This is a genomic window from Paenibacillus sp. MDMC362, assembly GCF_003269305.1.
Lineage (GTDB): Bacteria > Bacillota > Bacilli > Paenibacillales > Paenibacillaceae > Paenibacillus_AQ.
Window position 1 is genome coordinate 1 of the sequence record NZ_QLYT01000035.1, and the last position, 57671, is coordinate 57671.

Consider the following 57671-nt stretch of genomic DNA (forward strand, 5'->3'; position numbering starts at 1 on the left):
GCGCAGCGCCGTGCGCAGCCGCGCCAGCGGGGCTTCCGGGCGGCGGCGTATGAGCCGCCCGGGAGCTGTGGCCGGACTCGCCGAAGGCGTCCGGCGCTCTCCCCGGGCCGCGGTGCCCACGCGGCCCTTCCTGTATATCCTTTTTATCCGGGTTCGAAGCAAGGCTATGTTCTTCATTCGATCCGGCTTTCTTCTCACGTTTTCCGGGAAAGTCCCACTTCAATACGGGAGCAGCCGATCCCTCGGATGGCACCTGGTATGTTTGAGAATTCCCTTCTTTCCAATCGTCTTTTAAATCAATCGCTCGTTTTTTTCCTGCAGAGTTCACATTCACCCGAACCTTTGAATCTTTCATTGCACTTCCCTCCTGTGCCTTTTCCCCTGGTATATACTCTTGTACATGCTCCAACACGCTCTACTTATACTTATGAGACATAGGCATTTGATAGAACTATTCTAAGAGAAAGGACAAAGTCACAGGAATGAAAAACGCGGTCACCGACTGCAAGTTAGCTAGCAAAGAGTCTCCCATTCAACCGGAATCTCAACACAAGAGAACGAATGATAGCCGCTATGGTAATGCATTATAAAAAAGAAGGAGCTTCGCCATAATCGGCAAAGCTCCTTCTTCCATACTCTATTGTGGTCCATCCTGTATCGCCAGATCCACCGTGTGGTTACACCCAGGTAGGTTGAACTTTGAAAACTTTTGCGTCTTCTGTTTCGCCTGCCACTTTTTTCGAAACCTTCTCCGAACTCTGGTCCTCCGTCGAAATACGCCAGATATCCGCGCCAAGTCCAGACAGCTTTTCCGCTAAATGAACATAACCGCGATCGATATGCTGTACGCCGCCAACTTCGGTAGTCCCTTCCGAGACAAGCCCGGCTAAGATCAAGGCAGCCCCTGCACGCAGATCCGTTGCGGTTACTTTGGCTCCTTTAAGCTTAGCTCCGCCCGTAACGATCGCAGAACGTCCCTCAACCTTGATCTCCGCATTCATCAGCTGGAATTCATCCACATGCATAAACCGGTTCTCAAATACCGTTTCCGTAACCACACTTGTACCTTCGGAAACCAGCAAAAGCGCCATCATCTGGGACTGCATATCCGTTGGGAAGCCAGGATAAGGCAAGGTTTTCACATCAACCGACTTTAACGGTTTGTCAGCGATAACCCGAATCCCATTCTCGTCCGGTTCAATGGTAATCCCCATCTCTTCCATCTTGGAAATAACCGGTCCAAGGTGGTCCGCAATGGCTCCTTCCACATATACATCCCCGCCCGTGATCGCAGCTGCAGCCATGAAGGTGCCTGCTTCAATCCGGTCAGGAATCACGTTATGCTTGACGCCATGCATCTGTTCAACGCCTTCGATCCGAATCACACCCGTGCCCGCACCGCGAACTTTGGCACCCATCGCATTCAGGTAATTCGCTAAATCGACAATTTCCGGCTCTTTCGCCGCATTTTCGATCACCGTGATTCCTTCAGCCAATGTAGCAGCCATCATAATATTTTCAGTAGCACCTACGCTGGCTACGTCCAAATAGACCTTCGCCCCACGCAATCTGCCATTGCTTTTAGCTTCAATATATCCTTGTCCGAGGCTGATCTCTGCCCCGAGAGCTTCAAATCCCTTTAGGTGTTGATCAATGGGTCTTGTGCCGATAGCACATCCACCGGGAAGCGAAATCCGGGTTCGTCCACAACGAGCCAATAAAGGCCCCATGACCAGAAAAGACGCCCGCATCTTCCGAACCCATTCATAAGGCGCTTCACATGTCGTTATGTGCTCTGCATTCACACGTATCACTTCATCCTGATATGTAATGCCCGCACCAAGCGACTCCAATACTTTACTGATTGTAATTACATCGTCAAGAGGAGGCGCGTCAATAATAACACTTTCCCCAACTTCCCCTAGTAGAGAGGCAGCGATGATCGGAAGAACTGAATTTTTTGCTCCGCTGACTTTGACGCTTCCGGTCAGTCTTTTGCCACCGCGGACGATAAATTTGCTCATCATGGTTTCCCTCCGCGTCCATAATTTTCCTGATTGCGTGTGTTAGTGATTAGTTGTTGCTTATTCCCTAACTTTCATCTTAACATTAGAGATTTCCGCTAAACAAGCGATTTTCGAACTATTTATGACATCTGTTTCGGTGTCTACATCAGGTATCAGAAATCCATGATGCCACCTTATGAAGCATCTGTTATCCGCAGTATGGACCTACGAAAGGTACCATGACCGACCAGCACTTGTCAATGCATAACAATTACCGGGTGAACATTATAGTCCGGAAGTCATACCGTCCGCCCGATCAATTACTTATTTTAAGTGTTAACATAATAAAATGCGTTTATTCGACATCTTCTCTCCAAGCAACCTAACAGAGATATAACCATTCATGCCGCAATTAAAACAGACGAGTAAAATATCGTCAAACACATAACCATCATGCATCAAATGTTTGATTACTAGCTGTAGCACCTCGTGTTATGTATGACGCTCATTCACTAGCGTTTAAAACATATATCGGATCATTTGACTCCATGTAATATAGTCAATTAGGAATTCAGCCACGAATCGTCCAAGCACCACCGCCAGCAGCAAATGCAGCAGCTTTCCTTGCGGCCCTTTTGGATGACGGACAATCAAATCCAGCTTTAGTTGTTGTAATGCCCACCAAGTCAGTGCGATACAGATCAGCGAAACGACAATAGACAACAACCCGTTAACACCTACAGCACTGATTGAATTAGATAAGTCCTGGTTCATACTCCCTCCTCCTTCATAAATTATCCTGTCCTGTTCAGGACCGACTCTTCTATAATACTTGGCTGGAGGCTAAGAATCCAGCACTTTCTATACGACATTTCCTCGGAAATAATAAAGTTTATCGACAACTTCCCAAAACGATCATTTATGCGCTATTAGAGGAAGCCTTAATTTCCATTTATTACACTTGCAAAATACATCCAGTAGCCAGGATCATAGTATAGTTTTATATCTCGAACATCTATTTATACCGATGATATAACAAAAAAATACCCAGTCTTTGAAAAAATTAATGTCCTCAAACCTGGTATAGCAGAAATAGCTTCGCAAAAGATGAATATTTATGTATCAAAAATACCCATGACTGAGGTCCTTTCTATGAATAATCGATGGCTGTGGACCCAGTCACGCCACCAATCAAAGGTGTACACCATCGGCCCCATTGTCCCAATAGAATATCCATCAAGTATGTGATTTAGGGAGTGAGATAGCCATATAAGATTCCCCCTGCTCCTGTTATTTCTAGGTTATCCACCTAAAATCGAGCACTTTCATAACAAACATGGGTATTACACTCCTAGTAATAGAGCACAAAAAAAGACAGCTTGACTGTATTATTACAGCAAGCTGTCCTCGTTCACCTTATTAGTTCCGCGTCACTTTAATCCGGTTCATCGCTCTTTGCAGAGCCATTTCGGCGCGACGATGGTCAACTTCATCTTGTCTTCCCTTCGCATTCAGGCGGGTCTCCGCTCTTTCCTTTGCGGCTTCCGCACGCTCCAGATCGATTTCTTCCGCTTTCTCTGCGCTTTCCGCCAGGATGACAATCTTATCTTTGCGGACTTCGACGAAACCGCCTTGTACCGCAAACGGGGTTCTCTGGTTACCGATCTTCACATAAACTGGCGCTATCTGAAGCGGCGTAACAAAGGAAATATGACCAGGTAAAATGCCCAGCTCTCCCTCGACCCCACGCACCGTAACACTATTCACCTGCTCTGAGTAGACCAGGCGGTCCGGCGTTACGATTTCCAACAAAATGGTGCTCACTTCCATCCCTCCTCACCGTTTTCCGCAGAAAACTCGCGCAGCAGACCTGACAGACTCGCAAGAAGTACTGTTCTAGTCTGCCGATCACGGAGCGTCAGCTTACAATGTTTTTGCTTTTTCAACTGCCTCTTCAATCGTACCTACGAACAGGAAAGCCGCTTCCGGAAGGTGGTCATACTTGCCTTCCAGGATCTCTTTAAAGCTGCGTACGGTTTCTTTAACCGGTACATATTTACCCGGGATGCCGTTGAACTGCTCGGCAACGTGGAATGCTTGGGAAAGGAAACGCTGAACACGACGAGCACGTCCAACAATCGCTTTATCTTCCTCGCTCAGCTCATCCATACCGAGGATCGCAATAATATCTTGAAGCTCGTTATAACGAGCCAAAATCTTCTTAACGCCTTGAGCGACGTTATAGTGCTCTTCACCAACAATTTCCGGAGCCAAGATACGGGAACTGGATGCAAGCGGATCTACCGCAGGATAGATACCCATCTCGGAAATTTTACGCTCCAGGTTCGTCGTTGCATCCAAGTGAGCAAACGTTGTAGCCGGAGCCGGATCCGTATAGTCATCCGCCGGTACATAGATGGCCTGGATGGATGTAACGGATCCTTTTTTGGTAGAGGTAATCCGCTCTTGCAAGCGTCCCATTTCGGATGCCAGCGTTGGCTGGTAACCTACTGCGGAAGGCATACGGCCGAGAAGGGCGGATACTTCGGAACCCGCTTGAGTAAAGCGGAAGATGTTGTCGATAAAGAGAAGTACGTCTTTACCTTCTTGATCACGGAAATATTCCGCCATCGTCAAACCGGTCAACGCTACGCGAAGACGGGCACCCGGAGGCTCGTTCATTTGACCGAATACCATCGCGGTTTTGCTGATAACGCCGGAATCGCTCATCTCGTGGTAAAGGTCGTTCCCTTCACGAGTACGCTCCCCTACGCCGGCGAATACGGAAATACCGCCGTGTTCTTGGGCGATGTTGTTGATCAATTCCTGGATCGCAACGGTTTTACCTACGCCGGCACCACCAAAGAGACCGATCTTACCGCCTTTTTGGTATGGAGCAAGCAAGTCGATTACCTTAATACCCGTTTCAAGCATTTCCGCTTGCGTGGAGAGCTCATCATAAGCAGGAGCCTCACGGTGGATCGGGTTATTGATTTCGGATACTACGGCACCTGCATTATCGATCGGTTCACCCAATACGTTAAATACACGGCCAAGTGTAGCCGAACCTACAGGAACCGTAATCGGTCTGCCCAAATCCACGGCTTCGATTCCGCGAACGAGACCATCCGTGGATGACATCGCGATACAACGAACCAGATTATCACCCAAATGATTGGATACTTCCAAAGTCAAATCAACCGAGCGGCCGCCTTCCAGCGTTGCTTCAATCTTGACAGCATTAAAAATCTCGGGAAGATGACCGCGCTCAAATTCAATGTCAACTACAGCACCTGTAATGCTGACAACGCGTCCTTTTTTCATTGATTCGTTTTCCCTCCTACCCGCTCACCTCTAGCGGTGAACGATGATCGTAAAAGCGGCTTATTCATGACATGGCCGCATATCCGTAAAGTACTAAATTAAGAATTCAGAGCCTTGCACTATTGCTGAGCGTTTGCTCCGCCCACAATCTCGGAAATTTCCTGCGTAATGGCAGCCTGACGAGCACGGTTGTAAGTAAGGTTCAACTCGTTGATGATCTTGCTTGCATTCTTCGTTGCAGCTCCCATAGCAGTCATCTTCGCACCCAGCTCACTTGCCTTCGCATTCAGCATCGCACTGAAAATCAATGTTTCCGCATATTTCGGAAGCAATACCTCAAGCACGCCTTCAGGAGACGGTTCATACTCATAACCCGTCAGGTTCTCGGCGCTGCCAATGTTCTCCATCGGCAGAAGCTTGGAGATCTCCTGGAGCTGAGTCAAAGCATTCACGAATTGGTTATAGCACACATATAACTCATCGATCTGACCCAGCTCATATTGATGAACCGCCGCGTTAGCGATGGTCTTAATATCTGCGTAGGTCGGACTATCGGATAAATCGGTGAGTTCCTCAACAACCGGAAGTTCACGACGTCGGAAATAATCCCGTCCTTTACGTCCGATCACAAACAGGCAATACTCATCCTTGGACTTATGGCGTTCTGCGATGAAGTTCGATACTTTTCGCAAAATGTTCGAGTTTGATGCACCAGCAAGACCGCGGTCGGAAGTGATCACCAGATAACCGGTTTTCTTCACTTCACGCTTTTCCAGCATCGGATGGCTGATTCCCTTGGTTCCAGCAGCAATGCTGCCAACCACTTCTTTCAGCTTCTCGGAGTATGGAAGCGCGGAGGTTGCCTTCTCTTGAGCTCTTCTCAGCTTGGCGGCAGCAACCATTTCCATCGCCTTGGTGATCTGCCTTGTGTTCTGAACACTCTTGATCTGCCGCTTAATATCACGTAATCCTCTTGCCATGTTTTCACCACCTTAAAGCTTTGGCGAAGCCAAAGCTAACTTCGTACGCGTAGACTAAGCTTTGGCTAGGACCAAAGCCGTACCTTTTGTAAAAACCACTTTGATCACAGCCAAAGCTACATTCCATATGATGAAAGAGGATGCCGGGCTTACCCCGGCTCCCCTCCTATTACTTACCTGAGGAGCTTAAACCGAAGCGGCAAAGCCCTTCTTAAATTGATCGATTGCCGCTTTCAATGCGTTTTCGTTGTCGGACGTCAGATCCTTCGTATCCGTGATGGATTGAAGAATTTCCGGTTTATTGCTTTCAATAAACGAAAGGAACTCGCTCTCGAAACGACGCACGTCAGCAACCTCGATATCATCGATATATCCTTTAACGGCTGCGTACAAGCTAACCACCTGTTGTTCAACGGACAACGGCTGGTTTACACCCTGTTTCAGGATTTCCATCAATCTTGCACCACGGTTCAAACGAGCCAAGGTTGATTTGTCCAGATCCGATCCGAACTGGGAGAACGCCTGGAGCTCACGATATTGCGCGAGATCCAGCTTCATGCCGCCCGCAACCTTTTTCATCGCTTTGATCTGCGCGGAACCACCGACACGGGATACCGAAATACCGACGTTAATCGCTGGACGTTGACCGGAGTAGAACAACTCAGACTCCAGGAAGATCTGTCCATCCGTAATCGAAATTACGTTGGTTGGAATGTATGCAGATACGTCAGAAGCCTGTGTTTCAATAAATGGCAGTGCGGTTAATGAACCACCACCAAGCTCATCGTTCAGCTTCGCTGCACGTTCCAGCAAACGGGAGTGCAGGTAGAAAACGTCACCCGGATAAGCTTCCCGACCCGGAGGACGACGGAGGAGCAAGGACAACTCACGGTATGCAGCCGCTTGTTTCGACAAGTCATCATAGATGATGAGCGCATGCTCGCCCTTGTACATGAAGTACTCACCCATTGCGCAGCCTGCGTATGGAGCGATGTACTGGAGCGGAGCCGGCTCAGAAGCCGAAGCCGTAACAACAATCGTGTACTCCAGTGCGCCATGGCGACGAAGCGTTTCAACAACCTGTGCTACAGTGGATTGCTTTTGCCCGATAGCTACATAGATACATTTAACGCCGCTGCCTTTTTGGTTCAGGATCGTATCGATCGCAACGGTGGTTTTACCCGTTTGGCGGTCACCAATGATCAGTTCGCGCTGTCCGCGGCCGATAGGTACCATCGCATCGATCGCTTTAATACCTGTTTGCATTGGCTCATGAACGGATTTACGGTCAATAACGCCTGGTGCACTGCTCTCAACCGGACGGAACGCAGTCGCTTCGATTGGACCTTTGCCGTCCAGCGGCTGACCCAGCGGATTAACAACGCGTCCAAGCAGAGCTTCACCTACAGGAACCTCCATGATACGTCCCGTACGCTTTACCTGATCGCCTTCCTTGATTTCGGAGAATGGTCCCAGGATAACGACACCGACATTGCTCTCCTCAAGGTTCAGCGCCAGGCCGAACACGCCGTTCTGGAACTCCAAAAGTTCCCCGGACATCGCGTTCTCCAGGCCGTACACGCGAGCAATACCGTCACTTACTTGAATTACCGTACCTACTTCAGAGACAGTGATATCGGATTTATATTCTTCAATTTGACTTTTGATTAAAGTACTGATTTCTTCAGGTCTGATACTCAACGTTTTCACCCCTATCTACTATGCTCGTCTATTAAAAGACTTTTCAAGACGTTCCAGCTTCCCGGCAAGGCTTCCGTCATAAAGCTTGTCGCCAATAACGACTTTCAGGCCGCCGAGCAAACTCTCGTCCACAACATTGGTCACCCGGATATTCTGATGCGCTAGCTGTCCGAATTCCGATGCTACCTGTTCTTTTTCCTGATCGCTAAGCGGGTAGGTGGAGTATACAGTGGCGTCCGCCAATCCTAAGCTCGCACCTTGTATCTTCACATAACTGTTCAGCAGTTCAGCGAACATTTCTGTACGCCCTCTGTCGAGAAGCAATTCGATCGTGTTCAATACAGGCTGCGATACCTTCCCTGCCAACGCCTGGCTGATTACGTTCATCTTCACGGACTGGGGAATATTCGGCGTGGAGATGAATTTCTGGATGTCGGCATCGCCTTCAATGGCTTGCACAACCGCGCGCAATTCCTCTTCCACTTCCAGACCCTTCTGCTGCTGAGCCGCCACTTCGAACAGCGCCCGCGCATATCGCTTGGCTGCTACTGTATTTTGGCTCATGGTCTGCCTCCTACCTCTTTAAGGTATTGATCCACCAGTTCTTCTTGAGCTTTATCATTCTTTACTTCCCGTTCAATCAGCTTGGTAGCGATCTTCACGGAAACACTGCCGATTTCATTGCGAAGCTCTTCGACAGCTTTCTTCTTCTCATTCTCGATATCACGAACCGCCTCGGATTTCAGGCGAACCGCCTCTTCCTTAGCCTGTTCCATAATTTGCTCTGCTTGTTTGTTGCTAGTTTGTCTGGAACGCTCGATGATTTCGTGAGCATCTTGACGCGCTTGCTCCAGTGCCTTCTTCTGCTCTTCTACATAAGCAGTTGCCTGCTGACGAGTCTGTGCCGCTTCGTTCATCTGGCTCATTACCAGCTCACGACGCTGCTCCATGATGCCGAACAATTTGCTGAAAGCAAACTTCTGAAGCAAAAAGTAAAGAATAAGAAACGCAAGAATAGTGATTACCATATTTTCCCATAGAATTGTCATTGAGGTCACTCCTTTCCATCAACACGAAGTGCGGTGCTAACAAAACGAAGGCGCGGATGGCATCGGCCCTCCCCGCCAAACCGTTGTATTGTTATTAAGAGAACATGATCAAGAACGCGATAACAGTAGCCGCCAAAGGAATAACCTCTACGATACCAACACCGATAAACATCGTTGTTTGCAATTGACCACGTGCTTCTGGTTGACGAGCGATAGACTCAACTGTTCTGCTTACGATCATACCGTTACCCAAACCTGCGCCAAGGGCGCCCAGACCTACTGCAATAGCTGCTGCCAAAAATTCCATTGTTAAATATCCTCCTTAAAATTGTTTCAAAATTGAAATTTGGTGAAACTATAGAAAATATCTCTTTCGAAAAACACCGCTGTTACGGCGGATTCGTCCGAGTTGATCAATGCTCTTCGTGAATCGTAGTTTGCGAGATGTATACCATTGTCAAAATCGTAAAGATAAACGCCTGCAATGCACCAATGAAGATACTGAAACCTTGCCATGCGGCCATAAACGGAATGCCCCAGAAGCCGGTTTTCAGAATCACCGTGATCAGTACCTCGCCGGCAAAAATGTTGGCATAAAGCCGGATTGCCAGAGCGATAGGTTTTGCCAGGTTCTCAATGATATTGAGTGGCAAGAAGATCGGGAACGGTTCGATGTAATGCTTCAGGTAATGCTTGCGATTCAGCTTCAAGCCCAGATAGTTCATGAGCACGAACACAACGATCGCAAGACCGGCCGTAACGGAAATATCCGCTGTTGGCGACTTCCACCACAATACGTGGGCGTAGTGGCCATGTTCAAGTCCGAGCGTAGCCAGAATTGGCTGACCAAAGACTTCGAAGTTCTCCGGCAAGTCGGTGATAATTGAGAACGGCAGGCCCAGCAAGTTCGCTACAAAGATGAACAGGATGAGAGTAAGCCCCAATGATATGTAAGCTTTCCCTTTCTTCAGATCCATCGCACTCGCTACGACGCCTTGCACAAATTCCACTACCCATTCCATGAAGTTTTGCAGTTTGGAAGGGTTTTCGACAGATAGATTACGTACCGCCAGTCGACATAATACGAACACCACCACGCAGGTGACGAGAAGCATTAATACCGCTGAAAGGTCAATATTCAATCCGCCAAGTTTGATAATCGGTGAATCATGCATAAAATTGTTTTCACCCCTTTCCAAGTTAGCGCTGATCAATGATTGTTTCTCAAACTGAACACAATGCTGACAGGAATGGTCAACAATTGGGGTATGAACAGACCGGCAATTGCACCGCCGAGGGATACCTGTTCGAGTTTTACGGCGAAGATCACAATCAGAAGCCCGATGCACAATCTCGTAATGAAGCCAAAATTGTACTTTTTCGGTTCCGGATCGACAGCCAATTGCGCCAGCTTCTGCACTTTCATGGAGAGGAAGCGAACATTAAACAATCCCGCCGCCGTGCCCATGATCAACCCCATAAAAACCGGGCGAAATTCCGGATAGAGAGCCCATCCGAGAAACAAGGCAGACAATAAGAGTAAGGATACTCTAAATACAGCGTTCACAATGGAAGTCAAATCATTCACGCCTGCGCCCCCAGAAACTTTTTAATGAGAAGAGCGATATTCAAAATCCCTACAAAGAGCCCCGAAAGCGTACCAATGGCAAGCCACACTCTGGGCCCGTCCAAATGATTCATGAGCCATCGCCCGGTAAAAAAACCGATGAGAATGTAAGCGGCAAGCAAACCGCCCGCCCCGCTAATGTATAGCGCTATCAACCAAGGGTTATCTTGACTTTTCGGATTTTTCATATGAACCTCTAATCCCAACTCATTTTACTGAATATAACAAGAGTTTGTCAATGAATCGATTTGATGGATTTACCGTGTAAAATCGGCGTTTTGAGCAGTCTAAATTGCGCAAAACGCCGCGGTAACCGTACAGTTCAACTGTATGCTGTCCCCTTGCTCATCAGAATACGGTAAACTATACCTTTGTGAACATTCTGTGAAATTCCTCGGGGCGCTCTTTTCGGATGCCGAAATGGTGCAAAATCGCATTGACAATCCGCTGTGAAGCTTGTCCATCGCCATACGGATTAGCAGCTTTGCTCATCTTTTCGTAGAGCTCCTGATCGGTCAGAAGAACCTTAATGCGTTCATACACATTCTCCTCCTGGGTGCCTACCAGCTCCAGGGTACCGGCCTCAATGCCCTCCGGACGTTCGGTCGTATCCCGAAGCACCAGCGTCGGCACGCCGAATGACGGAGCTTCCTCCTGCATGCCGCCGGAATCCGTAATGATGAAATGCGTATGGGTGTAGATATTGTTCATATCCACGACATCCAGCGGATCAATCAGCTTGATGCGTGGATGATCTCCCAGAATGCGATGAGCCGGCTCTTTAACAGCTGGACTCGGATGTACAGGATATACGATGGCAATATCCTCAAATTCATCGGCAATGCGCTTTACCGCTTCAAATATTTGACGATGCGGCTCCCCTTGGGATTCGCGGCGGTGTGCTGTCATCAGGATCAAGCGTTTGCCCTTCGCCCAGTCCAGAACCGGATGGGTATAACCTTCACGCACCGTGTACTGGAATACATCGGTAGCCGTATTACCGGTTACATAAATGCGGGAATCCGGCTTGTTCTCCTTGCGGAGATTCTCGGCGGACCAGTCCGTCGGCGCAAAGTGAAGATCAGCAAGCACGCCGGTCAGTTGACGGTTCATCTCCTCCGGATAAGGATTCAGCTTGTTCCATGTGCGCAGACCCGCTTCCACATGACCGACCTGAATCTGCTGCAGAAAGGCTGCATAGCTGGCCAGGAACGTTGTCAGCGTATCGCCGTGCACCAATACAATATCCGGCTTGGCTTCACGCAGAACAGGCTCAAGACCCTCCAGGACGCGCACGGTGATCTCGTTGAGCGTCTGACGATCCTTCATGACATCCAAATCATAATCCGGAACAATCTTGAACACATCCAGCACCTGATCCAGCATTTGCCGATGCTGCGCAGTAACACAAACGACCGATTCGATATGCTCAGGGTGACGTTGAAGCTCTAGAATGAGCGGCGCCATCTTGATGGCTTCGGGGCGGACCCCAAATATCGTCATCACTTTCACTTTTGACATGTTTGAAAATACCCCTCTTTGCTTGTTTTCAAATATTCAAGACGTACGAGTGACCGGCTTGGCTCTTATTTCGTGCCGTACAGCCGATCCCCTGCATCACCAAGGCCCGGTACGATATAACCATGGTCGTTAAGACCTTCATCGAGAGCAGCAACATAAATGTCCACGTCCGGGTGGGCATCATGGACAGCCTTCACACCTTCCGGTGCAGCCACGAGGTTCATCATCTTGATCTGGGTACAGCCGCGTTTCTTCAGCACGTCGATCGCAGCGATAGCGGATCCGCCCGTCGCGAGCATCGGATCAATGACGATCAGTTCCCGTTCCGTCACATCGGTTGGAAGCTTCGTATAATATTCAACAGGCTGAAGCGTTTCAGGGTCACGGAACAACCCGACATGCCCTACCTTTGCCGCTGGTAGCAGCTTGACAACGCCGTCCAGCATGCCCAGACCGGCGCGCAGGATCGGAACCAAGCCGAGCATGCGGCCGGAAATGACTTTCCCTTGGGTTTCAGCGACCGGCGTCTGCACGGATATCGATTCAAGAGGAACCTCCCGCGTAATTTCATAAGCCATCAAAGTCGCGACTTCGTCTACCAATTCGCGAAAGTCTTTTGTGTTAGTCCGCATATCACGGATAAATGTAAGTTTGTGTTGAATCAACGGGTGATCACAAATCACCAATTTTCCCATGTCTGGTCCCTCCGGTTTGAGTACAAATGTTATTTCAATATGGGCGTAAATATTTGTGAGCTCCATAAATCCTGTCTATTATATCATTCCCTCTAGTCAATTGACACCTGCACGGGTCATGTTTTATTCCATGAGTTTTTGACCTTATAACGGAATCGGATCTTCTTCTGTCCTGAACCTAGGTTTTCCATTCTCGCCTATATTGATGCTAACCGCGAAAGGACCTGATTGGGAAAATGAGAGCATGGCAATCTGGCCAGAATGTTCATAGCGCCTAAAAAGGACCCCACCTGCATCAGGCGGGGTCCTCTTATCATAGGCTTCTTATGCGAAGGAAACTGTGATTAATATTTCATTTCAGCATAGAGAGGGTATTGATCGGTAAGCTCAGCCACCAAACGGCCTGCTTTTTCAAGCGTTGCCTCGTCTTTCGGCTGCTTCAAAGTCATGGCAATAATTTTCGCGATTTTCACCATCGCTTGTTCATCCATACCGCGGGAAGTAACCGCAGGGGTACCAATACGGATACCACTTGTTACGAACGGACTGGTCGGATCAAACGGGATGGCATTCTTGTTCACGGTAATCCCGATGGAGTCCAGAACCTTCTCCGCGTCTTTGCCGGTGATGTCCAGATTACGGGTATCCACCAGCATCAGGTGGTTATCGGTTCCGCCGGATACGATGTTCAGGCCTTCCTCGATCAGGGTATCGGCCAGCACTTTCGCGTTCTTCACGACATTCTCTGCATACGTCTTGAAAGACGGATCCAAGGCTTCGCCAAGCGCAACGGCTTTGGAAGCAATCACATGCATGAGCGGTCCGCCTTGGGAGCCGGGGAATACCGCTTTATCAATCGCTTGCGCCCAAGCTTTTTTGCACAGAATCATACCGCCGCGAGGTCCGCGAAGGGTCTTATGCGTCGTTGTCGTTACAAAATGGGCATGCGGAACCGGATTCGGATGAAGACCTGCCGCAACGAGTCCTGCAATATGAGCCATGTCCACCATGAACAACGCGCCTACGTCGTTCGCGATGGCAGCAAGCTTTTCAAAATCGATAATGCGAGGATAGGCACTTGCACCCGCGACGATCAGACGAGGGCGATGCTTGAATGCCGCTTTGCGGACTTCGTCGTAATCGATAAGGAACGTGTCTTCTTGCACGCCGTAGGCAACGAAATTGTACAGAAGGCCGGAAGCGTTAACCGGGCTTCCGTGAGTCAAATGGCCGCCGTGGGCCAGGTTCATGCCGAGCACGGTATCTCCAGGCTTCAGCGCTGCCAAATATACCGCCATGTTCGCTTGGGCACCGGAGTGCGGCTGAACGTTGGCATGCTCGGCTCCGAACAATTCTTTGGCGCGGTCACGGGCGATATCTTCCACGATATCCACACGCTCACAGCCACCGTAATAGCGTTTGCCAGGGTAGCCTTCCGCATATTTATTCGTCAGTACCGTCCCCATTGCTTCCATAACCGCTTCGCTGACAATATTCTCAGAGGCAATCAGCTCAATGTTGCTGCGTTGACGCTTCAGCTCCAAATCCATCGCTTCCAATACAGCCGGGTCACTCTTCCGCAAATGTTCCATCATGTTCATATCCTCCCAAATCAATCGTTATTTTTTCTTGCAAAATTAACACTACAAGTAGTCATCCTTAAAAAAGCGAGTTCTCAATCGAATCAATCGCACAGCGTGGAATCATCCCTCTGCTCGAGTCGGTACACCGCACGTTCTCCGCCGATCAGCTTGGGGCGAGTATAAGCCGCAGTAACACGCGCCTCCCCGATATAGCGCTCGGTCGGCCGGAACGGAACCGCCACTCTCCGCAAATGCATGCCGATCAGCGTCTCGCCGATATCAACACCGGCATGGGCTTCAATCGATTCCGCAAGGCAGGGCTCCTTCATGCTGCGGTAAGCTGCGGAAGCCATCGACCCGCCGGCACCCGGAATGGGAACTGCCGCCACTTCCGTCAAGCCCAGCCGCTCGAGCAGCTCGCGTTCCATCGCAAGCGCACGGTTCAGATGCTCACAGCATTGATAGGCCACCGCGAAACCGAATTCCGTTTGGACCTTGGCAATGCCCTGAAGGAGCTGCTGCGCCGTTTCAAGAGCGCCGCCCGTACCGATTCGACGCCCAACCACTTCACTGGTACTGGCTCCGATGACCAACACTTTACCCGGCCCTAAGACGGCCGCTTCGGCCAGTTCGCGGACAATACGCGCTGTCTGTTCGTTCAAGGAAACCTTGGAGATATCCGTCATGTCACAGTCCTCCCGATGATTTTTCACAGAAGATGCTTCAATCCCTTATCACGATAGCTGCAGCTGTATTACGCGCGTTCACTTATCGCGATTCATTCTTCAGGTAACGCTCCTCGATGGCCTTGATCTTGTTCACGCGGCCGACATGGCGCTCGCCATGACTGAAATCCGTCGTCAGCCATGCGCTGACGATTTCGCCAGCAAGTCCAGGACCGACGACACGCTCGCCCAGCGCAATCACGTTGCTGTCGTTATGCTCGCGCGTCGCTTTAGCTGAGAACACATCATGTGTCAGCGCGCAGCGAATGCCCGGCACCTTGTTGGCCGCAATGCTCATGCCGATCCCCGTACCGCAGATCAGGATGCCGCGGTCCGCTTCACCCGAGACGACCTTCTCGCACACCGGAAGGGCATAATCGGGATAATCCACGGAGTCGGAACAGCCGCAGCCCAGATCCTCCACCTCGTGTCCAAGACCCCGAATGACTTCCACGATTTCCTCTTTCAGACGAATGCCAGCATGATCCGTACCCAATGCAATTTTCATCTATCAAAAACCCCCTCGTATGTTCGCTTTTGCGTTTTAGCTTGTTCCATTATAACCCAAATCGGGCGCAAAAGACGAAAAAAGAGCAGTCGGCGCACGTATTGTGCTCCAAATGCTCTTTGCCCAGGCGACCGGCCGTATATTCCGATGCTCCATCGTGGTTTCATCCACTTCGTCGCCAGTTACACCGGATCATGTGTTTTTCAACTTCATCTTAAAGCAATACCATGCGAAAGGCAAGTGGCTTTTTAGCCCAATGGCAGGCTTCATATCACTAAAGGCTAGGTTAAGTTATGCCGATCCGCTTCGAGCTTGTCCAAAAGACGGAACAACGCCGTCCGTATCTCTGCGGCCGTGGCTTCATATTCCTCCCGCGAGCCCCCGAAAGGATCGGAGATATCGAAGCTCGGGATGCGTTGACGCAGCTCGATCAGACGCTCCCGGTCACGGTCGCTGACATCGTGGCCCAGAGACCTGGCCAGCTCAAGCGCTGCATACAGACTATCCTGCTCCCGCAGATCGTCCAGCACCCGGCGGTCATCCTCAACAAACTCTTTCAGCGTGTGCATCTTGTCCGCGGCGTACGGAAATTGCCTTATAGCATACTGCTTATGCGACTGGGTCAACGTCAGAATCAGGTCTGCCCACTCCACCAGATTCGCGGTCAACGGCTTGGACACCAAGCGTTCCTGGATATCCTGGTCTCGCAGTATGGATTCCGTATGATGGGACACCGGCATTCCGTCCACGGCCGAGACGCCGGCGGACTTCGTTTCCAGCGGAATGCCCCGTTGTTTGGCAAGCTTGCGCAGCATGCCTTCAGCCATTGGACTGCGGCAGGTGTTTCCCGTGCAGACAAACAATATATTTTTCACGGTCCGTTCCTCCCGTTCGTAGGTTCTTTGGGGTTATTGTAACAAATATTGCTTCAAAAAATAAACATGATGCCAAAGATAACCAAAATTAGTCCGCCGAGCATTTCGCCGTACTCCCCCAGCTTATTGCTTACCTGACGGCCAAGCAGCAAGCCGAGAATGGACAGCAAACCGCCCACCACCCCAAAGGAAGTCACGATAAACAGCACATCATCCACAAACATTCCGAGCGAAACGCCTACCGAGAAGGAGTCGATGCTGACGCTAAGCGAAAACAGCAGCATGCCTAAAAATGCGGTAGGTTGTATTCGCTGTCCTTCTCCGCCACGCCAGGCGTTATACATCATATGCCCGCCCAGCAAAAGCAGCAGCCCGCCGGCCGCAAGCCCTGTAACGTGGCCCAGTAACATGCCAACATAGCGGCCGGCAAATAAGCCCAGCAGCGGCATCAGCATATGAAACAATGCGATCATGAAGCTGATGCCCAGCATTTGGCCTAAGCGCATACCGCTTCTCAATCCAACACCGATTCCAAGCGAAAATGCGTCCAGTCCGAGAGCAACCGCCATCATTAGAATCGCCGCAAGCTGTCCCGATTGGACAGACGCCTCCAGCATGCCCATTCCCCCAAGTCCCATGGTCTTGTACACCATATGCGGACAAGGTGGAAATCATGCCAAAAGCGTTCATGCGGCAGCTTTAATTCACATCGATGATGTGGTGTCCCGCGGCCTTCAGCAGCCGGTTCATGATGGCTGCCCCGAGTCCTTGTTCCGGACATGCTTCGGCCAGGATGAAGGTGGCGCCTTCGTCATCGAACCGGCGCAAGCCGGCGTACAGCCGGCGGGCCGCTTCCTCCGGCGCGGCCAGGCTGCCGAGCGAGACGGCAACGTCCGCGCGGTAGTGACCGATGTGCTCGTCGAATGACAGCACGCCGGTCACCTCCCCGCGCCTGGCAGCCGCCTCAAGCTCGGCCGCGATGCGTGCCGACACCGCATCGGCACGCGGGCCCTGCACCACGCACATCGCACCCTTCGGTGCGTAGTGCGTGTACTTCATGCCCGGCGAGCGCGGCGCCGGGCTCTCCGCCTCCCCGGCGGCGCGGTGCAGCGCCGGGTCCATCCGCACGCTTGCCGCAACGGCGGCAAGCTGCTCGGCCGTGACGCCGCCCGGGCGGAGCACCGTGACGGCGCCGTCTTCCCCGACTTGCACCACCGTCGACTCGACGCCCACCCCGGCAGGGCCGCCGTCGAGGACGCCGTCGATCGCCCCGGCCAAATCCTCCAGGACATGGCTGGCCAGCGTCGGGCTTGGCCGACCGGATCGGTTCGCGCTCGGCGCAGCCAGCGGACGCCCGGCGGCGCTGATCAAAGCCAGCGCCACGTTGTGATCCGGCATCCGCACGGCAACGGTATCGAGCCCCGCCGTCACACGTGGGGATACAGCGCCCGGTTTAACGGGCAGCACCAGCGATAGCGGCCCAGGCCAGAACCTTGCCATCAGCGCCCTTTCCGTCTCATTCACATGACGGACCAAACCGTCAAGCTGAGTAAGCTCCGAAATATGCACGATCAATGGATTGTCCGACGGCCGGCCCTTCGCGGCAAACACACGCTCGACCGCTTCCGTGTTACCGGCATCTGCGCCAAGCCCGTAGACCGTTTCCGTCGGAAAAGCCACCGTTCCGCCCCGCTCCAGCACCTGCCCCGCTTCCTGCAGGGCCTGCTTCGCCTCCCTCTCCAAACTCAAGCTCTCCCTGGACAGCGAGTTCGATACATGCCATACCTGGGTTGAATTTGCAGCAGCCTGGCGGGAGCCGTTATCCTGCTGCTGACTAAGTTTCATGCCATTCCCGTTCTGTTCCATTCCTATCCCAAACTTTCTGTATATGAAATATATAAACTCCAACGCGTGTGTTGCTATGCCCCAAAATAAAAAGCGCTTTTCGTTCTTCAGTCCCGTGCCGGTTCCCACTCAAACCAGTCGCGCCAAAGAGAAAGCACTCTTCTAGGGTTGTTCAAAAAGTCCGCTTTTGATAAGAAAACCAATCGAGGTCAATTCAAGGACGAACGACCGCGATTTAAAGGTAGGTTTTCTTGCGATACAGAATTTCATCAGCGCAGCAAGATAACTTATAAATTCTATATCTAACACGAAGCGAATCAGGAAGCAGCTCGGCATCGAATCTAGAATTCAGCCGGGCCTAAGCAGATGCTTTCGATGGCGTTTGCTGAAAATCCACCTTTTTGAACACACTCTTCTACTTCAAAGTTTATCATACCCGATCAGGATTGAAAATCAACTCGCTTATAATCCTAAAACAAGCTTACCACCCAGTTCCAAATGCCAAGGAACATATCCCACAAGAAGAAGCGGACCTCCGGTTCACTGTCGCCTGCATTCTTCGGAGCTTCCTCTTGGGAAGCCTCGCCGGCTTCTGCTGAAACCGTTTGGATACCTGCATCAACAGGCTGAGCCGCCGCATCCCCGCTGCCACCATCGATGAAACAAAGCGGCGGGAACAAGACGCACCACCAGTTCTGCCCTTGACCTTCGCCTAACGTAATCCGCAGCGCATCGTAATCGCCGGCCGGATACACCGTGCCTCCGTATAACTTCGTCGGGAACGGCACAACGCCAAGCTCTACGGTGTAACTGTACGTAATCCCTCTCTTCTTCAACTCTTCACCCACCAATTGGCGGATTTCCGGAAGATGCTGCCGGGTTAATTCTTTGGCGTCTTCCAGGCTTTGCGGATTCTCCAGCTGCAGGACCCAGAGCTGCATTTGCTCAACGACCGAATCACGAATCTCTCTTTTGACCAGCTGATCGGACGGGCTATCGGAATTCGCCAGTATGCGAAGTCGTATCGATTCCTGAGGGATCGGACCGCCAACAACGGAAGCATCAATCTGCTGTCCCTCCCAAGCCATGATAACCATAAACATACAGGATAAGAGCACAACCATTTTTTTCACGATAATACGGAGGGTTTCACTAACATTTTTCATCTCGGACAACCGCCTCTCTATGAACGAAACTCTATGATGCTATCAGTATGTCCGCAGGTAAAAGATATAAACGTTGAATCTAGCAATTTCGATAAAAAATCATAGAGTGGCGCGGCATAATACCAAAAAAAGATGCGATCCCCAGTCGGAATCGCATCTTTGTTTAGATCGGTTATTCAGTTTGTCTCCGTAATTATTGAGCTTCCCGTAAAGAAAAGCTTACGCCTGCTTAGAAGTTGCCGGGCGATAGGCATTCGGATCCGGCATATCTTCCTCCACTTCCTGTCCGTGCAGCTTCACGCTCATGGCTACTCCCAGACTGGCCATACTGATCACTAGGGAAGTTCCCCCGTAGCTGATGAAGGGCAGCGTAATCCCGGTCAGCGGCATTAAGCCGATAAACATGCCGATGTTCTCGAAGATCTGATATAGGAACATGGCCACGATCCCTATAATGAGAAACGGTCCCGCACGCTCCCTGGATTCCAGGGAGATCAGGATCAGCCGATGGATCAGGATGAAATATAACAGAAGCAGAACGGAAGATCCGATAAACCCGAATTCCTCAGCTATCTGCACAAATATGGAATCGGAGTACGCATAAGGCACTCTGCCCGACTGGATCGACGATCCCTGCATGTAGCCCTCGCCGCTCATGCCGCCCGAAGCGATGGCAAGCTTCGCATTCGTCGTATGATAGCTGGCCTTGGCGGTCGCTTTCTCCGGATAGAGCCATGGATCAATCCGTTCCACCCAGTGCGGTTTCAGTATTTTGGATTCCAGCAGTTCATCATGATAATGAATATAGGCCTGGGCGCCGCCGAAGGCCACGCCTGCCACAAGCGCAAGCCCTATGAGCGCATGGGAGAACTTGACGTTCCCGATCCAGAGCAGCCCCAACAAAATCACGACATAACTGAGCGCGTTACCCAAATCATTCTGGGCCATAACGAGCACAAAAGGCACGAATGCCAAGAGTCCGATCGGAACAACGTCCTTCCAGAAGGACAGCAGCGGTTTGTTTTTGCGCACCAATACAAAAGAAAGGAAAATAATCAGGATCAGCTTGAACAATTCAGCAGGCTGTATACTTAAACTGCCAATGTAAATCCAGCCTTGGGCGCCGTTAATATCCTTACCGATAAACATAACGAGGACCAACACGGCCAATCCGCCCAGGTAAATATATTTAGCATATTTAATCAACAACCGGTAATCCAGCAGGCTTATGCCAAAAAAAGCAATAAAGCCGACGATGTAAAAGGCAACCATGCGGAGATGAGAGCCCTCAAATTTGGTGTCAACGGTTGTGCTATATATCGACGTAATGCTGATACCCATCATCATAACCAGTACGAAAACAATAACGTAATCCATCTTCTTGAATTTCTGAAGCATGCTTAATGGTCCCCCTGTGCCTGGAGCTGATCGCCCCCGGTTTGCCTATACAGGCATATAACGATTATTCGAAAAGAAAGTTGACCTGCTTATCGTTGATACAGAACATATTCGTTAAAAACGCTAAAGGCAGACTGCAATGGAGCATTTCAAGGAGTATGCCTACTAGCCCCTAATGAATTATTCTAAAAGATTTCCTCCTCTAATACAATTCACGGGCCCTCCTGTAGTTACCAGCAAAAAATACAAAAGAGATGCTGCTTTCAATAGCATCTCTCTGATTCTAAATCCCAATAAACCGAATCAAGCCTGTTTGGGCGGAGCGGAACGGTACGTTTGAGGATTAGGCATATCCTCCTCCACTTCCTGTCCATGCAGCTTCACACTCATGACGACCCCGAGACACGCCATGTTAATAATGAGTGAGGTTCCGCCATAACTGATGAAGGGCAGCGTAATCCCGGTCAAAGGCATCAATCCAATAAACATGCCGATATTCTCAAAGATTTGATACAGCAGCATGGCCACAATGCCAATGATTAGAAACGGACCCGCTTTGTCCCGACTTTCCAATGATATCAAGATCATCCTGTGAATAAGTATGAAATATAACAACAACAGAACGGAAGAACCGATGAAGCCATATTCCTCTGCAATTTGCACAAAAATCGAATCCGAATACGTATAAGGCACACGTGAGGATTGTACGGAGCTCCCCTGCAAGTACCCTTCCCCGCTCATACCGCCTGAAGCAATTGCCAACTTGGCGTTGTTCGTATGATAACTCGCCTTCGCGGTAGCTTTCTCGGGTACCAGCCATGGATCGATCCGTTCCATCCAATGACCGCGGCTCTCCATGATTTTCGATTCTTTAATTTCATCATGATAGTGGATATAGGCCTGAGCTCCACCGAATGCAATCCCTGCTACAAGCAGCAGTCCGATAAGAGCGTGCGAAAACTTCACATTACCGATCCATAATAACCCAAGCAAGATGACAATATAACTTAGTCCATTACCCAAGTCATTCTGAACCATGACAACGGCAAACGGAATAAACGTCAAAAGCCCAATCGGTACGATGTCCCGCCAAAAAGACAACTTTGCTTTGTTCTTTCGGATAAGAATATAGGTGATAAATATGATCAGCACCAGCTTAAACAACTCTGCAGGCTGGAAATCAACGATACCGAGATTAATCCAGCCCGTGGCATTATTTTTGGTCTGGCCGATGAAGGAAGGCAGCAAAAGGGTTAATAACCCTCCGATGTATATGTGCAGCGCGTATTTATTCCATAAACGATAATCAATCAAACTGAGCCCGAAAAAGGCTGCGAATCCGAGGATATAAAATATCGCCATCTTGATATAGTGTTTTTCGAATCCGGTGGTGTCAAGCGTGGCACTATATATCGATGTAATACTGACAACCATTAGCATCAACAGTACAAAAACGATAACAAAATCAATCTTCTTGAATTTCTGAAGCATGCTTTGGTCCCCCTGTGCCCGGAGCTGTAAACACTGATTTGCCGATTAAGGCCATGTAACGATCTGAACGAAAACAACCCATTTAACCGGCTCAGCCCATCATCTATTTTAAAAGAAATCAGCCCCGAATACAATTAACGTAAAATTCCCAAGACATGCCTGTCAATGCCCGCCAAGTCCGGCACCGTGACGATTTCCTTCCAGTGCCCTGCACTCCGCAAAAGCTCTGCCACATCCCCGGCTTGGCCCATGCCCAGCTCGAAGGCAATCAGCCGCGGCGGCGCTGACAGCAAGGGCAGCTGCTCCATCATGATCCGGTACGGATTCAAACCGTCCGGCCCGCCATCCAGTGCCGTTCGCGGTTCATAGTCGCGGACTTCGGGCTGAAGCCCCTCAATATCTTCTGCCGGAATGTAAGGCGGGTTGGAGACGAGGATGTCCGGCGCCATGCCGGCGAACGGCTCCAGCAGGTTCCCCTGCCGGAACTCGACATCGGCATTCAGATGCTTCGCATTACGCGCAGCGACCTCCAGCGCATCAGGCGAAATATCGCTCGCAAGCAAATCCCACGCCGCCTCCTGTAATGCCAACGTAATAGCAATGGCCCCGCTGCCGGTGCCGATGTCTATGGCCTTTAACCTTTTTGATCGCGGAGTGAGCTCCCGTCCATACTTCAGCACCGCTTCCACGAGCAGCTCCGTTTCCGGACGCGGAATGAGAACCGCCGACGTGACTTCAAACGGCCGGCCGTAAAATTCCTGCTCGCCGATAATATACTGCGCAGGTACGCCCTGCGCCTTGCGATTAATGACGTCCTCCAAGGCGTGGCGCCGGTTCGCCGGAAACGGCTCCGCAAGCGCCATATAATATGAGGTTCCCGACAATCCCAGCACATGCTCCAGCAGCAGCTGCGCATTCCGCTGCGGCTCCATTACCCGCATGCCGTCTAAAAAAGAAGAAGCCTCCACAAAGGCTTCTCTTATGCTGCGCTGCGGCGTTAATTCAAATCTCGTCCGCTTCAAAGCGTTATACTCCTTTTTCCATCGCTTCAGCCTGCTCCGCAAGGGTCAGCGCCGATACGATCTCTTCAATCTCCCCGTTCATCACTTGATCCAGCTTGTGAACGGTAAGTCCGATCCGGTGGTCGGTCACACGGCTTTGCGGGAAGTTGTACGTACGGATCCGCTCACTGCGGTCACCTGTACCTACTTTGCTCTTCCGCTCACCGGCATACTTCGCTTCTTCCTCTTGGCGCATCATATCAAAGATACGGGCCCTAAGCACCTGCAGCGCCTTCTCCTTATTGGAGTTCTGCGATTTGCCGTCTTGGCACGTAGCCACGATCCCCGTCGGGATATGCGTTACGCGTACCGCCGACTTGGTGGTGTTAACGGACTGACCGCCTGCACCGCTGGAGCAGAAGGTATCCACGCGGATGTCCTTGTCATGGATCTCGATATCCACTTCTTCCGCCTCCGGCATGACCGCCACGGTGGAGGTAGAGGTATGGATACGACCGCCGGATTCCGTAGCCGGAATCCGCTGAACACGGTGCGCGCCGCTCTCGAATTTCATTTTGCTGTATGCGCCGCGGCCATTGATCATGAAGATGACTTCCTTGAAGCCGCCCAGATCGTTCGTGTTAACGTCCATCAGTTCAACCTTCCAGCCCTGGGTATCCGCATAACGGGTATACATCCGGTACAGGTCGGAAGCAAACAACGCCGCCTCGTCGCCGCCGGCTGCGCCGCGAATCTCGATGATGACGTTCTTGTCATCGTTCGGGTCCTTCGGCAGCAGCAAGATCCGAATCTTCTCCGCCAGCTCTTGTTCGCGCTGGGTAAGCTCTTCGATCTCCATTTTCACCATTTCGCGCATTTCGTCATCCAACTTTTCGCCCTGCATGGTTTTGGCAGCTTCGAGCTCTTCAATAACATTTTTATATTCAACATAAGCCTCATAAGCAGGCTGTAAATCGGATTGTTCTTTGGAATAATCCCTGAGCTTCTTGGAGTCATTAGCGACATCGGGATCGCACAACAGCTCACTTAACTTCTCGTAACGGTCCGCAAGGGATTGTAATCGGTCCAACAAAGGAATTCACCTCTCTAAGATATATTCCTGAAGATATGCCTTTTTGCACTCCACTTCGCATCACAATGAAGTGTAAACGACTTTTTATTTTACCATGAAACGGCGCATTTGACTAGCAGGCAGTTGACCGCACGGAAAGGTTCTCCCCTTCAAAAAAACCACGGTCCCATGCACAAAGTGACATGGAGCCATGGCCTTTGAATCGTTCAATTCCTACACATTGAAACGGAAGTGCATCACATCGCCGTCATTCACAACGTACTCTTTGCCTTCCAGGCGAAGCTGACCGCGTTCCTTCGCGCCGTTCATCGATCCGGCTGCAACGAGGTCATCGTAAGCTACAACCTCTGCACGAATGAAGCCGCGTTCGAAGTCGGTATGAATCACGCCTGCCGCTTGCGGAGCCTTCGTTCCTTTGCGGATCGTCCAGGCACGCACTTCCTGCACGCCCGCCGTAAAGTAAGTGTACAATCCCAGAAGACTGTAAGCAGCCTTGATGAGACGATTCAAACCGGATTCTTCCAGCCCCAGCTCCTCAAGGAACATCGCTTTGTCCTCGCCTTCAAGCTCGGCAATTTCGGCTTCAACCTTCGCGCTGATCGGAACCACGATCGCGTTCTCCGCAGCCGCGAAATCACGAACCTGCTGTACGTAAGGATTGCTGTCGGCTTCCGCAACGCCGTCTTCGCTCAGGTTAGCCGCGTACAGCACCGGCTTCAATGTCAGCAGGTGCAAATCGCGAACAATCAGCTTCTCATCATCGCTCAGCTCCACGCTGCGTGCCGGTTGATCGTTGTAAAGAGCTTCCTTCAGGCGCTCCAGCAGTTCTACTTCCTGAGCATACTGCTTGTTGCCGCCCTTCATGTTCTTCTTCGCGCGGTCAATCCGCTTCTCCACGCTGTCGAGATCCGCAAGGATCAGCTCCAGATTAATCGTCTGGATATCGCTGACCGGGTTCACTTTACCGTCAACGTGGGTAATGTTCTCGTCTTCAAAGCAGCGAACAACATGGACGATGGCATCCACTTCGCGAATATGGGCAAGAAACTTGTTCCCAAGACCTTCCCCTTTGCTCGCCCCGCGAACCAAGCCCGCGATGTCCACGAATTCAAAAGCGGTTGGTACCGTTTTGTTCGGTTGAACCAGCTCGGTCAGCTTGTCGAGACGCTCATCCGGCACTTCCACAACACCGACGTTAGGATCAATCGTACAGAACGGATAGTTGGCCGATTCGGCGCCCGCTTGCGTGATCGCATTAAACAATGTTGATTTGCCGACGTTTGGCAAACCGACGATTCCTGCTTTTAAAGCCATTTATGTGACAACTCCTTATCAGGTTTACTTCTATATTTGTAAGTATTACACAGCCTCGGTTCTTATCGCCGAAGCTACTAGTCGTAAGCTAAACAATCTTATTAATTATAGCAGATACCCAATAGACTTCAACACGAATATACTGCCATCGCTTTAAAGTAGATTCCGCCAATCACTCCGGCCATTCATGCACGAATCAGCCGTTGGGTTGACTTCAGCGCATCGATATTCCCCGCGCCGATTCCGAACATCGCCGTTCGCAGCTCCAACTCCACCTGGGCAAGCCGCTGATCCAGCGCTTCCACCGATTCGACGGCCGATCCCAGGAGTCCACGCCCGAAGCCTGCCAGATCGGCGCCAAGACAGAGCGCTTTAGCCGCATCGACACCGCTTTGCAGCCCGCCGCTGCCGATAAGCGCACAGGTTGGCGCAGCTTCGCGCACCTCCACGATGCATTCCGCGGTAGGATTACCCCACCCGGCGAAAGCTTCAGCCGCAGCGCGGCGAACCGGATCCGGGCTGCGGAATTTTTCAACCTGGCTCCAGGAGGTACCGCCCGCACCAGCCACGTCGATGAAGGCCGCCCCGATATTGAGCAGGTTCCGCGCCGTTTCACCATCGATCCCCCACCCGACTTCTTTAATGCCGACCGGTACCGGAAGCGTACGGCACAGATCCTCAATTCTCCTTAGCAAGCGGCCAAACCGTGTATTCCCTTCCGGCTGAAATACCTCTTGAAGTCCGTTTAAATGAAGGACCAGCATGTCCGCCCCCGCGATATCCACCGCCCGCTGACAATCGTCAAGGCCAAAGCCATAGTTCAGCTGCACCGCTCCAAGGTTGGCGATAACCGGCACGCTCGGCGCACTCTCCCGGACACGGAAAGTGGGAGCAAGCTCCTCCTTCTCCACCGCTGCCCGCACGGAGCCTACCCCAAGCGCCCAGCCGCGCCGCTGCGCGGCTTCAGCCAGACGTCTATTGATCTCTCCGGTGGCCTTGCTTCCCCCAGTCATGGAGCTGATCAAAAATGGGGTTCGTACGGAAAAATCAAGAAATGCAGTGTCCAGCTTAATATCTTCGAAGTCGATTTCCGGCAGTGCGGAGTGACGGAAGCGGTAACGTTCAAAACCGGTGGTTACCCCTACGGAGCCAACTTCTTCATTCAGGCATAAGCGTACATGCTCTATTTTCCGCTCGCCCGTAGGCACTTCCGGCACCAGCCTGCCCTCGGGTCTTTCCAAACCTCTGCCTGAAATGGTTTCAGCTGGTTGACCCGCGGTCTCGTTATGTTCTGAATTCATCCCGTACCTCCTTATCCACTTCGCTCATCCTTTAGATAAGCCATATATAAGCATATCATTGGCATCAGGTTATCCCGCCTGCATGATATGCACATCATCCATTAGCAAAAAAATATAAACGACTCGGTCTTGACTCATTCTGCCGCATGCTTTGAAAAAACAAACCCGAATATCATTCTACCCCGGCTTCCTAGGATTAACTCCGTCCATATCTCACACTTGCTGAATTGCAGAAACGATGAGTGCGTCAGAACGGGACTTTCATGTTAATTAACGGTATACAACAGCGATAGGAGGAGGGCTATCTTGGGTTTCCGCCATTTCATTCATAACCGCAATTCAGAAAATCTACCTACACCCGATGCAAGCACGCTGCTCATGTCAGGGAAACCGAATACCAAACGCCCCCGAACGCGAACAACGATTTTCATCTGCCTTGTCCTTCTTATACTATGGCTCATCGGCGTGATGATCTATCAGACGCATAAGCCGCTACCGAAAGGGATCTCCTATGAAAGCCCGCTGTACCAGAGCGACGTTAAAATGTGGACCGACCTGACCTACCCCGGACCGGATGGTCAACCGGTACATGATCGCGAAATCGGACCGCGCATCGGTCAAATTATCGACGAATCCCGAAAGTTCCTGGTTATCGATATGTTTCTGTTCAACGGCTACGCTCATAAAGATCAGGATTTCCCCAAAGTTAGCGAAGAACTTGCCCATCGCCTTGTTGCCCATAAGAAGAAATATCCCCATATGGATATCTTCTTTATTTCCGATGAAGTGAATACCGGGTATGGCTCCTATCCGCTCCCGGAATTCGAGGCCATGAAGGCTGTCGGCATTCATGTAATCATGACCGACGTCGACCGGCTGCGAGACTCCACGCCCGCCTATTCTGCCGTATGGCGCACATTCTTCCAGTGGTTTGGCCAGTCGGGCAAGGGGACACTCCCCAATCTGATGGCCAACGAAGCACCCGAAATTACGGTGCGCTCCTATCTGAAGCTGCTGAACGTGAAGGCCAATCACCGTAAAGTCGTCATCAGCGAGAACACCGCGCTGGTCACATCAGCCAACATCCATGACGCCAGCGCGTTCCACTCGAACATTGCCTTCGAAACGAGCGGGGACATCATCGGGGATATGCTTGCAGCCGAGCAAGCCGCCGTTAACCTTACAAGCCCGATCAAATTGCCGGAGTATGAACCGGGCTCTAAGTCACCCGTGCAGCCTTCAGGTCAAGCTAAAGATGTCGATGTTCGTTATTTAACGGAAGGGAAAATTTATAAATATGTTCTGGAGGCCATCGAGCAATCACAGCCCGGGGACACGCTCTGGATGGGGATGTTCTATCTGGCCGACAGCAAAGTCATGGATCAGCTACTAAAAGCTTCGGACCGCGGCGTTGATATACGCCTCATCCTGGATCCGAACCAGAACGCCTTCGGCCGGGATAAGATCGGCATCCCCAACCGTCCGGCTGCGGCCGAGCTCATCAAGAAATCCAAAGGGAACATCTCCATTCGCTGGTACAACACCGGTACGGAGCAGTATCATACCAAGCTCATGTACATTGCCAAACCGACGGGGAAATCCGTCATTACCGGCGGGTCAACCAATTTTACCCAGCGGAATCTTGCCGATCTCAATCTGGAAAACAACTTGTGGATAGCCGCGCCTAAAGATCATCCGCTTACCCGGGATCTGGACCGTTACTTTCATCGAATATGGTTCAACGAAGGCGCAGCCTTTAGTCTCGAAGCCGAGGCTTACCAAGGAGAAACGACATGGATGAAGGACGTCCTGTTTAAACTGCAAAAATGGCTGGGCCTCACAACCTTCTAACAATTCCTTCAATAGTATGTATGTACGCGCATGTAGGGCCGGTCTAGGCCCGAAGGCCAACCTCCGCTTGGCCTACAGCAGAGGTGACATCAGTCGGGCGGCCGACTCCAGCAGCCGGGTCATGATTCTCTTTTTACGGGTATGATTGCGATCGTACAGGAGGGCCGATTCCAGGTCCTGCTCGAAATCGAATACCAGCCTGCCTACACTTTCCGTATGAACGAGTAAAGCGTTAACCTCAAAATTAAGGTGGAAGCTCCGCATGTCCATGTTAGCCGTGCCAATGGTTGCGACCTCGCCGTCAACGATCAGCAGCTTCGAATGCATGAATCCTTTTTCATATTCATATACCCTTACCCCGGCGTCCAGCAGATCCGGGAAATAGGAATGGGAAGCCAGGAAGGGCAGCCATTTGTCCGGCTTCGACGGAAACAAAATCCGCACATCAAGACCGGACAGGGCAGCCACCCTGAGCGCGGTGAATATGTCTTCATCCGGTATAAAATACGGCGTAGCCAGCCATACCGACTTGCGAGCCGACACAATCATGGAGAAGAAAATGTTCTTCAGGGCCCTTCGCTCATTGTCCGGTCCGCTTGCGATAATCTGAACGGCACCGGCGCGACTCTCCAGTAAATCCGGTGAATAATAGATCGGCTCACTCGGCTGCTCTCCCGTCATGTACTGCCAATCCTGCAGAAAGACAACCTGGAGCGTTCTGACAGCCTCTCCGCGAACAAGCATATGGGTATCACGCCAGAAACCGAATGCCTTGCTGCGGCTTAAATACTCATCCCCTACATTCAATCCCCCAACGAATCCGACACTCCCGTCAATCACAACGATTTTGCGATGATTACGGTAATTTACACGGCTCGTGAAGAAAATCGTCTTTGGACTGCCGAATACGGCGACCTGTACACCCGCATCCCTCATCTCCTGCAAAAAGGAGGGCGGCAGCTGCAAGCTGCCAACGGCGTCCACCATAAACCGCACGGCAACCCCCTCTCTCGCCTTCCGAATTAATATTTCCTGGATCTGCGTTCCGATCGCATCCGGACGATAAATGTAATATTCCATATGAATGTGATGCGCCGCTTGTTCCAGCTCCGTAATCAAGGCTGCAAAAGTCTCTTCCCCGTCGGTCAGCACCTTGGTTTCGCTTGAGAAGGAAATCGGCGTTCGTGCCAGGCGGGTAGACAGCTGGAGGAGCTGCTGCACTTCGGGCTTAAAGCAGGAGATGTCCGGGGTGTTCTTGCGGAGCACTTCGCTGGTGTATGCCAGAACGTCCTTACGTGCCTTTTTGTCGTATTTTCTCCGCTTGAAATAGTTCTGTCCAAACAAAAAATAAAACACAAGCCCCACGATAGGGACTAACGCCAAGAGCAGAATCCAGGCCATTGTGCTGGTGGGATGACGGTTCTCCATAAAAATCATGAAACCGATGGATACTACGGTTAGCGTGGAGAATATCCCGATAATGGTCCCGGTCGTCTTCCCGAAATAATCCAGGCCAAAATAATAAAACGCGAACAAAAGCGCGGTAATCAATACAGCCTGTATTCCCTTTCTCATATCGTATACCCCTTGTTCTTCATCGTTAATGTCTCTATGTATGCACGATGCTGGTCACACCATATTCTACATGATCTCCCCCAGGAACTAAAGACTGTTCTCCGCGAGCTGACAAGGGACCGATGCCCCAAAATATAATATTGACAATGGTAACGCCATTTGTTAAAAATATAACTAACGATCGTTAGTTAGGAGGTGGATTATGAGTGCCGCCGATATTAAGCAAGCCGCCCTTGCCCACTTTGCCAAAAACGGTTACGAAGGGGCGTCGCTGAAACATATTGCAGACGACTGCGGGATCAAAAAACCGTCGATATATGCTCATTTTTCAAGCAAGAACGACTTGTTTCTACAGGTGCTTCAGGACGTATTCCAGCGCCAAGAGCAATTGATGGTGGACTATTTCCTCGATCATGCGGATTGGTCGCTGGAGCAGCAGCTGCACGGATTTCTTGAAAGCCGTCTCCAAGCTTATCGCCTAGATGATGAAGTGCGGTTCTTCTTGCGAATGGCCTTCTTTCCGCCAAGCGCGCTGTATGACGAAGTGATGGGGATGGTGTATCCGCTGCTGGATCAACAAGAGGAGAACTTGTCTAGGCTGCTTGCCGCTGGCTGTCCGGAGCATGGACGTATCATACGTCATCCGCGCGATGCGGCGATTGCCTTTATGACCTTGGTGGACGGAATCCACCTGGAAACCGTGTACGGCGGGGAAGAACGGGCCATGAGACGTCTTGCAGCCGCTTGGCCCGTGTATTGGTTAGGAGTAACTAAGCAAAGATACAACCACAAGAGTTAATGTCTCCTATCATACGCATAGGCTTAAGGAGAATAGGAACAGGAATCGGTAACCGTTAGGGGTTACTGTTGTTTTCATAAAAGGAGTGACAATCATAATGAATCGCAACTGGATTTTTGTGCTGCTTGGTGGATTGGTTGAAATCATATGGGTTATGGGTTTGAAGCATTCCTCCAACACCTGGGAATGGCTTGGAACCATTGCCGCCATTGCAGTCAGCTTCTATCTTATTATCGAGGCAGCCAAACGGCTGCCGGTCGGAACGGTGTATGCCGTATTCACGGGAATCGGCACAGCCGGAACGGTCGCTTCCGAAATGCTGTTCTTCGGAGAACCGTTTAAACTGCTCAAGGTGCTTCTGATCTGCGTGCTGCTGGCAGGTGTAATCGGCCTGAAGCTGGTTACGGCGGATCATCCTGAACCGGAGGTGAGTAAGTAATGGCCTGGGTTGCTCTTGTATTTGCCGGATTATTCGAAATCGGCGGCGTCATCGGCATCAAAGGCGTGTCGGAGCGCAAGGGATGGCAATATATACTGATTTTGGCCTTATCTTTTGCCGCCAGCTTCTCCCTCCTCTCCTACGCCATGACCGTACTGCCTATGGGTACCGCTTATGCCATCTGGACGGGAATCGGGACGGTGGGCGGCGCCATCACCGGAATGCTCCTGTTCGGGGAACCAAAGGAATGGCGGCGCGTGCTCTTTATTGCCATGATTCTGTGCTCGGCTGTCGGTCTGAAATTGATCAGTTAAAAAATTTCAACAAATTTCATAGTTTTCAGAACCCATGAGAACGAACGACCGTAGTAAAGTTGAAACGGTCGTTCTTTTTCATATATAATAATTCTTGACCTAATGGTCAATCCAAGAACCGCAAAGTTCTCAAGCGAGGTGAGCTTTTGATTGGCTGATAAAACGGCAGAAAAACGACAGCAAATTCTCATCACTGCGATGCAGCTGTTTTCCGCGAAGGGCTCTTCGGTTACCTCCATGCAGGAAATCGCCGAAGTATGCGGGATGTCGAAAGGCAGCCTCTATCTTCATTTCAAGTCCAAAGAGGAACTGGAAAAGAGCATTTACGAGCATATCGCAAGCCGGATTAAAGACGAGATTCTCCGGGTCGACCACGATCCGCTTCTTGCTCCCAAGGAGCAGCTGCGCAAGCAGACGGAAGTGCTTCTGATCCATTTTCTGGAGATCCGGGAATTTCTCCTGAAGCAGTTCCATGATCAGATGCCGGGGAAACCGCCTTTTGACAAAGAAAACATGCGGCAGGAAATGCTGGCTGCATTGCAGTGGTTTAACAATAAGCTTAAATCCATTTATGGGCCCGAAGTAGAGCCATACACATTGGAAATCGGCATGTTTATGGGCAGTATGCTGGGTTCGTATATCCGCTTCCTGTTCATGCCCGGGTTCCATTTGAATGTGGGAATCACCGCTGATCACCAGATTCAGCTGCTCGATGATATTGTAGCCAGCATTCTGCGCAGACGGCCCGAGCCCCTGATTCCGATGGAGGCAGTTGGGGAATTGGGTCAATTGTGCCAGACCGACATTCCCAAACAGCGTCATCCGCTGATCGTTATTAAGGCGATGAAAACCGAGCTGAAGAAGATTCAAGTGGAGCCGGATGTCCGGGAAGATGCAATGGAGTCGCTCCATATTATGGAGAAGGAACTGCTTGCCCTCCAGCCCAGCCGGGCCGTTCTAAAAGGAATGCTTGCAAACTTGGAGGAGATCGAGGACCTTGAAGCCTTGTTTACGGAGCTGAAGGGCACCATTGTTACCGTGCTCGAAAGCTATCTGACACCCGGTGGAATGATGCAGGGAAATGAGTACAAGTTAGAGACATAGAGTTTTGGAGAGGAGAGAGAATCGCCTAATGAAAGGAATTATCAATTTCTCGCTGCGCAACAAGTTTGCGATCTGGCTGCTGACCATCATCGTCAGCTTCGGTGGGTTATACAGCGGACTGACGATGAAGCAGGAAACCATTCCGGATATTAACGTCCCGTTCTTAAGTGTCACCGCGATCTATCCGGGCGCAGCCCCTGAAGGGGTCGTGGAGGATGTCACGAAACCGCTCGAGACGAGACTCCGCAATATTGACGGCGTCAAAACCGTAACCTCCACGTCCATGGAGAATGCAGCCAACGTCATGGTTGAGTTTGATTATGGTAGTGATCTGGACAACGCTACGGCCGCTGTTCGTGAAGCTATTAACGAGGTAAAGCTGCCCGATGACGCCCAGAAGCCTACCATATCCAAATTCAGCATGAGCTCCATGCCGGTTGTCTCCCTAAGCATTGCGAACAAAGACAACATGGCATTGGATGAATTGACACGGATCACAGAGAATGACATCGTTCCGGAGCTGGAGGATTTGGACGGCGTTGCTTCCATCCAGGTAGCCGGACAATTCGTGAACGAGGTACAGCTTAAGTTTAATCAGGACAAGCTGAGCGAGCTTGGCTTGACGGAGGATACCGTCAAAGGTATCGTGCAGGGTTCCGCGCTGTACGTTCCGCTCGGTATGTTCGAAATGGACAAATCCCAGAAGGCCGTTGCCATTGATGGCGGCATTATCGGCATTGACGATCTGAAAAATATCGCCATTCCGGTAGTTCCGGGCGGCGGCGGTGCAGATGCAGCTGCCGGAGCCGGCGCTCCGAATGCCGGGGCAGGTCAACAACCATCGCAGCAGCCTTCCGGTGAAGCGGCTGGGGCAGGCCAACAAGGCGCTCCTGGAGCCGGTGCTGCTGCAGGCGGACCAAGCGGTGCTCCTGCCGTTTCAACCGGCATTCCAACCGTAAAACTCAGCGAGATTGCCAAAATTGAAGTTATAGGAACCTCCGAATCCATCTCCCGCACCAACGGGAAGGAATCGATCGGTATCCAAATCGTGAAAGCCAACGACGCCAATACGGTTGACGTTGTCAATCAGGTGAAAGACAAGGCCGAAGAATTGAGAGGCCTCTACCCTGGCATGGATCTCACGATCATGCTGGACCAAGGCAAGCCGATTGAAGACTCTGTTCATACGATGCTTTCCAAAGCATTATTCGGCGCATTGTTCGCCGTTCTGATCATAATGGTCTTCCTGCGCAACATCCGTTCGACGATTATATCGATTATTTCGATCCCATTGTCCTTGCTGATTGCGGTGCTCTGTCTGAGACAAATGGATATCACCCTGAATATGATGTCACTCGGTGCCATGACCGTTGCCATCGGCCGGGTTGTCGACGACTCGATCGTCGTTATCGAGAATATCTACCGGCGCATGTCCCTCTCGACCGAGAAATTAACGGGCCGCGAGCTCATCAGCGCCGCTACACGTGAAATGTTTGTGCCGATCATGTCCTCCACTATCGTAACCATCGCGGTATTCCTGCCGCTTACCCTGGTCAGCGGTATGGTCGGAGAGCTGTTCATGCCATTTGCATTGACGATGGTATTCGCACTGCTCGCTTCCCTGGTCGTAGCGATCACGCTCGTGCCCGCAATGGCGCACAGCCTGTTCCGCAAAGGCTTGAAGAACAAACATGATCATGCGGAGAAACCGGGCGCAATGGCCCGCGGGTATCGTTCCATTCTGAAATGGACGCTGAATCACAAAGCCATTACATTCCTGGCAGCCATCGCGTTATTGGCAGGGAGCTTGTTCCTGACGAAGTACCTCGGCGTTAGCTTCATTCCGGAACAGGAAGACAAATATGCCATGGTGACTTATTCTCCTGAGCCTGGCGTCATGCTGGAGGATGTGGAGGAGCGAGCATTAAAAGCGGAGAAATTGATCCTGGATCAACCTGGAGTGAAAACGATGCAGTACTCCATCGGCGGAAGCAATCCGCTTGGTATGGGATCAGCCAATTCCGGATTGTTCTATATTATGTATGACCCGGACACGAAAAACTTCGAAGATGTCAAAAAAGCCCTTGTAGAGGATCTTGCCAAGGAAGTACCGGACGGTACTTGGTCCAACATGGACATGGCAGCCGGCGGCTTTGGCGGCAGCCAGTTAACGGTTAACGTCTTTGGCGATTCTCTCGAGCAGATTAAGCCGGTGGCTGATCAAATCGCAGAGCTTGCCAACAAGGATACAGCCACCTTCGAGAATGCTGAAACCAGCTTGTCCGAAGCGTTCGAGCAGTATACGCTGGTTGCTGACCAAGAGAAGCTGAGCTCCCTTGGCCTGACCGCAGGACAATTGGCAATGAAGCTGTCTCCCGTACGGGAACGTCCGGTCTTGACCGAAGTCAAAATTGAGGACAAGACTTACAATGTTTACATTGAGACGGACAGCAAAACCTATAAGAGCATCAAAGAAATCGAGAACGAAACCGTCACCTCTCCACTCGGTATCGAAGTGCCGATCAAGGATGTGGCCAAGGTGGAAAAAGGAACGACTCCTGACTCCATTATGCGCATCGACGGGAAAATGGTTGTGACCGTCACAGCCGACATCCTGTCCAGCGATGTTGGGTCGGCCTCCACTAACCTGGAGACTGAAGTGAACAAGCTTGAGCTTCCAGACGGCGTATCCGTCCAGTTCGGAGGCGTCACCGAGCAAATCAACGAAACCTTTGGACAGCTTGGACTCGCCATGCTGGCAGCCATCGCGATTGTATACTTTGTGCTTGTGGTTACATTCGGCGGCGGTCTCGCGCCGTTCGCCATCCTGTTCTCGCTGCCGTTCATTGTCATTGGAGCCATTATCGGCCTGCTTGTAACAGGCGAGACACTGAACGTGTCTGCACTCATGGGGGTACTCATGTTGATCGGTATCGTCGTGACCAATGCGATTGTATTGATCGACCGCGTAATCCATATGGAGCGCGAAGGCATGAGCACCCGCGAAGCCCTGCTTGAAGCCGGCGCTACCCGTCTTCGTCCAATTCTAATGACGGCACTCGCAACGATCGGCGCTCTCCTGCCACTCGTATTCGGTTGGGAGAACAGCGCAGGCATCATCTCGAAAGGACTTGGCATCACGGTTATCGGCGGTCTGATCAGCTCGACGCTGCTCACACTCGTGGTGGTACCTATCGTGTACGAGTTCCTGATGAAGTTCAGCAAGAAAAGAATCGAAGATTAATTAGAATATCAAAACCCCGGCTTCCTACATTAGGAAGCCGGGGCTTTTTTTGATGACTATGATATGGTCCTGGCTTGCTAATGCACCAGCACAGCTTCCCTGGAATGCTTCCACGTCTTCAGCATGTTCAGATCCTGTGCGAGGAACTCCTCGAGCAGACTGAACACCGACTGATAAAGCGGGCTTTCCGTGGAGCCTTTTAGATCCTTGCAGAGGGATGGCACCCATGACAACAGATGCTCCTCCAGAAACTTCTCTTGAACCTCCATCAATTGCAGCATGCTATGTTCACAATACGTATTGTTCAGCATACGGTCATGAAGCAGTGTCATAAACTCCAGTTCAATGGCTATATGATCGTCCGCTTCCCCGTGCAGTTTATTAAAGGCAACACCGACGGATGCATAACAATCAGCTAAATCCTGAGCACATCCATCCTTCGTGTAATGAGACTTTGCCGCCTGACGCTGTTTGGACTGCTGAAGCAATCGGCGGTATTCCGCCCCTTCATATTCGCAAATCCGAACCAATTCCTCAGGTGAACGTCCACATAAATAGATCATCAGGTCCGTAGCGGCCTTCGAACACTCCGCAGCCTTGCTAATTCCGCTTCCGCGGCTCCATTCCGCAATCATAGACAAGCTGGGCCAATTGCCCAAAAAATCGATAAGCAGCTCGTAGACCGTCCCCCGGTTTTCAAGCCATCTGTAACAAACGTCAGGCACCTCCAAAGTTTGAACAGGTGATATCGCCATATCGAACCTCCTATTGGTAACCTTTCTTGTTGGATGTGATATCCTTGACAGTATATCTTAGATGAACGTCTAATGAAAGCAGTTTGAAATGATTTCCGAAAATTTCGGAAAATTCAGGAAATTTTCGGAAATCTAGAATGTCACTACTCGCTTTCAAGGGGAGAAAGCTTTTGTCCACAGCTTCAATATACTGGATCCCGAAAGCGTTTTCTGTGATTCTTCTCACAAAAGAATGGCCGTTTTGCCGCAGCTTGTCCTGCCGGCATGACTCAAACGGTGCATTGACTCCCGTACGGGGAATCGCTACAATGTGACCATGCATGCTATAAAGGGGGATTTCCATGATCGAGCCGCTTAAAGATTCTTTCGGTCGGGTCCATGATTATATTCGTATCTCGGTGACGGATCGATGCAATCTTCGTTGTGTCTATTGTATGCCGGAAGAAGGGATGGAATTCCAACCTCCCGATCAGATTATGAGTTATGAAGAGATCGCAGCGATCATGCGCGTCCTTGCCCCTATGGGCGTCTCCAAAGTACGCCTTACCGGCGGCGAGCCGCTGGTACGCAAGGATTTGGAATCCTTGGTCCATATGATTGCTTCCATTGAAGGAATTCAAGATATATCCCTGACTACCAACGGGATCATGCTCCCCTCCAAAGCTCGCCTGCTTAAGGAAGCCGGACTTACCCGGATTAACATCAGCCTGGATTCGCTTCACGAGGATCGCTACGCGCGCATTACGCGCGGCGGTCAAGTGCGTAAAGTTCTGGAAGGCATTGAAGCCGCTTATGAAGCCGGGCTGGATCCCATCAAACTGAACATGGTTCTAATGAAGGGCTTCAACGAAGACGAAATTCGCGACTTTATCGCGCTGACGCTCGATCGTCCCCTACATGTCCGCTTTATCGAATACATGCCGATCGGGCAAGCATCCGACGCCTGGCGAGATTCGTATCTGCCGCTGAGCCGGGTATCCGAAGTGTGCCAGGAGGCGGGGTGGGCCATTCAGGAAGAGCAAGGGCCATCCGGCAACGGACCTTCACGAAATATGAAGGTGGTTGGAGCTACAGGAACCTTCGGTCTGATCCATCCGGTCAGCGATCATTTCTGCGATTCCTGCAACCGCCTCAGGCTGACGGCTGACGGGCACATCAAGGCTTGCCTGTACTGGTCCGACGAATTTAACGTGCGCCGCGTCGTCGATGATCCTTCCGCGGTGGCAAACCTGTTCCGCAAAGCGCTGGGTTCCAAACCGCTGAATCATGAAATGGCGCTCGCGCTCGAGAAAAAAATGCAAAGCCATACTCCCACCGTCCGGCGTATGTCACAGATCGGCGGATAAACCGTCGGCTGTGCCTATAATAGCCGTAGGTAGTCATATGGTTGATATTAAAATCCCCGCCAAGCATTTAGCTGGCGGGGTTATTTTTTTAGGATGAATGCCGTTTCGTCGGACTTTTACACACCTTTATTCAGCTATAAAACTCTGCTATCTTTCCTCAGCCAAGTCCGCATTCATCAGGCCGCCTGCTGCCTCGTATTCCCCAGGCGTGTTCATATTAAATAAAATTTTGCGCGGATCAAGGCCCGTAATTGCCTCTAATTGCTCCTCGTGCACGAAGACGGCATTCAGCTCCTTCACCCACTCGACCATGCGAAGTTGTCCCTTGGTCAGCCTGCGTTCAAGGTCTTCTACGATTTCTTTGCGATATGCCGCCAGCAGCGGATGCACCCTGCCTTCTACAACAGGAATTACAGCATCGGCTGTGAGCTGCTGATTCGCCAGATTCAGCAATCCCCGAAGGAAACGCTCATGGATATGGGGCATGTCGCACGCAGCAACCATATTCCATGTGCTTTGGGAGGACTTGAGCGCGGCATGAAGTCCCGCCATCGGGCCCTGACCGACATAAAAGTCGGGAACGCATTCCAGTCCAAGAAATTGATAAGACTCTGGGGTATTGGTGGACAGGATGACGCGGCCGCTAACCTCGTCAAGCGCCTGGACCGTTCGCTCGATCAAACTCATTCCCTGCATGGGCAGGAGCGCCTTGTTTCTTCCCATTCTCCGGGAGGCCCCGCCTGCAAGCACGATACCCGTCACCTGATCCGGCGAAAAGCCGATTTCGATGGGTTGACCGCTCATATGTTCTACCAGCCTTTCTTACACGTTGTAAAAAAACTTGATTCAGTTTATAGGTTAATATCCAGAATAATGGAAAATCATTTAAAAGATGGTTTGTATCCCTTTTCAATGCGTGATACATTGAAAGGGAAAGCGGCTTTTTTTCGATGCCGCGATTGTGGATTGTATTCGGTTTGAAAGGAATGACCCCACTTGCGGAATACGGACAACGCCCAACCTTCGCTGATATCGCTCAAGCTGTTCAACTTCTTCATTTACGGAACCATGGTCATCTTCACCGGTTTCTTCCAGCTATATTTGCAAGACATCGGCATGAGCAAAATCGAAATCGGCAGCCTGATGGCGATCGCGCCATTCGTGTCCATCTTCGCCAATCCGTTCTGGGGATTCTGGGGTGATCGGGAGGCAAACATCAAGCGGGTGCTGCTGATCATGATGACCGGTACGCTGCTACTGGTTCAGCTTGTATTTCAGGCGAATACCTATGCAATGATATACATGACAATGATTTTCTTCTATTTCTTCCAGACTCCGATGTTCTCGCAGACAAATTCGCTGATTCTAACCTATATTGAGGGAACGCAACACAAGTTCGGCTCGTTCCGGTTATGGGGCTCGCTCGGATGGGCGCTGACGGCCATCGCTGCAGGGCCTGTCATCGATCGGCTCGGGTCGGGGCGCATCGCCATCGTGTTCTCGATTATGCTGCTGGTGGCGGCCGTGTTCATGTTCACGCTGCCCTCCATCCAGAAGACCACAGCATCGGCATCGGTGAGCCTTAGAGGACTCAGCAGGCTGTTCCTGAACTCCTATTTTGTCTGTTTTATCCTGTTAGGCATTATGGTATCCATCCCGAACACAGCCAATAACACTTTTATGTCCCTATATATCCTGGAGCTTGGCGGTACCAAGCAGATGGTCGGCCTTGCGATCTTCTTCTCGTCGATATTTGAAGTGGTGATCTTCATTCTGTTTGACCGCTTCCTGAAACGAAAAATCAATGTCCTGGTCGGCTGCCTGACGATTGTCAGCCTGCTCTTCGCCATCCGCTGGCTGCTGATGGCGGAAGCCAACAGCGCGCTGGAGGTGGCATTCATCCAGCTCCTGCACTGCGTAACCTTCGGCGGCTATTTCTATGTCGGCGTGCAGCTGACGATGCTGTTTGTGCCGACGCCGTATCGCGCTTCCGGACAAGCGATCTATACCTTAAGCTGGAGCGGCATATCCGGCGTCATCGGCGGTCTTGCCGGCGGCTGGATGTTCCAGAACTTCGGGGCGCAGATCATGTACCGAACCGGCACGATGCTTGCCATCGTGGGTGCCATCGGCTTTGGCTGGATGTGGTACAATCTTCGCAAGCACGGGTATCAGCCGCTGCATCCGGATGATCTCGATAGCGACGAGATGGAGGAGTACGCTGCGAGTTAGACCGTGGTCCTGTACGCAAGCCATTCACCAAGATGGTAAATATAACAAGACTCGAATGAATCCTGTAACGGAATCTTCGAGTCTTGTTTGCGTTATAGAGCACAGGAGACTTCTTCTGCGCCGCCTATGCCGTTATCTTGATTTAGTTCTTCGGAAGCTGGAACGAGCTCTTCAGGGAGACCACGCGATTAAATACGGGACGTCCTGGCTGCGAATACTTCGAGTCGACGTTGAAATATCCATGACGGAAGAACTGGAACTTGTCCTGCGGCGCAGCATCCTTCATATTCGGTTCCACGAATCCCTGCACGATTTGCAGCGAGTCCGGGTTGATGTCGTCCAGGAACGACTTCTCGGCAGGTGCTTCTTCCGCTTCGCCTGCAACCTCCTGCACCAATTCGGCTGCTTCCTCTTCGTCCTTGAACAGCGGTTCGAACAGGCGGAATTCAGCAGGTACGGCCTGCGTCGCTTCCACCCAGTGAATGGTTCCTTTCACCTTGCGTCCGGTAAAGCCGCTGCCGCTCTTCGTCTCCGGATCATACGTGCAGTGGATCTCGACGACCTTGCCGTTCTCGTCTTTGATCACGTCATTGCACTTGATGAAATACGCATGCTTCAAACGGACCTCGTTGCCGGGGAACAAGCGGAAATATTTGCTCGGAGGATCTTCCATGAAATCCTCCTGCTCAATATAAATCTCGCGCGAGAACGGAATCTGGCGAATCCCCATCTCCGGATTCTCCGTGTTGTTCTCGGCATCCAGCCATTCGATCTGACCTTCAGGATAATTCGTAATGACCACCTTCAGCGGGTCCAGCACAGCCATCGTACGCGGCGCCTTCAGCTTCAGGTCCTCGCGGATAAAGTGTTCCATCACTTGGCGGTCCACCGTGCCGTACGCCTTCGAAATTCCCGTCTCAAACACGAAGTTGCGAATGGCTTCAGGGGTATAGCCCAAGCGGCGAAGTCCGGAGATCGTCGGCATGCGCGGATCATCCCAGCCGTCCACCACATTCTCGTCGACGAGCTGCTTCAGTTTACGCTTGCTCGTAACCGTCTGCGCCACGTTCAGACGTCCGAATTCGTACTGATGCGGCGTGCTGTCCATCTCGCATTCGGCCACAACCCAATCATAGAACGGGCGCTGATCCTCAAACTCCAGGGAGCACAGGGAATGCGTAACCCCTTCAATGGCATCCTCCAGCGGATGGGCAAAAGCGTACATCGGATAAATGCACCACTTGTCGCCTGTATTGTGATGATGCGCGTGAGAGATCCGGTAGATGACCGGATCCCGCAGATTAATATTCGGCGAAGCCATGTCGATCTTGGCGCGCAGCACGCGCTCGCCGTTGGCGAATTCCCCTTTGCGCATCCGCTCGAACAGATCCAGATTCTCATCCACGCTGCGATCCCGGTATGGACTATTATGCCCTGGCTCGGTCAGGGTTCCGCGCGTTTCGCGGATTTGGTCGGCGGATTGGTCATCCACGTAAGCCTTCCGTTTCTTAATCAGCAGCACGGCACGACTGTACATCTCTTCAAAATAATCGGACGCGTACCGCAGCTCTTCCCAATCGAATCCGAGCCACTTCACGTCCTCCTTAATGGAGTTAACATACTCAATGTCTTCCTTCACCGGGTTCGTATCATCGAACCGCAAGTGCGTCCGTCCGCCGAATTCATCGGCCAGTGTGAAATTGATCCATATGGCCTTGGCATGTCCAATATGCAAGTAGCCGTTCGGCTCCGGCGGAAAGCGGGTAACGATTTCCTTGACTTTACCGGACTTCAGGTCTTCGGTAATAACATTTTTTATGAAATTGGAGGGGGTTCCCCGATGGTTCTCCACGTTGATCAACCTTTCGTCCTGTAATTTCTGTCTATCTCCTGTATAAACGTGTTTCCCTTAAATATACCTGTAATGCCGCGATTGTTCAAGGAAATCGGCGCCTCCGTGCCGCAAGCTGCCAGCTTGCGATGAGGATTCCGGCAAGCAGTCTGCTCCCAGCATATCACCCGCGAACAGAAGATTCTCACATAGCCGAAAGTGACGGCGAAAATCGTTTTGACGGGGAATGGCCAATAGGGTAGCATGGAGAGAAAAACAGCTATGAAGGAGGCCTGCAATCATCTTATGAAACCTACCAAATTCCCTAAAGAACAACGCGAACAGCTGATTGGACTGGTTCAGGAATACTTTGAGACCGAGCGCGGCGAAACCCTCGGCCATCTAGCCGCAGAGGGTGTTCTTGATTTTTTCACGGAGACCTTAGGGCCTCATCTATACAATCAAGCGCTCAGCGACTGCAGAACGGTTGTCAGTCAGCGTATGATTTCCCTTGAAGAAGATATTTACGCATTGGAGCAAAAAGTGAAGCGGACTCGTTAAAGCTACATACACTTCACGAGAGAACAAAGGAGATACCTTATGTTTGGATACACATTAGATGACCATGTTGAATTGCGCCCGCTTGCCATAGAGCATGCACGGGCGATGTTCGAGATTACCGATCGTTCCCGGGACCGCCTCCGCAAGTGGCTTCCGTGGGTGGATGCCGTCACCGAGGTCAACGATACCGTCAATTATATCAAAGGCGCCATGAAGCAAGCGGCCGAGAACGGCGGCTTCTCGGCCGGCATCTGGGTCCGCGAGGAGCTGGCAGGCACCATCTCGTTTCATGAGATCGATTGGAACAACCGCTCCGTCAGTATCGGATACTGGCTGGATCAGCATTTCACGGGGCAAGGCCTGATGACAAGCGCATGCCGCGCCTTCACGGATCACGCGCTGATGCGCATGGGCCTGAATCGGGTGGAGATCCGCTGTGCAACGGCGAACCATCGCAGTCGGGCCATTCCGGAACGCCTGGGGTTTGTGCTGGAGGGAGTCATAAGGGAAGCCGAGAAGCTGCCCCAAGGCTATGTTAACCACGCGGTATACGGCATGATTCAGAGCGAATGGAAGCGGATGAGGTAGCCACTATATCCTGAACAAAACCGGCTTGAATCCCACGATAAGGACGCATGCCGGTTTTGTTGTATGTATGTGTTCTAGAAGATAGGCTGACCTTGGCTTAGAAGCCTGGCAAGAACCATCGTCTCACTCCGGATTCTCCCGCAGGGTCTCCAGCCATTTGCCGAATTGCGTCTTCAGGCTGGCGGACAACACGTCGATCTCCAGCATGCGGGACAATCCGCGTTCATCCTTCCGTCCATCCTTCATCATGCGAAGCACGTCCAGCACCGTTATGCCGGAAGCATGGGATTCAAGCTGAGTGACCGCTGAATCGGGATGGACATCCCCTTCCTCCAGGACTCGAAAATAAAACCCGCTGTAGCCCGTATTCAATACTCTTGCCGGCATATCTTTCACGCCATGCTTTTGCGACAGCTTAAAGCATGGGTATCGGGGCTGACTGACCTGCACCACCGCGTCGCCTATCCGGTATACATCCCCGATGCAGACCCGATCCTCCAGCATCCCCCGCAGCGTCAGGTTTTCGCCAAAGGCAGCATACGCCATCTGTTTTCCCAAGGAGTGTTCCCAATAAGGATAATGCTCGGAGGGGTACGCGCAGACCGCCTTATCCACACCGCCGTGATTGACGAGATCGGCCTGACCATCCCCCTCGAAATTCAATGCGCTTAGAAACAAGGGGCCCTCCACAGGCTGCTTATAGATTCCCGTGGACAGGTCCTTTCCCTGGTAATCAACCGTTACAGGCTTTCCCACATTCAGCGATACAATGCCCATGGTCATGGCAAATAACCTCCGCCTTCTTTTTCTTTTCATCTACTATATGCAATAGCGTGTGCCCTTGTCCAGAAGCCCTTTTAAGTGGCGGACCAAATAACATAAGACCAACCAGAAACCCTGGTTGGCCTTCACATACAAAACAGCCCGGCAAACTGCCGGACTGTTCAGCCCTATGCCCTTCATCCCTCTTCCGCTTGGTAACCCGGCGTAGAGGTATATCATGATGTGATCAATCATGATAAGAAGCAGCACATTAAGATATCATCGACGTAACGTCCATCCACATAAAACTCCTGAATCAGCCTGCCCTCTTCCTGAAACCCGCACTTCCTGTAAAAAGCGAATGCGCCAGGATTGCTGGACAGCACCCGCAGCCTCAGCTTCGAAATGCCTTCCGCGCGCGCCATATCCTTCACGGCACCGATCAGCCGCTGCCCGATGCCCCGCCGTTTATAGGCGGGGTGAACCGCGATATTCAGCTCCAGCACATGGCGATTACTGGAAAGGTTTGTGGGCGACCGGAATCCGACGTAACCGCACAGCTCTCCCTCATGCAAGGCCACGAGCTGTGTGCCTGGCGGACAATGCAGAAGATAATGATCTCTTGAGTTCCACTCCAATGGGGCAGGGGCCGTATTGCGATCCCACACCAGTTCGTCGAGTTCCATGAGTGCAGCAGCATCCTTCATCTCGGAGAACCGGATGGTCAAAGTCTCTTGACGGGTCTTCATCGCCATCCCTCGCTTTGTTAACCATTCCCTCTATTATATCAGACCGGTTTGCGTCCTGCAGACGAGTTTCACGGGGTCAAGAATTATTGTTCATGAATAGAGGCGTAAATATCCACGACACAGCCGGTGTCGCCCTCTCCGGCCAATCGTTTGAAATCCGCACCTGCAATACGAACGCCGCCTGTGCGATATCGGTTCCGGATCGTATCCGCTGCTACATCCTGCCCGTTAATCGTAATCCGGGTCCGCTCGGAACGATCCACGTGATAAATGAACGTTACCGCTATTCCAGCGTAATTGAATTGGAACTCCAGGCCATCCAGCGTCTTCGGCAGGACCGGATCAATCACCAGGTCTCCTCCCGCTTCGCGAATACCAAGCGCATTGGAAATCAATTGATTCATGTAGATTCCCGGACCGCTGGAATAAATCCGCCATCCGCCTTTGACAGGTACGCTTCCGCTTCGCAGCGCATCAAACGATTCCTGCGCTTCATAGCGCGTGTTGAACTTCCCGTCAGAGCTGCTGAAATAAGCATTGCTCTGACGCAGCTCCGCATTCGGCACAACCTCGGCAATGCCGATCGGGTTAATGCGCTCAAGCCCGCTCCAAACCTCGCTGCTCTTGCCGAGCTTGGCCATCGCCTCTACATAACGGATGTGCGCATGCACATATTGAAGGCCAATCTCCCGGCCAAAATTCGCCGCCTGCTCCGCCCGTTTAAAGTGTGTGCTGACGCCGCCGGCATATACGGCTGGACGGTTCATCAATCTCACGCCGTCCGGACAGAACAGCTGCTCTCGGATAATCTCATAATGGCTTGCTGCCTGCTCCGGCGTCAGCAGCTCGCTGATCATGCTGCGCGTCATCGGAAGCAGGCGGTACTGGATTCCCGTTTCCTCATCGGACGGATGCAGCAGGAATCTGCTCTGCTCCTTACTCTCCATATAGACAAAGCCCGGAATGACTTCGGAGTTCAGGATATACATATTAAAATCCCGCTGAATTCCTTCAGCGAGTTCACCTATCGCACTTGACATCGCTAGATCCACTCTTTCCATAACGCGCGAGAACTGGTTCAAGGTCTGATACGTCAAGGCGACCGTCCAGCTGCTGACCATAAACTGCTTCAGCTGGGCGTTAGCCGGCTGCAGCGTATCATCCCAATCCCCGTCTCCATAAGAAGACAGATAGGTATCATGAAGGAAATGATTTTGAATATAGGCCATTTGCTTCTTCACATGCTCAAGCACGGTGTACGTCTGCTCGGTGAAATCAAAGCCGTGCTTTCTCGTGTATGGAACGGCAGACTCCAGTATGCTGTAATCGTTAGTGACAGCCAAATAATCGCCCAGCACCTTAAGCGGCCATACGATAATATCGCCGTGGCTCTCTTCCTGCTGAATATGAGCGTACTTATCAAACATGAACCATTGCGGCCAATTTCCGTCATCCTCATACTGGTGGGAGTACACTTCAAGCAGGATATCGCGTACCTGCTCGTATTTATGGGTAGCCATAAAATATTCTACAGGCCCTTGGCATACATCGCGCGTTCCCCACGCTGCACCGCCGTATTGTTCCAGGCCGTGCGGTACCGAATAGTGAACGAGCATGTTATGCGTATACCACCAGGCCAGCGCATTCACCTTGAACAAGCCGTCTTCCTGTCCATTCTTCAGGCTAAGATGGAACCCGTTCATGACAGATGCGTAGAATGAGCGGTAACTTGCAATCTCTTCATCGGCCACCCGCGCCGCAAGCGGAGCGTTCACTGCATCAAGGCTGCCTTGTACCGTCATGATCCATTCTACACTCTCACCAAGCTCAAGTACCGTTAAAGAGGCACTGCCAGGCGCGATGTTGCTTGCCAGACAAGTTTCGTCCTTAACCTGCATATCGGCTCCCGTCACGTCAAGACGATAATGCAAATCCTTGTACACGGCAGCGCTGAGCGAAGCCGAATCGGCACGGAACGTAATGATGCCGTCTTCCTTAAACATATGATATGGCACTTCATACTCGTTGACATCCATCGTGATCTGCATGGTGACCAAATAACGGTAGGCTCTTCCGCTCTCTGAGCGGACCTGGAGCGTAACCTCCGATGCCGCGGCAGACGTGAAGTTGGTAATGATCAGCATATCGCTTTCGGTCTTATAGTACCACCGCACATAGTTAAAGCCGATCTCGAACACGGACGGCATCGTCAAAAGGCGATATTCCCCGTCCATCTCGACATAGATCCGCTGTCCGGATGTCTTAGGCACGTTTAGTGCATTCCGCGCATGACTCATCATTTTGTTAAAATTTGTGTTCCCTGTTACCAGTTGGGAATTAAACACGCCATACATGCAGGAGGTTGTCGTAAGGACAGGGCTGCCCAGCTTCACATTGTTGCCGCTCATCAAGATATGACCGTGCGGACGCTCTACGCGGAGCTCCTTCTCCTTCAAAACGATATGCTCATAGGTATCCGTGAAGAACGAGAGGAGTTCTTCACCGTCACGCTCCTCTTGGCGGCGTACAGGATACAAAGTATTCAGCTCGTCTTCCTTCAGCGGCAATGTGCGCAGAGGCTCCCCGAAACGCTCGGATCGCTCGATCCGAGGCAGCGGATTGCCCGTCTCCGTCAAGCGGCTCGCTGCAACCTGCTGCCACGCAGCCTGAACCTCATCCTTGAATTCAAGCGACGCGACCGCTTCCGGATGATCCTCCTTAAACAAGCCGTAAAATACAAACCGAGCCGTGCTACCATTCAGTGTAACGCTAGGCGACTGCAGAGCCGTATAGGCAAACTCATATTGATATACCTCATTCGGCAGGCTCTCCTTGGTCAAAGCCTCCGCCTGATTCGTTTCTTTGTAGGAAAGGCCAAAGAACTGAAAGCCATCCGTTGCATACCCGACCACAGAAGTCAGCGCTCCTTGTTGTAGATAGGGGAATACGTCTCCCTGCGGCTGATTTTGACGGGAGCACACGACATACCCCAGATCTTCCTGCTGAAACACAGCATGGTCGATGTACTGGGACAAATAGGCCTCATTGTTACGAACGGCGCCCGGATGTGCGATGCCGATATCCTGTCCATACACGACATCGGCTTGAGTCCCTTCCCCCTGAAGCTCGACGTCCCAGAACCAGGCACCGGTATCCGTTGGGGTAAACAAAACCTTGTAATCTACTCCCTTGAAGCTGCCTTCCCACATCATCCGGTTATCCGCATGAGTGACCACGCTGTTGGAGTGTACTCCGAGCATAGGAAAGGCCTCAATGCCGCTTCCAGTATGGATTCTCAAAAACAAATTGTTGAGGGAACCATCAATCGAGTTGGAGAGCAGTTGATTGATCATCGTCGTGCCGTAAGTGGCTTGATAAAGATCACCGCTAGGCAAAAAGGAAAACGTCAATTCTCCCGCCTTGAGTACAATCTTCGCATCGTTCATTACATGATTGGCTGTCACAAGTTTCACTTCCTATTCTGCATAAATGATGTCAGTCGTGTTATTTCCGAAGCCGAAAACGTCTTGTCTCCGTATCCCGGCTATTCTTTCCGACCATAATGTCGAACTCGCCCTGATCGCTGATGAAAGACAGATCCGAGTGATGATAGCGCAGCTGCTCTTCGGTCAGTGTAAACGTGATTTCCTGTCGTTCGCCCGGCTGAAGCAGCACCTTGCGGAAAGCCTTTAGCTCCCTGACAGGCCTAACGACCTCTCCGAATCGGTCGCGAACGTACAGCTGGATCACCTCTTCGCCAGCCATATCGCCGGCATTCGTCACCGAAACCGTAATTTCAAGCGGCTGATTCGGGGACATTTCATCCGATGACAGCGTCATCTTCCCGTATACGAATTCCGTATAGCTGAGGCCGAATCCAAACGGAAGGAGCGGCTCATTCGGAATGTCCAAATATTGCGATACATAGCGTACCTGCGCATCGGGGGCATCCTTCGGACGGCCGGTGTTAAAATGGTTATAGTAGACCGGCACCTGCCCAACGGAATAAGGGAACGACATGCTGAGCCGGCCGGAAGGATTCGCCTCGCCCGTAAGCAGCGAAGCTATGGCCGCCCCGCCTTCACTTCCCGGGAACCAGGCTTCCAGCACGGCATCAACCTCATCCCACACGCCATGCAGATCCAGCGGACGGCCGTTAAACAATACGGCAACCATCGGCTTATCCAGCTTTTTTAGGTGCTGAATCAGTTCAAGCTGCGGTTGCGGCAGCGTTATAATCGCACGGCTGCCCGCTTCGCCGCTCATCTCGGAATCCTCGCCAAGCGCAAGCACGATCACGTCGGCTTCTTTTGCAGCCTTCATCGCCTCTTCCAGCTGCTGCCCGGTCATGACGTTCACGCCGCAGCCTTCAGCCACCGTCAGCGCGCCGGGAGACAGCTTGGAACGCAATCCCTGCTCCAGCGTTACCGCGTCTTCTTTGGAGCCTGTCCAGGACCAAGGACCAAGGATATCGCCGCTGGCAGCGAACGGGCCGATCAAGGCTACGCGCTGCCCGCCGCGCAGCGGCAGCAGGGAATCGTTCTTCAGGAGCACGCAGGATTTCGCCGCGGCTTCCCGGGCCGCCTGACGATGTTCCTCACAGAACACAATCTCCCGCTCCGCCTGCGGATCGGCTCCCCGCACAGGGCGCACGAACAGTCCGAGGCGCTTTTTCAAAGACAGAATGCGCAGCACCGCTTCATCGATCAGGCTCTCGTCTACCCGGCCTTCTCGTACCATGTCCGGTAAATGATGAACATAGCTGGAAGTCATCATCTCAATGTCCACGCCCGCTTCGATGGCTCTTAACGCTGCCTCTGCCTCATCCTCTGCTACCCCGTGTGGAATCAGCTCTTTGACCGCTCCCCAATCGGAGATCAGCACGCCGTCAAAGCCCCATTCGCGGCGGAGCAAATCGCGCATTAGCCGTTTATTGCCCGTAGCCGGTATGCCATCCACGGTATTAAAGGCGGTCATGACCATCTCGACACCCTCATCCAGCGCGGCCTTGTACGCAGGCAAGTAATATTCCCGCAGTTGACGCTCGGACATGTCCACCGTATTGTAATCGCGACCGCCTTCGCCTGCTCCATATGCGGCAAAGTGCTTCACGCAAGCAGCCAGCCGGTTGAGATCGCCGCTTAGATCATCCCCTTGGAAGCCTCTGACAAAAGCTCTGGCAAATTCACTGTTTAAGTAAGGGTCTTCACCGGTCGACTCCATCACCCGTCCCCAGCGGGGATCGCGCGCCAGGTCCACCATCGGTGCAAAAGTCACATGCAGGCCGGATACCGCGGCTTCGCGCGCAGCGATTTCCGCACTCCGCTCCGCTAGGCCAGGGTCCCATGAGCTCCCCATGGCGAGCGGCACCGGAAAGATCGTTTTAAAGCCGTGAACGATATCAGCCATCATCAGCAGCGGAATCTTCAATCGATTCTTGCGCAAATGGGCTTCTTGGACAGCTATCACTTCCTCCGCACCTGCCAAACCCAGTACGGAGCCTGCATTACTTACGATGTCATCAGTGATGCCAAGCGACTCCATCGGTCCTGTGATCTGCCCCGATTCTTGAGCTCCTTCAAAAAAAGGGACGGCCAGTTGTATAAGCTGCGCAATTTTCTCCTCCAGCGTCATCTGCTCGATCAGAGAAAGTAGTTGTTGATCTGCCATTTCCCATCCTCCTTTGTCATTACCGTTCTCTTTTTCATTAATTCGAAACGTTTTTATTTTTCCGAAAGCGATCATTGTATCCCTTAAAATCATATATTTTATAAGAGTTTCGACTTATAAATCAACAATTCTAAAAAAGAGAAATCAGCACATATCTGCGTATTAAATCGAAACGTTTCAATAGATGCGGACAAAAAACTCAGGGCAGGGGCAGCCAATCCAGCACCCGCTGAATTTTGCGATCCCAATATCCCCATTCATGACCGCCGGGTTCTTCCTCATAAGTGATATGAAGTCCCAGGCTATCCGCATAGCGTTTAAAGGTTTGATTATCGTTATACAAAAAGTCCTCTGTCCCACAGCACTGATACAGCATCGGTTTGTCACCACGGTATGCCGCGAATTCCGAGGCTAAGAACAGTAAATCGTCCCGGCTTCCTCGCAATCGATCGACGCTTCCAAACAGGGTACGGATTTCTGCCTCCTGAAAGCCGGGTCCTGCAGCGCGGCTGGCGAGATCCAGCCCACCTGACAGGCTTGCGCCTGCCGCATAACGCTCGGGATAACGAAGCGCCAGCTTGAATGCCCCATACCCGCCCATGGAAATCCCAGCAACAAAGGTATCTTCTCTTCGCCCTGACACCGGAAAGAACGACTGAACGAGCTGAGGAATTTCCTCGCTCAGGAAGGTAAAGTAAGGCAAGCCGTTTGCCATGTCCATATAATAGCTTCGTCCGACTCCCGGCATCACGAGCGCGATGCCTTTATTCTCGGCATATCGTTCGATGGACGACCTGCGCATCCATTCGGTCTGATCCGCTCCTCGTCCGTGAAGCAAATAAAGCACCGGCAGTTTCGAAGAAGAACCGTACGGCAGCAAAGCGGCTTGCGGCAGAAAAACCTCTATGCCGGTAGACAGTTTCAGTGTTTCGGAATAAAAATCACACGTGATCCATGCCAAGTTCCTCATCTCCAATCCGGTCCATTAATTCTCTACTTTGCTCTTTCCTGCAGATGCCCGTTCCATCATCTCGGTCGTCAGCATATAAGACTGCTTCACGGATTCACCGGCCAATATCTGAAACAACAAATGGGCTGCAAGCGATCCCGCCTCGCTCTTGGGCTGCTTGATCGTGGTTAGCGGCGGATTCACATATTCGGCTAATTGTATATCGTCATATCCGATGACGGATACATCATCCGGCACCGATATGCCGCTCTCCTCAAAAGCCTTCAATCCTCCGATGGCCATCTCGTCGTTGCCGTAGAACACCGCCGAAGGAAGAGCTCCTTGCATAATCATCATTTTGGTTGCATTGTAACCGCCCTCGCGCACGAAGTTGCCGCTGAGACGCCATTTCGACTGTTCCTCCAGCCCTGCCTCGGCAAGTGCCCGTAAATATCCCTGATAACGCAAATGGTTATCGTACGAATCTGACGAACCGCTGATGTATGCTACATACCGATGACCGTTCTCAAGCAGATACCGGGTAGCCTTGTATCCTCCTTGTTCCCCATCGACCAGCACATTGACCAGGTATTCGCTGCACAATGGACGATCCATCACGACAATCGGAAATTGGGGACCCGAGGTCTCGATCAGAACTTCATCCCGGATATTAGGTGCAAGTATGATGGCACCGTCCGCCCTTTTCTCTCTCAAAAACTTAACCGCCGTTGAATCTCTGCCACCCATCGAACTACAGGCGATCAGATCATATCCGTTGGTTAAAGCGACTTCCTGTACGCTTCGAATCAGCTCGGAATAATAAGGCCCGGATAGATCCGTCAGAATAAGAGCGATTGTCTTGGTGCGGCTCCGCTTCAAATCCATGGCAAATCCGTTCTTCCGATAATTCAACTGCCTTGCTGCCTCGAGCACCTTTGATCTTGTCTTGGAACTCACTCTGCTGTCGCCGCTTAACGCGTATGAAGCCGTTGACAAGGCGACTCCAGCGAGCTTTGCCACATCCTTAATCGTTGCCATTTCCTTACGCCCCTTCTACTACTAAAAAAACTCTATCTATTTTATTTCATGCCAGAGATCGTATATCCTTCAATAATATGTTTTTGGAAGAAAGAAAATACGATGATAATCGGAACAACCATAAATGCAGCGCCTGCCATCTGGAGGCCGAAATCAGATCCGTGCTGTCCTTTCAGAAGCTGCAGACCCACCGAAAGCGTATAAAGCTTTTGGTCATTTGCCATGATGAGAGGCCACAGGAAACTGTTCCAAGCGCCGATGAAGGCCAAAATTCCCTGTACCGCAAATACCGGCTTCGTGATCGGAACGATCAACTGGAAGAAAATCCGCAGCTCTCCCGCTCCATCCAGCCTGGATGCTTCAATCAGATCCGTAGGGATCGTGGACATGAACTGACGGAAGAGGAAAATCCCGAATGCTCCGACCAAGCCAGGCAGCACAATACCCGCCATCGTGTTAGTCAATCCCATGGCATTAATCAGCAGGTAGACCGGAATCATGGTAACCTGTCCCGGAATCATCATCGTTGCCAGCACGAGATAAAACAGCTTCTTGTTGCCGGGAAACTCGTATTTAGCGAATGCATATCCTGCAAGTGCATTGAGGAACAGACCGACAAAAGACCAGAACACAATGATAAGCGTATTTTTCAGGTATACGATAAAGTCCAGCTTCGTAAATAAATCCACATAATTTTCAATTGTAAATTCTTTCGGTAATAGCGTCGGCGGAACTGCCGTAAATTCATTTTCCGGCTTGAATGAGGACGTGATCATCCAGATAAACGGAATCATCATCAGCAGTCCTCCTGCAATGAGCAGCACCGTCATGACTGTTTTCTCAATTCTTTTAGCTGCCATACCCTGAGCCTCCTTCAGTTACGATACGAAAACATCGGTTGAACCTGAAACTTAATATTCGACATCTTTTCTCTTGACTGCGAATTGTACGACCGTTACAGCGATAATGATGATGAAGAGCACAAACGATCCTGCAGCCGCATAACCAAAATTGCTAAGCTGGAAGCCATTGTTATAAATAAAGAGGGCCATCGACATCGTGGAGTTCAGCGGTCCGCCCTTGGTCATAACCAGTGGCTCCTCGAAGAATTGAATCCAGCCGATCAGCGTCGTAATCGTGACAAAGAAGGTAGCAAAGCTAAGGAGCGGAACCGTGATGTACAACAGTTTTTTCCATTTGCTTGCACCATCGATCTCCGCCGCTTCATAATAGGAGCGTGGAATGCCTTGCAGCGCAGCCAGAAAAATGATCATATTGAGGCCAATCGATTTCCATACAGCCAGAAGAATCAAAGATAACTTGGCAAGTGTAGGATCATTCAGCCATTGCTGTGCGGGAATACCAAACCAGGATAACATATGGTTAAAGAGGCCGTAATGGCTGTTATACAGGTATCCCCAAACAACCGCGACCGCCACAATATTCGTAATGGAAGGCATATAATAAACAACGCGGAATGTCTTAAACAACCATCCCGTGCCATAGTTAAGCAGCAATGCAGCACCCATGGCAAGCATAACGACAAACGGAACACCGATAATAACATAGAACATGGTGTTAAACATCGATTTCAGAAAAACCGGATCTTTAAATACATTCATGAAATTATCGAAGCCGACGGCTTCAATATTGGAATAGTTGGCGAGACCCGCCAGGTCGATATTCGTGAAGCTGATGACAAGCGCAATGATGATCGGAATGATTGAGAACGTCAGAAGCAGCACCAGTGCGGGCGCAATAAACATATAAGGATATTTATATTGGTTAAAGCGCTTGATAAAGTTCTGCAATGTCATTCACCTCCTGCAAGTGTGGGTTTCTCAATAAAAGAATAACGCTCTTTGGAAGCAGTCAGGCTTGTTTCATCCTTCGAAAAAACAAGCCGGGCTGCGCTTAAGACGCACTCTTATTTTTTGTTTAGAATTTCAGTAGCTTTCTGATTTAAAAGATCCATTTCTGCTTTGATGTCAGCACCGCCAAGCGTAATTTTCTCAAATGCGGCAATGGCTTCTTGGGAGATAGCATCCCACTCCTTAATGAACGGAACAGGCTTAGCGCTTTCGAGCTGTTTTCCGAAGGTAGCAAAAATCGGATCTTCAAAGCGTTGGTCTTCCCATGCACTCTTAACAGCAGGCAGGTTTTTAGCCACATCATAGTTGGTCAGCTGCGATTCTTTTTCACTCATGAAGGAGATGAATTTAACGGCTTCATCTGCATTTTCCGTTGTGTTGAATACCGACATGTTCGCTCCGCCGAGGAACGATGCATTGTTTTCTTTAGCCGGGAGTGTCGTCGTAGCCCATTTGCCTTCAATCTCAGGCGCTTTGTCTTTAACGCCCTGAATCATCCAAGGACCGCTGATAAACATCGGGAATTGTCCGTCTTTAAATGCGGCAAACAGATCCAAATCACTGGCAAGCGGCGTCATACCCGTATCATAGAAGCTCTTCAGGTATTCCATGGCTCCCATGAATTCCGGCTCGTTAAAATGAGGCTTCCTGTTTTCGTCGATCATAGCGCTTCCATTCTGCCAAGCAAACATGGACAGATAGTTCATATCTTTAGCATCAATGGTGATTGCGTAATTGCCGTCTCCTCTCGCTGCCAGTTTCTTACCGGCATCCTTCATTTCATCCCAAGTCTTAGGACCTTCCGGATAGCCTACTTCAGCCAGAATGTCTGTACGGTAGAACAGTACCCGCGTTTCCACATACCATGGGATGCTGACAACCTTGTCATCATAACTCATGGTTTGCACAGCACCGTCAAAATAATTTTCTTGCTTCAAGTTTGGATACTGCTCAAGATAAGGCGTCAGATCGAGCAAAGCTCCAGCCTGAGCAAATTCCGGAATCCAGGTTGTTCCCATCTGCACGACGTCTGGGCCGCTTTTGGATGCAACCGCTGTAAGCAGCTTGTCATGGGCACTGCCCCAAGGAATCAATTGAACGCTTACCTTAACGCCTGGATTCTTCTCTTCATATTGCTTAATCAAGGTTTCGTCAGATGTGTCACCCATCAGCCAAACTTTCAGTTCCTTCTTGCCTCCACCGCCTTCGCTACCTCCATCTGCTTTCTCAGACCCGCCCGAGCATCCGGCTAATACGACGGAGAACACCAGCAATGCTGCCAACGTCCACAATATTGATTTTTTTCTCATTCTACATTCACCCCGTTTTTAATGTTTACCACCATGCGAAACGTAATGCAAAACCTAATTGAAAGCACTTACTTCGAAACGTTTCGATTTTATTCGAAAAAATAAAGACGCCGGATAAAGGTTGTTTCTATAATCCTACTGTCTCTTCATTCCCCCTATAAAGCACCTTTCCATGGTTACCCTAGGGATAAACATGCTATTGTGTATTCATAATAAATAGATCACTTGCTTGATCACTTCAAAAAACGCATTATGTTTTGAAACGTTTCGACAAGTTCATTATAGCTCCCTCTGAGAGCGATTTCAATATCCTTTTTATTTTTTTTGTAAGGCGTTTCTTTGACAAGTGGTGTAAGACTTAAACCGTAAACAAAAAAAAGCAGCAAGCTCCGATGAAGGCCTGCTGCTTAATCCTATATCCTGAATTATATCAACTATTAAACATAAGCTATGCGTTAAGGTGACCTGCATTCTTGTCATGAGCGTCGTAATGCAGCGGGATGTTCTTACTAATCCGGGCATGTACGGCAAATGACAGGAATGACAACACGGCAACACCTACAGCCAACCATGCCACCGGCGCCAACCCGCCGCCGTCATACATCGTTCCCATCGCATAAGGCCCAATCACCCGGCCTGCGGCACCCATGCCGCCTGTCACGCCGATATAGAACGGAGCCGCTTGTCCTGCACGCTCCGAGATAAAAGCCGGGATCGCAGGCGAAATCAGCATTTCCCCCAGTGTGGCCAGCACCATCGCCAGGATCATGCCCGGATAACTGTGCACCGTCACAATGACGACATAAGCTGCCAGATAGAACAAAGCGCTTGCCGTCATCTGACTGCTCTCCGTACGGGCCGCCCAGCGCTTAATGGCATTCGTGAGCGGCTGAGCGGCAAAAATGAGGATCCCGTTCAGCGTCCATAAATAACCGTAAGCCGTCTTGGACATTCCCTCCGAGATGATGAACGGAGACACCCCTGTGTTCCAGATGGAATTACCGAACCACAGGAAAAGAGAACCCAATCCCATAAAGAGATAAATCCGGGTGTTTCCGAGCAATGCCCAAGCCCCGGGGCCCGCCGGCAGCGGACTCTTGGGCTGGGGATGATGGGACCCTTGCGATGCGCCCGCTCCGCCCAGCTTCGTCAGGTAGGACAGGAAGAAAATCGCAAATCCGAAGGACGTGACGCCGTTTAAGACAAAGCTTAAATGATACGATATTTCCGCCAGGAAACCACTCATGGCCGTTCCTAAGGCTACGCCGATATTATTCGCAACATAAATGACATTAAACAATTCGCCCCGCCGATCGGCAAACCGGAAGCCGATAAATGCTTGAATGGCCGGCATCGATACCGCGTTACAAAATCCGATGAAACCCATCATCGCGATGAACAAGCCCCATAGGCCATTAATGAACGGAAGGGTGAACAGTCCGAGGGCATTCAGCAGCAGCGAGCCCACAATGAGCTTTTT

The 57671-nt window shown here is 51.1% G+C and carries 52 protein-coding genes and 1 riboswitch (1 of these 53 running past the window's edge); of the genes, 10 read left to right on the forward strand and 42 right to left on the reverse strand.

Features of this window, described 5'->3' with window-relative positions; translation table 11 throughout:
• The 28 genes from DP091_RS17745 to fni form a co-directional block, all read right to left on the reverse strand.
• A partial coding sequence (locus DP091_RS17745) for a hypothetical protein (protein WP_146747010.1) occupies positions 1-355 on the reverse strand: 355 nt, incomplete at its 3' end.
• A gap of 322 nt (positions 356-677) precedes the next feature.
• A complete protein-coding gene (gene murA / locus DP091_RS17750; protein ID WP_181469847.1) occupies positions 678-2024 on the reverse strand; it encodes a UDP-N-acetylglucosamine 1-carboxyvinyltransferase in 1347 nt (448 codons plus the stop codon).
• A 501-nt stretch (positions 2025-2525) separates the two neighbouring features.
• A complete protein-coding gene (locus DP091_RS17755; protein ID WP_113059546.1) occupies positions 2526-2780 on the reverse strand; it encodes a DUF1146 family protein in 255 nt (84 codons plus the stop codon).
• A 645-nt stretch (positions 2781-3425) separates the two neighbouring features.
• Positions 3426-3830, reverse strand: coding sequence for a F0F1 ATP synthase subunit epsilon (locus DP091_RS17760; RefSeq protein ID WP_100540954.1), 405 nt, complete (start codon positions 3828-3830; stop codon positions 3426-3428).
• A gap of 99 nt (positions 3831-3929) precedes the next feature.
• Entirely contained in the window at positions 3930-5330 is a 1401-nt protein-coding gene (gene atpD / locus DP091_RS17765; protein WP_071218873.1) for a F0F1 ATP synthase subunit beta, read from the reverse strand.
• A gap of 119 nt (positions 5331-5449) precedes the next feature.
• On the reverse strand, positions 5450-6310 hold the full coding sequence (gene atpG, locus DP091_RS17770; protein ID WP_113059547.1) for an ATP synthase F1 subunit gamma: 861 nt from the start codon (positions 6308-6310) through the stop codon (positions 5450-5452).
• A 186-nt stretch (positions 6311-6496) separates the two neighbouring features.
• Positions 6497-8011 carry a F0F1 ATP synthase subunit alpha gene (gene atpA / locus DP091_RS17775; RefSeq protein WP_113059548.1) on the reverse strand — a complete coding sequence of 505 codons (1515 nt, stop codon included), beginning with the start codon at positions 8009-8011 and terminating at the stop codon, positions 6497-6499.
• Between the two features lie 18 nt (positions 8012-8029).
• Positions 8030-8575, reverse strand: a complete 546-nt coding sequence (locus DP091_RS17780; RefSeq protein ID WP_113059549.1) for a F0F1 ATP synthase subunit delta — start codon at positions 8573-8575, stop codon at positions 8030-8032.
• Positions 8572-9060: a F0F1 ATP synthase subunit B gene (gene atpF, locus DP091_RS17785; RefSeq protein ID WP_100540959.1), complete on the reverse strand. Its 489-nt coding sequence runs from the start codon at positions 9058-9060 to the stop codon at positions 8572-8574. Before atpF ends, DP091_RS17780 begins: the two co-directional genes overlap by 4 nt.
• Before the next feature lie 94 nt (positions 9061-9154).
• Complete coding sequence (gene atpE, locus DP091_RS17790; protein WP_007128780.1) at positions 9155-9367, reverse strand: F0F1 ATP synthase subunit C; 213 nt, start codon at positions 9365-9367, stop codon at positions 9155-9157.
• 106 nt (positions 9368-9473) lie between these two features.
• The gene (gene atpB / locus DP091_RS17795; protein ID WP_113059550.1) at positions 9474-10235 is read right to left on the reverse strand and encodes a F0F1 ATP synthase subunit A; all 762 of its coding nucleotides are present in this window, start codon (positions 10233-10235) and stop codon (positions 9474-9476) included.
• Between the two features lie 35 nt (positions 10236-10270).
• The gene (locus DP091_RS17800) at positions 10271-10648 is read right to left on the reverse strand and encodes an ATP synthase subunit I (protein ID WP_113059551.1); all 378 of its coding nucleotides are present in this window, start codon (positions 10646-10648) and stop codon (positions 10271-10273) included.
• Entirely contained in the window at positions 10645-10875 is a 231-nt protein-coding gene (locus tag DP091_RS17805) for an AtpZ/AtpI family protein (protein WP_076323976.1), read from the reverse strand. Before DP091_RS17805 ends, DP091_RS17800 begins: the two co-directional genes overlap by 4 nt.
• A 175-nt stretch (positions 10876-11050) precedes the next feature.
• Positions 11051-12208, reverse strand: coding sequence for a non-hydrolyzing UDP-N-acetylglucosamine 2-epimerase (gene wecB / locus DP091_RS17810; RefSeq protein WP_113059552.1), 1158 nt, complete (start codon positions 12206-12208; stop codon positions 11051-11053).
• Positions 12209-12273: 65 nt separating this feature from the next.
• The gene (gene upp, locus DP091_RS17815) at positions 12274-12903 is read right to left on the reverse strand and encodes a uracil phosphoribosyltransferase (RefSeq protein ID WP_006213103.1); all 630 of its coding nucleotides are present in this window, start codon (positions 12901-12903) and stop codon (positions 12274-12276) included.
• A 344-nt stretch (positions 12904-13247) separates the two neighbouring features.
• Positions 13248-14498 (reverse strand): serine hydroxymethyltransferase, encoded by a 1251-nt coding sequence (locus DP091_RS17820; RefSeq protein ID WP_113059553.1) that lies wholly within the window; start codon positions 14496-14498, stop codon positions 13248-13250.
• An 89-nt stretch (positions 14499-14587) separates the two neighbouring features.
• The gene (locus DP091_RS17825; protein ID WP_113059554.1) at positions 14588-15172 is read right to left on the reverse strand and encodes a TIGR01440 family protein; all 585 of its coding nucleotides are present in this window, start codon (positions 15170-15172) and stop codon (positions 14588-14590) included.
• Positions 15173-15254: 82 nt separating this feature from the next.
• A complete protein-coding gene (rpiB, locus tag DP091_RS17830; protein ID WP_113059555.1) occupies positions 15255-15719 on the reverse strand; it encodes a ribose 5-phosphate isomerase B in 465 nt (154 codons plus the stop codon).
• A gap of 114 nt (positions 15720-15833) precedes the next feature.
• Positions 15834-15915, reverse strand: a riboswitch (ZMP/ZTP riboswitch).
• Positions 15916-16000: 85 nt separating this feature from the next.
• On the reverse strand, positions 16001-16594 hold the full coding sequence (locus tag DP091_RS17835) for a low molecular weight protein arginine phosphatase (RefSeq protein WP_113059556.1): 594 nt from the start codon (positions 16592-16594) through the stop codon (positions 16001-16003).
• A 53-nt stretch (positions 16595-16647) separates the two neighbouring features.
• Positions 16648-17211, reverse strand: coding sequence for a manganese efflux pump MntP (locus DP091_RS17840; protein WP_113059557.1), 564 nt, complete (start codon positions 17209-17211; stop codon positions 16648-16650).
• 82 nt (positions 17212-17293) lie between these two features.
• Positions 17294-18439 (reverse strand): L-threonylcarbamoyladenylate synthase, encoded by a 1146-nt coding sequence (locus DP091_RS17845; RefSeq protein ID WP_258394604.1) that lies wholly within the window; start codon positions 18437-18439, stop codon positions 17294-17296.
• A 470-nt stretch (positions 18440-18909) separates the two neighbouring features.
• Positions 18910-19605, reverse strand: a complete 696-nt coding sequence (gene spoIIR / locus DP091_RS17850; protein WP_113059559.1) for a stage II sporulation protein R — start codon at positions 19603-19605, stop codon at positions 18910-18912.
• A 219-nt stretch (positions 19606-19824) separates the two neighbouring features.
• Positions 19825-21003, reverse strand: a complete 1179-nt coding sequence (locus DP091_RS17855) for an FtsW/RodA/SpoVE family cell cycle protein (RefSeq protein ID WP_113059560.1) — start codon at positions 21001-21003, stop codon at positions 19825-19827.
• Between the two features lie 303 nt (positions 21004-21306).
• Positions 21307-22494 carry an FtsW/RodA/SpoVE family cell cycle protein gene (locus DP091_RS17860; protein WP_113059561.1) on the reverse strand — a complete coding sequence of 396 codons (1188 nt, stop codon included), beginning with the start codon at positions 22492-22494 and terminating at the stop codon, positions 21307-21309.
• Between the two features lie 134 nt (positions 22495-22628).
• Positions 22629-23516 carry a peptide chain release factor N(5)-glutamine methyltransferase gene (gene prmC, locus DP091_RS17865; RefSeq protein WP_113059562.1) on the reverse strand — a complete coding sequence of 296 codons (888 nt, stop codon included), beginning with the start codon at positions 23514-23516 and terminating at the stop codon, positions 22629-22631.
• Positions 23517-23520: 4 nt separating this feature from the next.
• Positions 23521-24588: a peptide chain release factor 1 gene (gene prfA, locus DP091_RS17870; RefSeq protein ID WP_071218854.1), complete on the reverse strand. Its 1068-nt coding sequence runs from the start codon at positions 24586-24588 to the stop codon at positions 23521-23523.
• 213 nt (positions 24589-24801) lie between these two features.
• On the reverse strand, positions 24802-25902 hold the full coding sequence (gene ychF, locus DP091_RS17875; protein WP_015737759.1) for a redox-regulated ATPase YchF: 1101 nt from the start codon (positions 25900-25902) through the stop codon (positions 24802-24804).
• 185 nt (positions 25903-26087) lie between these two features.
• On the reverse strand, positions 26088-27203 hold the full coding sequence (gene fni, locus DP091_RS17880; protein ID WP_113059563.1) for a type 2 isopentenyl-diphosphate Delta-isomerase: 1116 nt from the start codon (positions 27201-27203) through the stop codon (positions 26088-26090).
• A 306-nt stretch (positions 27204-27509) separates the two neighbouring features.
• On the opposite strand from fni, the gene DP091_RS17885 reads away from it, so the two are divergent.
• Entirely contained in the window at positions 27510-29054 is a 1545-nt protein-coding gene (locus tag DP091_RS17885) for a phospholipase D family protein (protein WP_258394605.1), read from the forward strand.
• Positions 29055-29126: 72 nt separating this feature from the next.
• Here DP091_RS17885 and cls read toward each other — a convergent pair whose 3' ends face one another.
• On the reverse strand, positions 29127-30629 hold the full coding sequence (gene cls / locus DP091_RS17890) for a cardiolipin synthase (protein WP_113059564.1): 1503 nt from the start codon (positions 30627-30629) through the stop codon (positions 29127-29129).
• A gap of 202 nt (positions 30630-30831) precedes the next feature.
• Between cls and DP091_RS17895 the strand changes: the two genes are divergently transcribed.
• The 5 genes from DP091_RS17895 to DP091_RS17915 all read left to right on the forward strand — a co-directional run bounded on the left by DP091_RS17895 (position 30832) and on the right by DP091_RS17915 (position 36529).
• Positions 30832-31428, forward strand: a complete 597-nt coding sequence (locus DP091_RS17895) for a TetR/AcrR family transcriptional regulator (RefSeq protein ID WP_113059565.1) — start codon at positions 30832-30834, stop codon at positions 31426-31428.
• Positions 31429-31525: 97 nt separating this feature from the next.
• Entirely contained in the window at positions 31526-31867 is a 342-nt protein-coding gene (locus DP091_RS17900; RefSeq protein ID WP_113059566.1) for a DMT family transporter, read from the forward strand.
• On the forward strand, positions 31867-32181 hold the full coding sequence (locus DP091_RS17905) for a DMT family transporter (RefSeq protein ID WP_113059567.1): 315 nt from the start codon (positions 31867-31869) through the stop codon (positions 32179-32181). Before DP091_RS17900 ends, DP091_RS17905 begins: the two co-directional genes overlap by 1 nt.
• A 150-nt stretch (positions 32182-32331) precedes the next feature.
• Positions 32332-33285, forward strand: coding sequence for a TetR/AcrR family transcriptional regulator (locus tag DP091_RS17910; protein ID WP_113059568.1), 954 nt, complete (start codon positions 32332-32334; stop codon positions 33283-33285).
• A 28-nt stretch (positions 33286-33313) separates the two neighbouring features.
• A complete protein-coding gene (locus DP091_RS17915; RefSeq protein ID WP_113059569.1) occupies positions 33314-36529 on the forward strand; it encodes an efflux RND transporter permease subunit in 3216 nt (1071 codons plus the stop codon).
• A 77-nt stretch (positions 36530-36606) separates the two neighbouring features.
• On the opposite strand, the gene DP091_RS17920 is transcribed toward DP091_RS17915, so the two are convergent.
• Complete coding sequence (locus DP091_RS17920; RefSeq protein WP_113059570.1) at positions 36607-37284, reverse strand: TorD/DmsD family molecular chaperone; 678 nt, start codon at positions 37282-37284, stop codon at positions 36607-36609.
• Positions 37285-37625: 341 nt separating this feature from the next.
• Here DP091_RS17920 and moaA point away from each other — a divergent pair, with 341 nt between their 5' ends.
• On the forward strand, positions 37626-38630 hold the full coding sequence (moaA, locus tag DP091_RS17930; RefSeq protein WP_113059572.1) for a GTP 3',8-cyclase MoaA: 1005 nt from the start codon (positions 37626-37628) through the stop codon (positions 38628-38630).
• A gap of 147 nt (positions 38631-38777) precedes the next feature.
• Here the strand turns inward: moaA and mobA are convergent, their stop codons facing one another.
• A complete protein-coding gene (mobA, locus tag DP091_RS17935) occupies positions 38778-39434 on the reverse strand; it encodes a molybdenum cofactor guanylyltransferase (RefSeq protein ID WP_113059573.1) in 657 nt (218 codons plus the stop codon).
• Between the two features lie 192 nt (positions 39435-39626).
• Here mobA and DP091_RS17940 point away from each other — a divergent pair, with 192 nt between their 5' ends.
• A complete protein-coding gene (locus DP091_RS17940) occupies positions 39627-40862 on the forward strand; it encodes an MFS transporter (RefSeq protein WP_113059574.1) in 1236 nt (411 codons plus the stop codon).
• A gap of 142 nt (positions 40863-41004) precedes the next feature.
• Here the strand turns inward: DP091_RS17940 and DP091_RS17945 are convergent, their stop codons facing one another.
• Complete coding sequence (locus tag DP091_RS17945; RefSeq protein WP_113059575.1) at positions 41005-42723, reverse strand: glutamine--tRNA ligase/YqeY domain fusion protein; 1719 nt, start codon at positions 42721-42723, stop codon at positions 41005-41007.
• 276 nt (positions 42724-42999) lie between these two features.
• On the opposite strand from DP091_RS17945, the gene DP091_RS17950 reads away from it, so the two are divergent.
• Both DP091_RS17950 and DP091_RS17955 read left to right on the forward strand, forming a co-directional pair.
• A complete protein-coding gene (locus DP091_RS17950; protein WP_071218900.1) occupies positions 43000-43254 on the forward strand; it encodes a DUF2164 domain-containing protein in 255 nt (84 codons plus the stop codon).
• 39 nt (positions 43255-43293) lie between these two features.
• Complete coding sequence (locus tag DP091_RS17955) at positions 43294-43842, forward strand: GNAT family N-acetyltransferase (protein ID WP_113059576.1); 549 nt, start codon at positions 43294-43296, stop codon at positions 43840-43842.
• A gap of 123 nt (positions 43843-43965) precedes the next feature.
• Here the strand turns inward: DP091_RS17955 and DP091_RS17960 are convergent, their stop codons facing one another.
• From DP091_RS17960 to DP091_RS18005, 10 genes are all read right to left on the reverse strand, one after another.
• A complete protein-coding gene (locus DP091_RS17960; protein ID WP_113059577.1) occupies positions 43966-44625 on the reverse strand; it encodes an MOSC domain-containing protein in 660 nt (219 codons plus the stop codon).
• Between the two features lie 230 nt (positions 44626-44855).
• Positions 44856-45353, reverse strand: a complete 498-nt coding sequence (locus DP091_RS17965; RefSeq protein WP_113059655.1) for a GNAT family N-acetyltransferase — start codon at positions 45351-45353, stop codon at positions 44856-44858.
• 83 nt (positions 45354-45436) lie between these two features.
• Positions 45437-48817, reverse strand: coding sequence for a GH36-type glycosyl hydrolase domain-containing protein (locus tag DP091_RS17970; RefSeq protein WP_113059578.1), 3381 nt, complete (start codon positions 48815-48817; stop codon positions 45437-45439).
• Between the two features lie 40 nt (positions 48818-48857).
• Positions 48858-51023, reverse strand: a complete 2166-nt coding sequence (locus DP091_RS17975; protein WP_113059579.1) for a glycoside hydrolase family 3 N-terminal domain-containing protein — start codon at positions 51021-51023, stop codon at positions 48858-48860.
• A gap of 199 nt (positions 51024-51222) precedes the next feature.
• A complete protein-coding gene (locus DP091_RS17980; protein ID WP_113059580.1) occupies positions 51223-51984 on the reverse strand; it encodes an alpha/beta hydrolase in 762 nt (253 codons plus the stop codon).
• Between the two features lie 24 nt (positions 51985-52008).
• Entirely contained in the window at positions 52009-53010 is a 1002-nt protein-coding gene (locus DP091_RS17985; RefSeq protein WP_113059581.1) for a LacI family DNA-binding transcriptional regulator, read from the reverse strand.
• A gap of 41 nt (positions 53011-53051) precedes the next feature.
• Entirely contained in the window at positions 53052-53870 is an 819-nt protein-coding gene (locus tag DP091_RS17990) for a carbohydrate ABC transporter permease (RefSeq protein ID WP_100540992.1), read from the reverse strand.
• A gap of 51 nt (positions 53871-53921) precedes the next feature.
• Positions 53922-54809, reverse strand: a complete 888-nt coding sequence (locus DP091_RS17995) for a carbohydrate ABC transporter permease (RefSeq protein ID WP_373456931.1) — start codon at positions 54807-54809, stop codon at positions 53922-53924.
• Between the two features lie 128 nt (positions 54810-54937).
• Positions 54938-56191, reverse strand: coding sequence for a sugar ABC transporter substrate-binding protein (locus DP091_RS18000; RefSeq protein WP_113059583.1), 1254 nt, complete (start codon positions 56189-56191; stop codon positions 54938-54940).
• Positions 56192-56639: 448 nt separating this feature from the next.
• A protein-coding gene (locus DP091_RS18005) for an MFS transporter (protein ID WP_113059584.1) crosses the window boundary here: on the reverse strand, positions 56640-57671 show its 3' portion. It continues 222 nt past the right edge of the window; the window shows 1032 of its 1254 coding nt (coding positions 223-1254); its start codon lies off the right edge, out of view; its stop codon occupies positions 56640-56642.

What these genes read in the sequence shown, in the direction of transcription:
- DP091_RS17960 (WP_113059577.1), bottom strand. Translation starts at nt 44,625, where the DNA reads ATGACCATGGGCATTGTATCGCTGAATGTGGGAAAGCCTGTAACGGTT.
- atpB (WP_113059550.1), bottom strand. Translation starts at nt 10,235, where the DNA reads ATGCATGATTCACCGATTATCAAACTTGGCGGATTGAATATTGACCTT.
- DP091_RS17855 (WP_113059560.1), bottom strand. Translation starts at nt 21,003, where the DNA reads ATGCTTCAGAAATTCAAGAAGATGGATTACGTTATTGTTTTCGTACTG.
- spoIIR (WP_113059559.1), bottom strand. Translation starts at nt 19,605, where the DNA reads ATGAAAAATGTTAGTGAAACCCTCCGTATTATCGTGAAAAAAATGGTT.
- atpE (WP_007128780.1), bottom strand. Translation starts at nt 9,367, where the DNA reads ATGGAATTTTTGGCAGCAGCTATTGCAGTAGGTCTGGGCGCCCTTGGC.
- DP091_RS17805 (WP_076323976.1), bottom strand. Translation starts at nt 10,875, where the DNA reads ATGAAAAATCCGAAAAGTCAAGATAACCCTTGGTTGATAGCGCTATAC.
- DP091_RS17985 (WP_113059581.1), bottom strand. Translation starts at nt 53,010, where the DNA reads ATGGCAACGATTAAGGATGTGGCAAAGCTCGCTGGAGTCGCCTTGTCA.
- upp (WP_006213103.1), bottom strand. Translation starts at nt 12,903, where the DNA reads ATGGGAAAATTGGTGATTTGTGATCACCCGTTGATTCAACACAAACTT.
- DP091_RS17965 (WP_113059655.1), bottom strand. Translation starts at nt 45,353, where the DNA reads ATGAAGACCCGTCAAGAGACTTTGACCATCCGGTTCTCCGAGATGAAG.
- DP091_RS17840 (WP_113059557.1), bottom strand. Translation starts at nt 17,211, where the DNA reads ATGCTGGAGGCGTCTGTCCAATCGGGACAGCTTGCGGCGATTCTAATG.
- rpiB (WP_113059555.1), bottom strand. Translation starts at nt 15,719, where the DNA reads ATGAAAATTGCATTGGGTACGGATCATGCTGGCATTCGTCTGAAAGAG.
- DP091_RS17825 (WP_113059554.1), bottom strand. Translation starts at nt 15,172, where the DNA reads ATGACGGATATCTCCAAGGTTTCCTTGAACGAACAGACAGCGCGTATT.
- atpD (WP_071218873.1), bottom strand. Translation starts at nt 5,330, where the DNA reads ATGAAAAAAGGACGCGTTGTCAGCATTACAGGTGCTGTAGTTGACATT.
- DP091_RS17900 (WP_113059566.1), top strand. Translation starts at nt 31,526, where the DNA reads ATGAATCGCAACTGGATTTTTGTGCTGCTTGGTGGATTGGTTGAAATC.
- DP091_RS18000 (WP_113059583.1), bottom strand. Translation starts at nt 56,191, where the DNA reads ATGAGAAAAAAATCAATATTGTGGACGTTGGCAGCATTGCTGGTGTTC.
- DP091_RS17845 (WP_258394604.1), bottom strand. Translation starts at nt 18,439, where the DNA reads ATGAAACTTAGTCAGCAGCAGGATAACGGCTCCCGCCAGGCTGCTGCA.
- fni (WP_113059563.1), bottom strand. Translation starts at nt 27,203, where the DNA reads ATGAATTCAGAACATAACGAGACCGCGGGTCAACCAGCTGAAACCATT.
- DP091_RS17920 (WP_113059570.1), bottom strand. Translation starts at nt 37,284, where the DNA reads ATGGCGATATCACCTGTTCAAACTTTGGAGGTGCCTGACGTTTGTTAC.
- mobA (WP_113059573.1), bottom strand. Translation starts at nt 39,434, where the DNA reads ATGAGCGGTCAACCCATCGAAATCGGCTTTTCGCCGGATCAGGTGACG.
- DP091_RS17975 (WP_113059579.1), bottom strand. Translation starts at nt 51,023, where the DNA reads ATGGCAGATCAACAACTACTTTCTCTGATCGAGCAGATGACGCTGGAG.
- DP091_RS17990 (WP_100540992.1), bottom strand. Translation starts at nt 53,870, where the DNA reads ATGGCAGCTAAAAGAATTGAGAAAACAGTCATGACGGTGCTGCTCATT.
- DP091_RS17755 (WP_113059546.1), bottom strand. Translation starts at nt 2,780, where the DNA reads ATGAACCAGGACTTATCTAATTCAATCAGTGCTGTAGGTGTTAACGGG.
- DP091_RS17860 (WP_113059561.1), bottom strand. Translation starts at nt 22,494, where the DNA reads ATGCTTCAGAAATTCAAGAAGATTGATTTTGTTATCGTTTTTGTACTG.
- DP091_RS17905 (WP_113059567.1), top strand. Translation starts at nt 31,867, where the DNA reads ATGGCCTGGGTTGCTCTTGTATTTGCCGGATTATTCGAAATCGGCGGC.
- DP091_RS17820 (WP_113059553.1), bottom strand. Translation starts at nt 14,498, where the DNA reads ATGATGGAACATTTGCGGAAGAGTGACCCGGCTGTATTGGAAGCGATG.
- wecB (WP_113059552.1), bottom strand. Translation starts at nt 12,208, where the DNA reads ATGTCAAAAGTGAAAGTGATGACGATATTTGGGGTCCGCCCCGAAGCC.
- DP091_RS17780 (WP_113059549.1), bottom strand. Translation starts at nt 8,575, where the DNA reads ATGAGCCAAAATACAGTAGCAGCCAAGCGATATGCGCGGGCGCTGTTC.
- DP091_RS17950 (WP_071218900.1), top strand. Translation starts at nt 43,000, where the DNA reads ATGAAACCTACCAAATTCCCTAAAGAACAACGCGAACAGCTGATTGGA.
- DP091_RS17915 (WP_113059569.1), top strand. Translation starts at nt 33,314, where the DNA reads ATGAAAGGAATTATCAATTTCTCGCTGCGCAACAAGTTTGCGATCTGG.
- ychF (WP_015737759.1), bottom strand. Translation starts at nt 25,902, where the DNA reads ATGGCTTTAAAAGCAGGAATCGTCGGTTTGCCAAACGTCGGCAAATCA.
- DP091_RS17895 (WP_113059565.1), top strand. Translation starts at nt 30,832, where the DNA reads ATGAGTGCCGCCGATATTAAGCAAGCCGCCCTTGCCCACTTTGCCAAA.
- murA (WP_181469847.1), bottom strand. Translation starts at nt 2,024, where the DNA reads ATGAGCAAATTTATCGTCCGCGGTGGCAAAAGACTGACCGGAAGCGTC.
- atpG (WP_113059547.1), bottom strand. Translation starts at nt 6,310, where the DNA reads ATGGCAAGAGGATTACGTGATATTAAGCGGCAGATCAAGAGTGTTCAG.
- moaA (WP_113059572.1), top strand. Translation starts at nt 37,626, where the DNA reads ATGATCGAGCCGCTTAAAGATTCTTTCGGTCGGGTCCATGATTATATT.
- atpF (WP_100540959.1), bottom strand. Translation starts at nt 9,060, where the DNA reads ATGACAATTCTATGGGAAAATATGGTAATCACTATTCTTGCGTTTCTT.
- DP091_RS17955 (WP_113059576.1), top strand. Translation starts at nt 43,294, where the DNA reads ATGTTTGGATACACATTAGATGACCATGTTGAATTGCGCCCGCTTGCC.
- cls (WP_113059564.1), bottom strand. Translation starts at nt 30,629, where the DNA reads ATGAGAAAGGGAATACAGGCTGTATTGATTACCGCGCTTTTGTTCGCG.